The organism is Cryptosporangium phraense, assembly GCF_006912135.1.
In the GTDB taxonomy this organism is placed as follows: Bacteria; Actinomycetota; Actinomycetes; order Mycobacteriales; family Cryptosporangiaceae; genus Cryptosporangium; species Cryptosporangium phraense.
Window position 1 is genome coordinate 1 of sequence record NZ_VIRS01000047.1, and the last position, 48906, is coordinate 48906.

61 protein-coding genes, 3 pseudogenes and 1 riboswitch are annotated in these 48906 nt (G+C 71.6%); of the genes and pseudogenes, 30 read left to right on the plus strand and 34 right to left on the minus strand.

Annotation, left to right across the window (positions count from 1 at the left end; all coding sequences use genetic code 11):
* Positions 1-354: 354 nt before the first annotated feature.
* Positions 355-664 (plus strand): annotated as a pseudogene (locus tag FL583_RS43245) (NF041680 family putative transposase); the annotation flags it as partial.
* Here FL583_RS43245 and FL583_RS36320 read toward each other — a convergent pair.
* Positions 605-1027: an RDD family protein gene (locus FL583_RS36320; RefSeq protein ID WP_170324054.1), complete on the minus strand. Its 423-nt coding sequence runs from the start codon at positions 1025-1027 to the stop codon at positions 605-607. The pseudogene FL583_RS43245 and the gene FL583_RS36320 overlap by 60 nt on opposite strands.
* A 118-nt stretch (positions 1028-1145) precedes the next feature.
* Here FL583_RS36320 and FL583_RS36325 point away from each other — a divergent pair, with 118 nt between their 5' ends.
* From FL583_RS36325 to FL583_RS36335, 3 genes are read left to right on the plus strand one after another with little or no spacing between them, the layout of a single operon-like run.
* The gene (locus FL583_RS36325; protein WP_142709447.1) at positions 1146-1679 is read left to right on the plus strand and encodes a helix-turn-helix domain-containing protein; all 534 of its coding nucleotides are present in this window, start codon (positions 1146-1148) and stop codon (positions 1677-1679) included.
* Positions 1679-2908 (plus strand): MFS transporter, encoded by a 1230-nt coding sequence (locus FL583_RS36330; RefSeq protein ID WP_142709448.1) that lies wholly within the window; start codon positions 1679-1681, stop codon positions 2906-2908. The genes FL583_RS36325 and FL583_RS36330 overlap by 1 nt, the downstream gene beginning before the upstream one ends.
* A 29-nt stretch (positions 2909-2937) precedes the next feature.
* Entirely contained in the window at positions 2938-3795 is an 858-nt protein-coding gene (locus tag FL583_RS36335) for a TIGR03619 family F420-dependent LLM class oxidoreductase (protein WP_142709449.1), read from the plus strand.
* On the opposite strand, the gene FL583_RS36340 is transcribed toward FL583_RS36335, so the two are convergent.
* Positions 3759-4313: a TetR/AcrR family transcriptional regulator gene (locus FL583_RS36340; protein ID WP_205752772.1), complete on the minus strand. Its 555-nt coding sequence runs from the start codon at positions 4311-4313 to the stop codon at positions 3759-3761. The genes FL583_RS36335 and FL583_RS36340 overlap by 37 nt on opposite strands.
* A gap of 67 nt (positions 4314-4380) precedes the next feature.
* Here FL583_RS36340 and FL583_RS36345 point away from each other — a divergent pair, with 67 nt between their 5' ends.
* Positions 4381-5295: an SDR family NAD(P)-dependent oxidoreductase gene (locus FL583_RS36345; protein ID WP_142709450.1), complete on the plus strand. Its 915-nt coding sequence runs from the start codon at positions 4381-4383 to the stop codon at positions 5293-5295.
* Here the strand turns inward: FL583_RS36345 and FL583_RS36350 are convergent.
* Positions 5268-6284: a hypothetical protein gene (locus FL583_RS36350; RefSeq protein ID WP_142709451.1), complete on the minus strand. Its 1017-nt coding sequence runs from the start codon at positions 6282-6284 to the stop codon at positions 5268-5270. The genes FL583_RS36345 and FL583_RS36350 overlap by 28 nt on opposite strands.
* A 40-nt stretch (positions 6285-6324) precedes the next feature.
* Here FL583_RS36350 and FL583_RS36355 point away from each other — a divergent pair, with 40 nt between their 5' ends.
* On the plus strand, positions 6325-6918 hold the full coding sequence (locus FL583_RS36355; RefSeq protein WP_142709452.1) for a TetR/AcrR family transcriptional regulator: 594 nt from the start codon (positions 6325-6327) through the stop codon (positions 6916-6918).
* Here the strand turns inward: FL583_RS36355 and FL583_RS36360 are convergent.
* Entirely contained in the window at positions 6891-7943 is a 1053-nt protein-coding gene (locus tag FL583_RS36360) for an FAD-dependent oxidoreductase (RefSeq protein WP_170324055.1), read from the minus strand. The genes FL583_RS36355 and FL583_RS36360 overlap by 28 nt on opposite strands.
* A 76-nt stretch (positions 7944-8019) precedes the next feature.
* On the opposite strand from FL583_RS36360, the gene FL583_RS36365 reads away from it, so the two are divergent.
* From FL583_RS36365 to FL583_RS36375, 3 genes are all read left to right on the plus strand, one after another.
* Complete coding sequence (locus FL583_RS36365) at positions 8020-8964, plus strand: GlxA family transcriptional regulator (RefSeq protein WP_142709454.1); 945 nt, start codon at positions 8020-8022, stop codon at positions 8962-8964.
* 11 nt (positions 8965-8975) lie between these two features.
* On the plus strand, positions 8976-9617 hold the full coding sequence (locus FL583_RS36370) for a DJ-1/PfpI family protein (RefSeq protein WP_142709455.1): 642 nt from the start codon (positions 8976-8978) through the stop codon (positions 9615-9617).
* Between the two features lie 206 nt (positions 9618-9823).
* Positions 9824-10516, plus strand: coding sequence for a VOC family protein (locus tag FL583_RS36375; protein ID WP_142709456.1), 693 nt, complete (start codon positions 9824-9826; stop codon positions 10514-10516).
* 372 nt (positions 10517-10888) lie between these two features.
* On the opposite strand, the gene FL583_RS36380 is transcribed toward FL583_RS36375, so the two are convergent.
* A complete protein-coding gene (locus tag FL583_RS36380) occupies positions 10889-11425 on the minus strand; it encodes an NUDIX hydrolase (RefSeq protein ID WP_142709457.1) in 537 nt (178 codons plus the stop codon).
* Between FL583_RS36380 and FL583_RS41290 the strand changes: the two genes are divergently transcribed.
* A complete protein-coding gene (locus FL583_RS41290) occupies positions 11424-11732 on the plus strand; it encodes a hypothetical protein (RefSeq protein ID WP_205752777.1) in 309 nt (102 codons plus the stop codon). The two genes, FL583_RS36380 and FL583_RS41290, sit on opposite strands and share 2 nt — an antisense overlap.
* Here FL583_RS41290 and FL583_RS43250 read toward each other — a convergent pair.
* From FL583_RS43250 to FL583_RS36395, 3 genes are read right to left on the minus strand one after another with little or no spacing between them, the layout of a single operon-like run.
* Positions 11675-11938 (minus strand): helix-turn-helix domain-containing protein, encoded by a 264-nt coding sequence (locus FL583_RS43250; protein WP_142709458.1) that lies wholly within the window; start codon positions 11936-11938, stop codon positions 11675-11677. The two genes, FL583_RS41290 and FL583_RS43250, sit on opposite strands and share 58 nt — an antisense overlap.
* A 24-nt stretch (positions 11939-11962) precedes the next feature.
* Entirely contained in the window at positions 11963-12487 is a 525-nt protein-coding gene (locus FL583_RS36390; protein WP_142709459.1) for a VOC family protein, read from the minus strand.
* The gene (locus tag FL583_RS36395) at positions 12484-12972 is read right to left on the minus strand and encodes an RNA polymerase sigma factor (protein ID WP_142709460.1); all 489 of its coding nucleotides are present in this window, start codon (positions 12970-12972) and stop codon (positions 12484-12486) included. The genes FL583_RS36390 and FL583_RS36395 overlap by 4 nt, the downstream gene beginning before the upstream one ends.
* 68 nt (positions 12973-13040) lie before the next feature.
* Here FL583_RS36395 and FL583_RS36400 point away from each other — a divergent pair, with 68 nt between their 5' ends.
* Both FL583_RS36400 and FL583_RS43255 read left to right on the plus strand, forming a co-directional pair.
* Positions 13041-13394, plus strand: a complete 354-nt coding sequence (locus tag FL583_RS36400) for a VOC family protein (protein WP_142709461.1) — start codon at positions 13041-13043, stop codon at positions 13392-13394.
* Positions 13391-13596 (plus strand): annotated as a pseudogene (locus tag FL583_RS43255) (hypothetical protein); the annotation flags it as partial. The gene FL583_RS36400 and the pseudogene FL583_RS43255, both read left to right, overlap by 4 nt.
* Here the strand turns inward: FL583_RS43255 and FL583_RS36410 are convergent.
* A complete protein-coding gene (locus FL583_RS36410) occupies positions 13592-14062 on the minus strand; it encodes an NUDIX hydrolase (RefSeq protein WP_142709462.1) in 471 nt (156 codons plus the stop codon). The pseudogene FL583_RS43255 and the gene FL583_RS36410 sit on opposite strands and share 5 nt — an antisense overlap.
* Before the next feature lie 78 nt (positions 14063-14140).
* On the opposite strand from FL583_RS36410, the gene FL583_RS36415 reads away from it, so the two are divergent.
* Positions 14141-14779 (plus strand): LysE family translocator, encoded by a 639-nt coding sequence (locus tag FL583_RS36415; protein ID WP_142709463.1) that lies wholly within the window; start codon positions 14141-14143, stop codon positions 14777-14779.
* Here FL583_RS36415 and FL583_RS36420 read toward each other — a convergent pair.
* Positions 14741-15634 (minus strand): LysR family transcriptional regulator, encoded by an 894-nt coding sequence (locus tag FL583_RS36420; protein WP_142709464.1) that lies wholly within the window; start codon positions 15632-15634, stop codon positions 14741-14743. The genes FL583_RS36415 and FL583_RS36420 overlap by 39 nt on opposite strands.
* Before the next feature lie 69 nt (positions 15635-15703).
* On the opposite strand from FL583_RS36420, the gene FL583_RS36425 reads away from it, so the two are divergent.
* A complete protein-coding gene (locus FL583_RS36425) occupies positions 15704-16585 on the plus strand; it encodes an NAD(P)H-binding protein (RefSeq protein ID WP_142709465.1) in 882 nt (293 codons plus the stop codon).
* On the opposite strand, the gene FL583_RS36430 is transcribed toward FL583_RS36425, so the two are convergent.
* The gene (locus FL583_RS36430; RefSeq protein WP_142709466.1) at positions 16569-17333 is read right to left on the minus strand and encodes an SDR family NAD(P)-dependent oxidoreductase; all 765 of its coding nucleotides are present in this window, start codon (positions 17331-17333) and stop codon (positions 16569-16571) included. The genes FL583_RS36425 and FL583_RS36430 overlap by 17 nt on opposite strands.
* 48 nt (positions 17334-17381) lie before the next feature.
* On the opposite strand from FL583_RS36430, the gene FL583_RS42660 reads away from it, so the two are divergent.
* A complete protein-coding gene (locus FL583_RS42660) occupies positions 17382-17741 on the plus strand; it encodes a winged helix-turn-helix transcriptional regulator (protein WP_142709467.1) in 360 nt (119 codons plus the stop codon).
* 1 nt (position 17742) lies between these two features.
* Here FL583_RS42660 and FL583_RS36440 read toward each other — a convergent pair whose 3' ends face one another.
* Complete coding sequence (locus FL583_RS36440; protein WP_142709468.1) at positions 17743-18618, minus strand: NmrA family NAD(P)-binding protein; 876 nt, start codon at positions 18616-18618, stop codon at positions 17743-17745.
* A 125-nt stretch (positions 18619-18743) separates the two neighbouring features.
* Here FL583_RS36440 and FL583_RS40595 point away from each other — a divergent pair, with 125 nt between their 5' ends.
* Entirely contained in the window at positions 18744-18911 is a 168-nt protein-coding gene (locus FL583_RS40595) for a hypothetical protein (protein ID WP_170324057.1), read from the plus strand.
* 4 nt (positions 18912-18915) lie between these two features.
* Here the strand turns inward: FL583_RS40595 and FL583_RS36445 are convergent, their stop codons facing one another.
* Complete coding sequence (locus FL583_RS36445) at positions 18916-19350, minus strand: SRPBCC family protein (protein ID WP_142709469.1); 435 nt, start codon at positions 19348-19350, stop codon at positions 18916-18918.
* 103 nt (positions 19351-19453) lie between these two features.
* Here FL583_RS36445 and FL583_RS36450 point away from each other — a divergent pair, with 103 nt between their 5' ends.
* Positions 19454-19894, plus strand: coding sequence for a VOC family protein (locus tag FL583_RS36450; protein ID WP_142709470.1), 441 nt, complete (start codon positions 19454-19456; stop codon positions 19892-19894).
* Here the strand turns inward: FL583_RS36450 and FL583_RS36455 are convergent.
* On the minus strand, positions 19843-20364 hold the full coding sequence (locus tag FL583_RS36455) for a GNAT family N-acetyltransferase (protein WP_142709471.1): 522 nt from the start codon (positions 20362-20364) through the stop codon (positions 19843-19845). The genes FL583_RS36450 and FL583_RS36455 overlap by 52 nt on opposite strands.
* Positions 20330-21565 (minus strand): MFS transporter, encoded by a 1236-nt coding sequence (locus FL583_RS42665; protein WP_142709472.1) that lies wholly within the window; start codon positions 21563-21565, stop codon positions 20330-20332. Before FL583_RS42665 ends, FL583_RS36455 begins: the two co-directional genes overlap by 35 nt.
* A gap of 30 nt (positions 21566-21595) precedes the next feature.
* Between FL583_RS42665 and FL583_RS36465 the strand changes: the two genes are divergently transcribed.
* Complete coding sequence (locus FL583_RS36465; protein WP_205752773.1) at positions 21596-22585, plus strand: LacI family DNA-binding transcriptional regulator; 990 nt, start codon at positions 21596-21598, stop codon at positions 22583-22585.
* A gap of 6 nt (positions 22586-22591) precedes the next feature.
* On the opposite strand, the gene FL583_RS36470 is transcribed toward FL583_RS36465, so the two are convergent.
* The 4 genes from FL583_RS36470 to FL583_RS36485 all read right to left on the minus strand — a co-directional run bounded on the left by FL583_RS36470 (position 22592) and on the right by FL583_RS36485 (position 25160).
* Entirely contained in the window at positions 22592-22981 is a 390-nt protein-coding gene (locus tag FL583_RS36470) for a VOC family protein (RefSeq protein ID WP_142709473.1), read from the minus strand.
* A 6-nt stretch (positions 22982-22987) separates the two neighbouring features.
* Positions 22988-23269, minus strand: a complete 282-nt coding sequence (locus FL583_RS36475) for an ArsR/SmtB family transcription factor (RefSeq protein WP_142709474.1) — start codon at positions 23267-23269, stop codon at positions 22988-22990.
* Positions 23270-23311: 42 nt separating this feature from the next.
* Positions 23312-24247: an NAD-dependent epimerase/dehydratase family protein gene (locus FL583_RS36480; protein WP_142709475.1), complete on the minus strand. Its 936-nt coding sequence runs from the start codon at positions 24245-24247 to the stop codon at positions 23312-23314.
* 70 nt (positions 24248-24317) lie between these two features.
* Positions 24318-25160 carry a class I SAM-dependent methyltransferase gene (locus FL583_RS36485; protein WP_142709476.1) on the minus strand — a complete coding sequence of 281 codons (843 nt, stop codon included), beginning with the start codon at positions 25158-25160 and terminating at the stop codon, positions 24318-24320.
* Between the two features lie 72 nt (positions 25161-25232).
* Between FL583_RS36485 and FL583_RS36490 the strand changes: the two genes are divergently transcribed.
* Positions 25233-26714, plus strand: a complete 1482-nt coding sequence (locus tag FL583_RS36490) for a GMC family oxidoreductase (RefSeq protein ID WP_142709477.1) — start codon at positions 25233-25235, stop codon at positions 26712-26714.
* 6 nt (positions 26715-26720) lie between these two features.
* Here FL583_RS36490 and FL583_RS40600 read toward each other — a convergent pair whose 3' ends face one another.
* Positions 26721-27248, minus strand: coding sequence for a sigma-70 family RNA polymerase sigma factor (locus FL583_RS40600; RefSeq protein ID WP_170324058.1), 528 nt, complete (start codon positions 27246-27248; stop codon positions 26721-26723).
* A gap of 64 nt (positions 27249-27312) precedes the next feature.
* Here FL583_RS40600 and FL583_RS36500 point away from each other — a divergent pair, with 64 nt between their 5' ends.
* A complete protein-coding gene (locus tag FL583_RS36500) occupies positions 27313-29442 on the plus strand; it encodes an AfsR/SARP family transcriptional regulator (protein WP_142709479.1) in 2130 nt (709 codons plus the stop codon).
* Here FL583_RS36500 and FL583_RS36505 read toward each other — a convergent pair.
* Positions 29435-30772 carry an FAD-binding oxidoreductase gene (locus FL583_RS36505; RefSeq protein ID WP_142709480.1) on the minus strand — a complete coding sequence of 446 codons (1338 nt, stop codon included), beginning with the start codon at positions 30770-30772 and terminating at the stop codon, positions 29435-29437. The genes FL583_RS36500 and FL583_RS36505 overlap by 8 nt on opposite strands.
* A 119-nt stretch (positions 30773-30891) precedes the next feature.
* Positions 30892-30973: riboswitch (ZMP/ZTP riboswitch) on the plus strand.
* 12 nt (positions 30974-30985) lie between these two features.
* On the opposite strand from FL583_RS36505, the gene FL583_RS36510 reads away from it, so the two are divergent.
* Complete coding sequence (locus FL583_RS36510; protein WP_142709481.1) at positions 30986-31840, plus strand: bifunctional 5,10-methylenetetrahydrofolate dehydrogenase/5,10-methenyltetrahydrofolate cyclohydrolase; 855 nt, start codon at positions 30986-30988, stop codon at positions 31838-31840.
* Here the strand turns inward: FL583_RS36510 and FL583_RS36515 are convergent.
* The gene (locus FL583_RS36515; protein WP_142709482.1) at positions 31833-32846 is read right to left on the minus strand and encodes an Lrp/AsnC family transcriptional regulator; all 1014 of its coding nucleotides are present in this window, start codon (positions 32844-32846) and stop codon (positions 31833-31835) included. The genes FL583_RS36510 and FL583_RS36515 overlap by 8 nt on opposite strands.
* A 98-nt stretch (positions 32847-32944) precedes the next feature.
* Between FL583_RS36515 and FL583_RS36520 the strand changes: the two genes are divergently transcribed.
* From FL583_RS36520 to FL583_RS36530, 3 genes and pseudogenes are all read left to right on the plus strand, one after another.
* Positions 32945-33613, plus strand: coding sequence for an SDR family NAD(P)-dependent oxidoreductase (locus FL583_RS36520; protein WP_142709483.1), 669 nt, complete (start codon positions 32945-32947; stop codon positions 33611-33613).
* A gap of 29 nt (positions 33614-33642) precedes the next feature.
* Positions 33643-33780, plus strand: coding sequence for a leucine zipper domain-containing protein (locus FL583_RS36525; RefSeq protein WP_420843231.1), 138 nt, complete (start codon positions 33643-33645; stop codon positions 33778-33780).
* A pseudogene (locus tag FL583_RS36530) lies at positions 33776-34550 on the plus strand (IS5 family transposase); the annotation flags it as partial. The gene FL583_RS36525 and the pseudogene FL583_RS36530, both read left to right, overlap by 5 nt.
* Before the next feature lie 47 nt (positions 34551-34597).
* Here FL583_RS36530 and FL583_RS36535 read toward each other — a convergent pair.
* From FL583_RS36535 to FL583_RS36550, 4 genes are all read right to left on the minus strand, one after another.
* Positions 34598-34978 (minus strand): prolyl oligopeptidase family serine peptidase, encoded by a 381-nt coding sequence (locus FL583_RS36535; RefSeq protein ID WP_142709484.1) that lies wholly within the window; start codon positions 34976-34978, stop codon positions 34598-34600.
* Positions 34950-35336, minus strand: coding sequence for an alpha/beta hydrolase (locus FL583_RS36540; RefSeq protein WP_170324060.1), 387 nt, complete (start codon positions 35334-35336; stop codon positions 34950-34952). Before FL583_RS36540 ends, FL583_RS36535 begins: the two co-directional genes overlap by 29 nt.
* An 86-nt stretch (positions 35337-35422) precedes the next feature.
* Positions 35423-36163 carry a class I SAM-dependent methyltransferase gene (locus tag FL583_RS36545; RefSeq protein WP_142709504.1) on the minus strand — a complete coding sequence of 247 codons (741 nt, stop codon included), beginning with the start codon at positions 36161-36163 and terminating at the stop codon, positions 35423-35425.
* A gap of 118 nt (positions 36164-36281) precedes the next feature.
* Positions 36282-36860 (minus strand): DinB family protein, encoded by a 579-nt coding sequence (locus FL583_RS36550; protein WP_142709486.1) that lies wholly within the window; start codon positions 36858-36860, stop codon positions 36282-36284.
* Between the two features lie 26 nt (positions 36861-36886).
* On the opposite strand from FL583_RS36550, the gene FL583_RS36555 reads away from it, so the two are divergent.
* Entirely contained in the window at positions 36887-37609 is a 723-nt protein-coding gene (locus FL583_RS36555; protein ID WP_142709487.1) for a class I SAM-dependent methyltransferase, read from the plus strand.
* On the opposite strand, the gene FL583_RS36560 is transcribed toward FL583_RS36555, so the two are convergent.
* Positions 37597-38202, minus strand: a complete 606-nt coding sequence (locus FL583_RS36560) for a TetR/AcrR family transcriptional regulator (protein WP_142709488.1) — start codon at positions 38200-38202, stop codon at positions 37597-37599. The two genes, FL583_RS36555 and FL583_RS36560, sit on opposite strands and share 13 nt — an antisense overlap.
* A gap of 112 nt (positions 38203-38314) precedes the next feature.
* Here FL583_RS36560 and FL583_RS36565 point away from each other — a divergent pair, with 112 nt between their 5' ends.
* Together FL583_RS36565 and FL583_RS36570 are read left to right on the plus strand one after the other, a co-directional pair.
* On the plus strand, positions 38315-39121 hold the full coding sequence (locus tag FL583_RS36565) for a TIGR03620 family F420-dependent LLM class oxidoreductase (RefSeq protein WP_142709489.1): 807 nt from the start codon (positions 38315-38317) through the stop codon (positions 39119-39121).
* A gap of 12 nt (positions 39122-39133) precedes the next feature.
* The gene (locus tag FL583_RS36570) at positions 39134-39877 is read left to right on the plus strand and encodes an SDR family NAD(P)-dependent oxidoreductase (protein ID WP_142709490.1); all 744 of its coding nucleotides are present in this window, start codon (positions 39134-39136) and stop codon (positions 39875-39877) included.
* Here the strand turns inward: FL583_RS36570 and FL583_RS36575 are convergent.
* Positions 39847-40701: a helix-turn-helix transcriptional regulator gene (locus tag FL583_RS36575; RefSeq protein ID WP_142709491.1), complete on the minus strand. Its 855-nt coding sequence runs from the start codon at positions 40699-40701 to the stop codon at positions 39847-39849. The genes FL583_RS36570 and FL583_RS36575 overlap by 31 nt on opposite strands.
* A 120-nt stretch (positions 40702-40821) precedes the next feature.
* On the opposite strand from FL583_RS36575, the gene FL583_RS36580 reads away from it, so the two are divergent.
* On the plus strand, positions 40822-41736 hold the full coding sequence (locus tag FL583_RS36580; RefSeq protein WP_142709492.1) for an SDR family oxidoreductase: 915 nt from the start codon (positions 40822-40824) through the stop codon (positions 41734-41736).
* 77 nt (positions 41737-41813) lie between these two features.
* On the opposite strand, the gene FL583_RS36585 is transcribed toward FL583_RS36580, so the two are convergent.
* The 4 genes from FL583_RS36585 to FL583_RS36600 all read right to left on the minus strand — a co-directional run bounded on the left by FL583_RS36585 (position 41814) and on the right by FL583_RS36600 (position 44177).
* Complete coding sequence (locus FL583_RS36585) at positions 41814-42098, minus strand: GlsB/YeaQ/YmgE family stress response membrane protein (RefSeq protein ID WP_142709493.1); 285 nt, start codon at positions 42096-42098, stop codon at positions 41814-41816.
* A gap of 110 nt (positions 42099-42208) precedes the next feature.
* A complete protein-coding gene (locus tag FL583_RS36590) occupies positions 42209-42844 on the minus strand; it encodes an alpha/beta fold hydrolase (RefSeq protein ID WP_142709494.1) in 636 nt (211 codons plus the stop codon).
* 8 nt (positions 42845-42852) lie between these two features.
* Positions 42853-43326: a carboxymuconolactone decarboxylase family protein gene (locus tag FL583_RS36595; protein WP_142709495.1), complete on the minus strand. Its 474-nt coding sequence runs from the start codon at positions 43324-43326 to the stop codon at positions 42853-42855.
* A gap of 32 nt (positions 43327-43358) precedes the next feature.
* On the minus strand, positions 43359-44177 hold the full coding sequence (locus tag FL583_RS36600) for an alpha/beta fold hydrolase (RefSeq protein ID WP_142709496.1): 819 nt from the start codon (positions 44175-44177) through the stop codon (positions 43359-43361).
* A gap of 83 nt (positions 44178-44260) precedes the next feature.
* Here FL583_RS36600 and FL583_RS36605 point away from each other — a divergent pair, with 83 nt between their 5' ends.
* Entirely contained in the window at positions 44261-44728 is a 468-nt protein-coding gene (locus tag FL583_RS36605) for a MarR family winged helix-turn-helix transcriptional regulator (protein WP_142709497.1), read from the plus strand.
* Between the two features lies 1 nt (position 44729).
* Here the strand turns inward: FL583_RS36605 and FL583_RS36610 are convergent, their stop codons facing one another.
* Both FL583_RS36610 and FL583_RS36615 read right to left on the minus strand, forming a co-directional pair.
* Positions 44730-45866, minus strand: coding sequence for a cytochrome P450 (locus tag FL583_RS36610; protein WP_142709505.1), 1137 nt, complete (start codon positions 45864-45866; stop codon positions 44730-44732).
* A gap of 37 nt (positions 45867-45903) precedes the next feature.
* The gene (locus tag FL583_RS36615) at positions 45904-47205 is read right to left on the minus strand and encodes an FAD-binding oxidoreductase (RefSeq protein WP_170324061.1); all 1302 of its coding nucleotides are present in this window, start codon (positions 47203-47205) and stop codon (positions 45904-45906) included.
* A gap of 150 nt (positions 47206-47355) precedes the next feature.
* Between FL583_RS36615 and FL583_RS36620 the strand changes: the two genes are divergently transcribed.
* Positions 47356-48300, plus strand: a complete 945-nt coding sequence (locus FL583_RS36620; protein WP_142709499.1) for an NAD-dependent epimerase/dehydratase family protein — start codon at positions 47356-47358, stop codon at positions 48298-48300.
* Positions 48301-48906: the final 606 nt, after the last annotated feature.

Sequence of the window (48906 nt, forward strand, 5' to 3'; positions counted from 1 at the left end):
ACTACTCCACAACCTCGCTCGGAGCGCGTGACGCGTTGTCCCGGCTACAACTCAGCTGACCGTGCACGAGTTACGAGACATCGCTTAGCTTGTGTTTTAACCTCTGGTGGCGTTGAGCTGCTTATTCGTGGCGTCGCGTGCTCTGCGCGGACGGGCCGGTGCGGTCGGTGTTCGAGTTGTCCCTGGTGGCCGAGCATCGGCGTGGTCACGGGCCGCTCTATGCGGCCCTGGACCGCCGAGGTGCTGGCCCGGATGCGCTCGGATCGGGTCCTGCGCCGCAGTGGCCACCGGCACGACCACCGGGCACCTGGGGCCGGCCGCACCCCTCGGCTGACCCGCCGCGCCGCCGAGGCAGTCGCCCACACCCCGCTACGCCCCGCGCGTCCGCACGGCGCAGACCGGCCCCGACCCTGGGAGAAACCCGCCGCCCGACCCGATCGGCTCACTCCGGCCCGCGTCCGCCGCGGGTTTCGGAACCTCCGCACCAAAACCCTCCCGGCCCGGCCCCGGGCGGCCGCCCGGCCGCCGCGGCGGCCGGGCCACACGCCACGACGTGTCCACCGCCACCGGCCAACACACCGCACCACCAGGGTTGAAACACAAGCTAGGCGCGGACGACGAGGGTCTTGGCGAACATGTCGCCGAGCCGGCGGCGGCGCTGTGAGCCCAGTACGACGAGGAACCCGACCAGGTAGGCGAAGATGCCGTCGATGAGCCGGCCGGCCGTGCGCGCGACGGCCGCGCCCACGCTCGGGCGGCCGCCGGTCTGCTCGTCGACGACTCGGATGCCGGTGACCATCTTGCCGACGGTCTGGCCGAGCCGGTTCTCCATCAGCACGTAGTAGAGGGCCACGACCAGCAGCCAGGCGAACCCGCCGCCGAACGAGAGCTGGGTGAAGTCGAACCCGGACGTGTCGTCGTTCCGGGAGGTGCCGAAGATCGCCGAGAAGATGTTGTAGGCGATCCCGAGGATGATGCCGTCCACGATCGTGGCCACTACCCGCCGCCCGGTGACGTGCACGTTCACGCTGGTGCTCCTTTGCCAGACCGCAATCGACGCGCCCACGGTACTCAGTGGAGTCTCCCTCCCTCAGATCAGCCTGGCCATGATTGACAAGAAGTCTCTGCAAAGAGATCTCTGTAGTATGGCTGAATCGCGGAGACTGGACGCTTCTAGCTTTCGGGGGCTCGCACACCCGCTGCGGCTCCGGTTGCTCGATCTGTTGCGGCTCGAGGGGCCGTCGAACTCGACGCAGCTGGCCAAGCGGGTCGGGGAGAGCACCGGGACCGTAAGCTGGCACCTTCGGCAGCTCGCGCAGCACGGGTTCATCGAGGAGGACCCCGGCCACGAGAGCAAGCGCGAACGCTGGTGGCGCGCCCCGGTGCGGGCCGGCGTGTTCGACACCGAGGAGGCCGGCGACGCGGCCGTCGAACCGATCGAGGAACTCCTGCGGCACAACTTCGACCGCGTCTCCCGGCACCTGCGCAGCGACGTTCCGGACGAGTGGCGCAACGTCGGCACGATCTCCGACTGGTCGCAGCTGCGCCTGACGCCGTCGCAGGCCACGGCGCTCACGGCCGAGCTGTCCGGAGTCGTCGAGCGCTACTTGAACACGGAGCCGGCCGCGGGTGCGCGGGCGGTGGTCGTGCAGCTCCAAGTGTTCCCGGCGAGCCCGTGATGACCGGTCTGCTGCGGCGTGATTCCGATTTCCGGCTGCTGTGGGGTTCGGAGGTCTCCGGCAAGCTCGGCGCGGCCGCCACCAGCGTGGTCCTGCCGCTGGCCGCCCTGGACGCCGGCCCGTTTCGCGTCAGCCTGTTGGCCGCCGCGACTTGGCTGCCGTGGCTCGTGTTCGGGCTGGCCGCCGGAGCCTGGGTCGACCGGTTACCCCGGCGGCCGATCATGCTCGCGGCAGCTGCGGTGTCGCTCGGCGCGTTCGTCGGGGTCCGGGCGGCGGCCGGGGCCGGGGTGTTCGGGTACGGCTGGCTGCTGGGTGCGGCGCTGCTGACCGGCGTCGCCGCGGTGTTCTTCCAGGTCGCCTACACCGCGTACCTGCCGACGCTGCTCGGGCCGGACGATCTGGCCGAAGGGAACGCGAAGCTGCAGGGCAGCGCGTCGGCGGCGCAGATCGTCGGGCAGAGTTCCGGCGGGCTGCTCGTGCAGGTCGCCGGGCCGCTCAACGCGCTGCTGGTCAACGCGGGGACGTTCGCGGTGAGCCTCGGGTGTCTGCTCGGAATTCGGAAGCCGGAGCCGCGTCCGGTCTCGGATCGGCGGTCGTTGGTCGGCGAGATCCGGGAGGGGCTGCGGCTGGTGGTGCGGGATCCGTTCTTCCGGGCTTTCACGGTCTACGGTGCGATCGCGAACCTGTTCCTGATGGGCTACCAGACGATCCTCGTGGTCTTCCTGGCCCGGGACGTCGGGCTGAGCTCGGGGGCGGTCGGCGTGCTGATCGCGGTCGCCAACGTCGGCGGGATCGTCGGGGCGCTGGTGGCTCGGCGGGTCGCGGACGTGATCGGTACGGCGCGGGCCGCGCTGGCGTTCGCGGTGCTCGGGACGCTGCCGGTGCTGCTGATCCCGCTGACGTTCGCGGGGGTCGGGACCGTGCTGTGTGCGATCGGTGGGGTGTGCACGGCGGCGGCGGTGGTGGCGAACAACGTGCTCAAGGCGAGTTTTCAGCAGCGTTACTGCCCGCCTGCGCTGCTCGGTCGGCTGTACGCGACGGCGTCGTTCCTGGCGCTGGGGGCGTTGCCGCTCGGGGCGCTGGCCGGTGGGGCGCTCGCGTCCCGGATCGGGGTGCGGCCGGCGTTGTGGGTGATGGTGGCCGGAGTGCCGGTGGCCGGCGTCGTCCTGGTGTGCTCGCCGATCCGGCGGGGCCGAGACCTGCCCGAGCACGCTGCGCTCTGGCGTTGACGTCGGGGGGAACGTCTACCGTTCGGCGGGTGAAGTTCGGAGTCGCGTACAACACCGCTGCGCAGGGCATGGATCCCGATCGGCTGGTCCGGTTCGCGCAGCACGCCGAGGCCTGTGGCTTCGAGTCGTTCTACGTGCCGGAGCACCTCGTGCTCTACCCGGGTGCGTCGATCTACGGCAACGAGTTGCCGACGACGATGGCGGTCGCCGACCCGCTCGATCTGCTGACGTTCGTCGCCGCTGCTACGCAGCGGATCGTGCTCGGTACGGCGGTGTTGCTGCTGCCGTACCGGCACCCGGTCGTCCTGGCCAAGCGTCTGGCGACGATCGACGCGCTGTCGCGCGGACGGATGCGTCTGCTCACGGTCGGGCTGGGCTCGCTCGCCGGGGAGGCCGACGCGATCGGCGTCGACTTCGCGACCCGCGGGCAACGCGCCGACGAGGCGATCGACGCGTTGCGTCTGCTCTGGGGCGGTGGCCCGGACGGGGTGACGTTCACCGGCCGGTTCTTCCGGTTCACGAACGTCTGCGTGTACCCCAAGCCCTACGAGGGAGCGATCCTGCCGATTCACGTGGCCGGTTCGAGCCGCCCGGCCGCGAGGCGGGCCGGCGCGCGGGGTAGCGGGTACTTCCCCGGCGGCGGGCACCCGGACGAGCTGGCCGAGCGGTGGGCGCTGGCCCGGGCCTCGGCTCCCGATCCGGACTCGCTCGAGTACACGCGCTGGGGGAGCATCGAGCTGACCCCCGACCGGGTCGGCGTGTACGCCGCCCAGGGCGTGACCCGGCTGGTCGTGAACCCCGGCGGCGAACTCTCCGAGCAACTCGACCAGATGTCAGCGTTCGCCGAGCGTCATGGCCTCAGGCCCTTGAGCACGACGTCCAGGTAGCGGTCGGCGGCGGTTCCGTCGGAGTCGTCGCCGCTGTCCACCGCGCGACGGATCCCGCAGGTCAGGCGACGCATGTCGTCGGCCGTGACGTCGTCGCGGATCACGCCGGCGGCGCGCGCCCTGGTCAAGACCTGTAGGGAGACCTCGCCCAGTTCCCGGCCCAGCTCCAGCGTCTCCGCGCACTCGTAGCTCGACGACGCCAGCACTTCGGCCAGCGCCGCATCGTCGAGCTGGCACCGCAGGGCGGCGCGCAGCAGCCCGGCCAGCCCGGCCGCCACGTCGGGGTTCTCGGCGGCGGCGCGTGCCTCGGCGATCAGTGCGGCGTAGCTGTCGGCGGCGAGCGTCTCCAGCAGCACGCGCCGGGTCGCGAAGTGCCGGTACATCGTCCCGACGCCGACCCCGGCGTCCTTGGCGATCGCGTTCATCGGGAGCTCGAGGTCGCCGGACGCGATCCGGGCCCGTGCCGCATCCAGCATCTGGGCCCGCACCCGGGCGGAGTCAGCTCGCAACGACGACACGCTTAGAGGATAACTCATCCGCTAACGTGTACCGTGAGCGGATAGATAATCCGCTAAGGAGGCGGCAATGCTCTGGAGCTATGACGAAATCCCTGATCAGACCGGTCGCGCGGTGGTGGTCACCGGGGCCAGCAGCGGGCTCGGGCTGATCGTCGCCGACCAGCTGGCCCGCCGCGGCGCCGACGTGATCCTGGCCGTGCGCGACGCCGAGAAGGGCCGCCGTGTGCAGGCCCAGCTGACCGGGACGACCGAGGTGCGCCAGGTCGACGTCGCCGACCTGGACTCCGTCCGCAGGTTCGCGGACCGGATGCACGACGACGGGCGCTCGATCGACGTCCTCATCAACAACGCGGGGATCGGGGCGCAGACCCGAGCCCTGACCCCGCAGGGGTTCGAGAGCGTGTTCGCGACCAACCACCTCGGCGCGTTCGCGCTGACCGGACTGCTCCTCGACCTGTTCCGGCCCGACCACGACCCGCGGGTCGTGGCGGTGGGTTCGAACCTGTACCGGCGGATGCGGCCGCGGACCGACTTCGAGAACCTGACCGCGGAGGGGAAGTTCGCGCCGGGAGCGACGTACGTGAAGTCGAAGGTCGCGAACCTGCTGTTCGGCGCGGAGCTCGACCGTCGGCTGCGCGCGGCCGGAAGTCCGATTCGGAGCCTCCTGGCGCACCCGGGCATGGCCGCGACGCCGATGAACGCGACCGCCGAGGGTGCGCTGCAGAAGCTCTGGCTGTATCTCGGCGGCGCGCTGTTCAGCCGCCCGGCCGAGATCGGGGCCTTACCGCTCGCGTTCGCGGCAACCAGCGAGAAGGCCGAGACCGGTGTTTTCATCGGCTTCGGCGCCCGGAAGAGCGACGTGAGCCTGCACTTCGACCCGCTGGCCCGGCCGGCCGACGACGAGGCGCTGGCGGCGCGGCTCTGGCGGATCTCCGAGGACGCGACCGGGGTGCGTTACCTCGACGGCGTGCGGCTGCCGTAGAACTCGGCGATCGCGGCGAACGCCTCCTTGGGCTCCCAGGATCCGTCGTCGAGGACTCGGACGATGCCGTAGCTGGCCAGATCGAGATCGTCGCGGGGGTCGCCGTCCGGGCGGTGCGGGTGGTCGGCCAGCGCGAACAGGAACACGAACGCGGAGTCGACGCCTTCGGCGTCGAAGATCTCCAGCAGGTCGCGGATCGTGTCGGCCTGACCGGCCTCGTCGCGGGTGTACTCGCCGTCCAGCCGGAGCGGCTTCCCGGTCTCCGGATCGTTCTCGACGATCTCCAGGCCCTCCGCCCCGCGGTCGGACGCGCCCGCGAACGTGGCGCAGCCGAACTCGGTGATCGCGAGCGGTTTGTCCATGGCGACGTAGGCGCGGACGCCGTCGACGAACTGGTCGGCGATCGCGGCCGTGCGGTAGAGGTCGATCGAGACGATGTCGAACGGCGTCCAGTCGAGGCGGTCGAGCTGGATGGAGGCGTAGGTGACCCGGCCGCCGAACCGCTCGCGGATGCGCGGGACGGCGGTCGCGAAGAACGCGTCGAGACGTTTCGAGGACTCGGCGATGAGTGCGGGCATCTCTGGGGATCGGTTCACGAGCGGCTCGATGCGGTCGGCGAACGTGTCGCCGGGTAGGAAGCCGTGGGCGAACAAGCTGAGCTCGGCGCCGGCGACGAACACGATCTCGCCGCCGGCTTGCCGGAGTTTCTCGGCCCGCTCGGCGCAGTCGTCGAACAACGTCAGCATCTCGTCGGTGGTGAGGTCCAGTGGGTACGGGGAGTACCAGACCTCCAGGCCGAGACCGACCGCGAGGCCGGCGGCGACATCGAGGCGGTCGGGGTGGCCGCCGGTGAGGCGGACCGTGTTGCAATGCAGCTCGTCGCGGATGATCTGCAAGTCATGGGCGACCCGCTCGGGGTCGAGGTGCGGGATCGAGGTGGTTCCGTTGCGGATCCAACCGGTGTCGTAGGTGATTCCCTGGGCGCGCATGTTCATAGGGTACTAGCAGTACCTTATTGCGAAGGTGGGTATGGAGAAACAGACTCGGCGGCGGGGTGCGGCGCTGGAGGAGGCGATCCTGCGGGCGGCGGTGGAGGAGCTGACGTCCTCGGGGTTCGCCGGGCTGACGATGGATCGGGTCGCGCAGCGCGCGGGGACGAACAAGAACGCGATCTACCGACGCTGGCCCGACCGGCTCGCGCTCGGCGTCGCCGCCTACCGGCAGCTGACCGGGGCGATCGAGCCGCCGGACACCGGCAGCCTGCGCGAGGACGCGCTGGAGATGCTGCGCCGGGCCAACCGCTATCTGGCGTCGCCGCTCGGGGCGATTCTGCGCGAGCTGATGGCGGCGGCGGGTGGGGCGTCGGATTTGCTGGCGCAGTTGTCGGAGCGGTCCGACGAGCCGGCCGCGACCTGGCTGGTGATCCTCGGCCGGGCGGTGGCGCGCGGCGAGGCGGCCCCGGAGGCGCTGCATCCGCGGGTGGCGACCGTCGCGATCGTGCTGCTGCGTAACGAGTTCGTGACCCGGGGCGTCCCCAGCGTGCCCGACGACGTCCTCGTCGAGATCGTGGACGAGGTGTACCTACCGCTCGTCGCTCAGCGGCGGAACCACCGCGGCCAGTAGGAGCGCGGGCCGCGGACGGCGGCGAAGCCGACGCGGCGCATCACGTCCTCGTAGCCCCCGATGTCGGTCAGCCGGGTGCAGAGCGTGGCCGCGTCGAACAGCGCGAGGTTGGCGCCCGAGCCGCGCGAGGGCGGCATCGCGTGGATCGCGTCGCCGAGGAGCGTGACCGCGGTCGGGGTCCAGGGCCTGACCGGCTTCGACGTACGGATCCTGATCTCGAAGGTGGCTTCGGGCGTGGCGCGGTCGATCAGGTTGCGCAGGTCGGGGTGCCAGGTCCGGATGAGGTCGGCCGGTTCTTGGTCGAGCCTGGACCCGCGGGCGGCCAGGCTCCACATGACGTAGTCCTCGTGAGCGGTGAGGCCGAGCGCGGACGGCTTGGTGCGGAACTGAACGAGTCCGAGCGCCAGCCCGAGCCCGCGCCGGTCGGTGACCGGGCAGAACCCGTCCCGGAGCGGGGCGGGCAGGCGGTCCTCGACCGCGGCGAGCGGGGTGCGGCCGTAGACGCAGCGGGTGCCGGTATCGACGATCCGGGCGTGCGGGAGGTACTGGGAGCGGACCCTCGAGCCGATGCCGTCGGCGCCGACCAGCAGGTCACCGTCGGCGCTCGTGCCGTCGGCGAAGTGGGCGCGGATCGTGCCGTTCCGGGGTTCGTAGTGGGTGAACTGCGCGCCGAAGCGCAGGTCGGGCAGGCCGGTGGAGAGGATCTCGCGGAGCGTGAGACGGTCGACCGAGGTACTGAATCCGGGCCCGGTCTCGATCGTCTTCAGGGTTTTCAGCTGCGGGGTCAGGACCGTGACGCGGTGGCTGGGGCGGCTCGTGGTCTGCTCGAACAGGTCGTAGAGGTCGGGCGGGAGGCACTGGCGAAGGGCGTCGGCGGCGCGGCTGTCGACGTGCAGGCGATAGCCCTGGGGTCTCGCGGTGAGGGTCCGGTCGCGCTCGAAGACCGTGGCCTCGACGCCGTTCTTCTCAAGACCCTGGGCCAGGCCGAGACCGCCCAGCCCGCCGCCGATGATCAGCACCCGCATCTGCCCACAGTGGCATGTCAGGAAAGGTGGGAAGTAGGACGTTGCTGCCGTCGGCGACGGGCCCCAGGCTGGGGGCATGCCCACTCGCACCGTGCTGTTCGTGCTGTTCGACGGCTTGCAGAGCATCGACGTCAGCGGTCCGCTCGAGGTGTTCGCCGGGGCCAACCGGCGACCGACGGGTCCGCATTACGACATCGTGACCGCGAGCCTCGGCGGCGAGCCGGTGACGTCGTCCGGTGGGTTGCGCCTGATGCCGGACGTCGACCTGGCTGACGCGCCGGTGCCGCACACGCTGGTGGTGCCGGGTGGGCACGGGACGCGGAAGCCGGACCCGTCGCTGATCGCGTGGCTGCGCGAGCGCGCCGGCTCGGCCGAGCGGCTGGTCTCGGTGTGCACCGGGGCGCTGTTGCTCGCCGAGGCCGGGCTGCTGTCGGGGCGGCGGGTGACCAGCCACTGGTCGGTCTGCGGGGCGCTGGCCCGGCGGTATCCGGACATCACCGTCGACCCGGACCCGATCTTCGTGCGCGACGGCGCGCTGTCGACGTCGGCCGGCGTCACGGCCGGGATCGACCTCGCGCTCGCGCTGGTCGAAGAGGATCTGGGCCGGAAGACCGCGCTGACGATCGCCCGCCACCTGGTGATGTTCCTGCGGCGGCCGGGGAACCAGGCGCAGTTCAGCACGCAGCTGTCGGCGCAGCTCGCCGACCAGCCGCGGCTGCGTGAGGTGCAGGTCTGGATCGCCGATCACCCGGCCGAGGACTTGAGCGTCGAGGCGCTCGCGCGCCGCGCGAACCTCTCGCCGCGACAGTTCGCGCGCGCTTTCACCGCTGAGGTCGGTGAGTCCCCGGGCCGTTATGTGGACGCCGTCCGGCTGGAGACCGCTCGTCGGTTGCTGGAGGAGTCGGACGACGGGGTGGAGCAGGTCGGTCGTCGTAGTGGATACGGGACGACGGAGGCGATGCGCCGCGCTTTCGTCCGGACGCTGGGTGTGTCGCCCGGCGAATATCGGCGCCGGTTCTGAGGGGATGTCTCATGCAGGTCGCCGTTCCGCTGTACTCGCAGTTCACCGCGCTGGACGCGGTGGGGCCGTACGAGGTGCTGTCGCGGGTGCCGGGGGTGGAGGTGGTGTTCGTGGGGGCCCGGCGCGGTCCGGTCGACGCGGACGTCGGGAGCCTGGCGCTGCACGCCGACGCGCTGTACTCCGAGGTGGTCGAGCCGGACGTCGTCGTGGTGCCGGGTGGGCCGGGTCAGCACCGGGCGATGGAAGACGAGAGGTTGCTGGCCTGGCTTCGTGCGGTGGACGCGGGTACGACGTGGACGACGTCGGTGTGTACGGGGTCGTTGCTGCTGGCGGCGGCCGGGTTGCTGGCCGGCCGGCGGGCGACGACGCACTGGCTGGCGCTGGAGCAGCTCGCGGAGTTCGGCGTCGAGCCGACGTCGGAGCGGGTCGTGTTCGACGGGAAGTACGTGACCGCGGCCGGGGTGTCGTCGGGGATCGACATGGCGCTGGCGTTGGTGGGGAGGGTGGCGGGTGACACGGTCGCGCAGGCCGTGCAGTTGGGGATCGAGTACGACCCGCAGCCGCCGTACGGGGCGGGGTCGCCGGGCAAAGCGCCGGGTGAGGTGGTGGCGCTGCTCGAATCGATGAGAAGCATGATCCTGACCGGAGCCTGAGCGCTCAGCCGAGCGTCTGGGGTGAGGGGCGGACGTCCGCTCGGCGGCGCGGGCCGCGGCCGGCGGGCTCACGATCGACGAGCCGTCCAGGCAGTCGCCGCCGACGACCTGGTAGCCGCGGGCGGTCACCGTGTCGATCGGGACCTGCAACCGGGCATGGGTCGGGTCTACTGGTCTCGGTACATCGGCAACGAGGGCGAGGACTGATGGCGGTCGGTCGGTTGGCGCGGGTCGTGTTCGACGCGGGCGACGCCGACGCGGTGATCGCGTTCTATGCCTCGCTCACCGGGTGGCCTCGGGTGGACCCGTTCTCGGTGCAGACGCCCACCGGGCCGCTGCTCGCGATTCAGCCGGTGCCGGAGCACGTGCCTCCGCGGTGGCCGGGGCAGGAGCTTCCGGCTCAGGTCCACCTCGATTTCGACGTCGCCGAGCTCGCGCCGGCAGTCGAGCGGGCGGTGCAGCTCGGGGCGGTTCGGCTGGGCGGCGGGGAGTACTGGGTCACGTTGGCGGATCCGGCCGGGCATCCGTTCGACCTGTGCAGGACCAGGGCGGTCACATCGATGTCTCGACTGTGGGTGCACCTGGACACGTCGGATCCGTCGGCGGCGGCCCGGTTCTACGGCGAGTTGCTCGGGATGCCGATCGTGCACGACGACGAGGTCGGGGCCGCGCTCGGTGCGCGACCCACCGAGGTCGGCACCACGCTGTTCTTCTGCCCGGTGGAACAGCACACGCGGCCGCGGTGGCCGGATCCGGCTTTTCCGCAGCAGGCGCATCTCGACATCGCGGTCGCCGACATCGACTCGGCGCGGGCCACGGCGGTGCGGCTGGGCGCGGTACCGCTCACTGAAACCGTGCTGGCCGACCCCGACGGGCATCCGTTCTGTCTGGTCGATTAGTCACGTGATCGTCAAAGACGATTCCGTCGGCGAGGTCGAGTGGATCATCAGCGTCGACTCCTCGCGGATGCGGGTCCATCAGCACGCCGCGGGTCCGGCCGCGGAATCGACGTCGAGGCGTTCGCGGTCGAGGGCGAAGGACTCGGGCGGCCCCGCACCCGGCCCGATCGAGTCATCGCGGACAAGGCCTGCTCCCACGACTCGACCCGCGCGGCGATGCGGGAGCGGCGGACTCCGTTCACCTGCCCGGAACGATCCGGCCAGATCACCCGGCGGGTCGCGAAGGGCTCGGCCGGAGGCCGACCGCCGGCCTTCGACCGGCAGACCCACAAGCAGGCCGCCCCGGTGGGCTGCTGGCCTTTGGGATACGGCCTAGTTCTCGAACAGGTCGCCCACGCGGGAGAGGAACTCCCGGAGGTTGTCCTCCGTCGTCAGCTCCCGCGCCTCGGCGACGGTCAGCCACCTCAGCTCCGCGTCCGGTTTTTCCGGACGGACGTCGTCCGGGGTGCCGGTCGCGAGCACGAAGCGGACGTCGGCGTGCTCGTGCGCCGGCTCGTCGCCCCGGGCGGTGACCGGCACCACGACGACGTGTCGGAGCGACGCGTCCGGCCAGGGGCGCAGGTCGGTCAGGCCGGTCTCCTCGCGGCCTTCGCGCAGCACGATCTGGAGCGGGTCGGTCTCGCCCGGGTCGGCGTGCCCACCGACCTGGAGCCAGGCCTGCTGACGGGCGTGCCAGCGCAGCAACACCCGCTGGCTCGGCGGATGCACGACCAGCCCCGACGCGGTGACGTGCAGGTCGGATCTCCGGGTCCAGGGGTCGCCTCCCCGGGCGACCGAGACGGCTCGCGCGAGGTCGGCCGCCTCCGCCGGAGTCCGCGGCCGGTAATCACCAAGAAGCGCCTCGAGCATGCCCCGGATCCTGCCTCATCCGTCCCACTGCGCGCTCTGGGCACAGGGACCAGCGGCCGGCCCGGGCGTTGTCGGTCAGGACGCGTTCGATAGTGGGGACGCTGTCGACCGCGAAGTAGGCCGCGGCGCGGCCATGGGCGCGCTCGCCGCCGCCCTCGGGATCCGGCCGGGTTTTCTCGGCGTCCAGGTGAACCGGTTCGCCGGGCCGGTCGCGTTCGCAGCGGACCGCGGTGGTCTTCGACGCGCGGATTACCGGGTCGAGTTCGAGGCCGAGCCAATCCTGGCCGCCGCGCCGGTCGCGTCGTAGCTGCAGAACGCGTTGCTCGAGCGAGGCCGGGTGCGACGCAGGCTCGACCGCGGCGAGGAGGACCGGTCTTGCAGCCCGCCGGGGCGTTCGGCGTCGTAGCAGGCCAGCCACCGGCCGACAGTCTGACGCGAGCCACCCATCTGGCCGGCCACGCGGGCCTGCGGGCCGGGCACACCATCTGCCACCAACGCCCCGGCCGAGCACACCTATGACCCTTTTCGCTGCGCGCTCTATGATCCATTTCGCTGCGCGAAGTGCCACCGGTGCCCCTCAACATCCAGAGCCTCGTACCTCCGATCTCCCCAGAACATGTCTTCGAGCGGCGACACGATCCGCGCCCCCTCCTCGCACGCCCGCCGGTAGTGCTCCTCCACGTCCGAGACGTACACGTTGAGCATCGCGGTCGCCATCCCGACCTCGAGCGGACTCCCCAGCCCGTGCCGCCCGGACTGGCCGATCATCACGACCCCCTCGCCGATCTCGAGCCACGCCAGCGTCCCTTCCGGGTGCTCCATCCGTGACTCCCGGCGCTCCACCAGCCCGAACACCCGGGTCAGGAAATCGAGCGCCGACCAGACGTCCAGATAAGCCAGACGGGTGTAGACCGACGGCCTCGGCCGGTGCACGGGCGGGCCGCCGGTGATCGCCGCGAGGAGGCGAGCCTTCTCGCGGGTCAGGACCTCCGGGTCCGGCGGATCGTCCGGCAGCAGCCGGTCGGGGCGGGACCGGCGGAGTTGGTCCAGGTCATCGGTCATGTCAGGCCCTCCGACAGGCGCGCCCGGGCCCGGCTCAGCCGGGAGCGCACGGTTCCGACCGGTATACCGAGCGCGAACGCGATCTCCTCGTAGGTCAGCTCCTCCCAGGCGAACAGCAGCAGCGCCTGCCGCTCGCCCTCGGGCAGCGCCTCCAGCCCGTCGAGCAGCCTCGGCCGGAGCGCGCCGGCGTCGGCCGCGGCCACCGCGCGGTCGGCCGGATCGTCGGCCGGGGCCGGCGGCGAGAGGCGCGCCATCGCCCGGAGCCGACGCGCCTCCCCGCGGTGATGCTTGGCGACCAGGTTCGCGGCGATGCCGTACAGCCACGGCCGCACCTCGCCCCGGCTCGGATCGAACGCCGCCCGCCGTTCGAACGCGATGCGGAACACCTCCCCGAGCAGGTCTTCGGCTTCCGCCGGCGGTACCCGCCGGGCCAAGAAGCGCAGCAGCGTCGACCCGTGCCGGTCGAACAACTCCGCGACGTCCATGCCTAACTCTTCCCCGATCGACGGTCGCGGTTCGCGAACTTCTCGGACGCTGTGGGGAAGAAGTGTTCATGCGAGTCTTTCGGATCATGCCGAACCTGCCGGTGGCCGACATCGAGGCGGCGAAGAGCTTCTACACGGACTTTCTCGGGCTGACGAACGAGGACTTCAACCTGGGCTGGGTGGCCCGGTACACCTCGCCCGACGGTCAGGCGATCGTTCAGCTGGTCACCCGGGACGCGAGCGCGCCGGTGGACTCGGCCGTGTCCGTCCACACGTCCGACGTCGAGGCCGCGTACGAAGACGCGCAGCGGCGTGGGTACGAGATCGTGAAGCCGCTGGCGACGGAGGCCTGGGGCGTGCGCCGCTTCTTCGTCCGCGCCCCGGACGGAACGGTCTTGAACATCGCCCAGCACGCCGACTGACCAGCCAGGAATCGAGAAGCGAGCTGGCCGGGGCCGCGGAAATGAAGCCGGTCACGAAGAGCTTCTGGGGCTACGGCGGGGTCGTACGCCCGACGGCACGATCGTCAAGATCGCGTCGTCGTCGAAGAAGAACACCGGACCCGCGACGCGGGAGATCGACGACGTGGTGCTGCTGGTGGGCGTCGAGAACGCCTGGGTCAGCTGACGTACCAGGGCTCGCGGGCCGCCTCGCGGGCCAGGGCCAGGCACCGTGTCTGGCGCGGGTCCAGCGGCGGCATCGACTCCGCGTCGAACCAGGCCACGTCCACCGACTCGTCGTCGTTGACCCGGGCCTCGCCGCTGACGTAGCGGCACCGGAACGCGACGTCGAGCCAGTAGACCTGGTCGCCGTTGGGTAGCACCCGCAACGGCAGGCCCTCGACCGAGACCAGCCGCTCCACCTCCGCGACGACGGCCGTCTCCTCCAGCGTCTCGCGCACCGCACACACCGCGGGCTGCTCGCCGGGCTCGAGGCACCCGGTGACGAGCGCCCAGGTCCCGTCGTCCGAACGGCGGGTGAGTAGCACCCGATCCCGGTCGTCCAGCACGACGGCGGTGACGCCGGTCAGCGGCAGCGGGTCGCGCCCGATCTTCGAGCGCAGTTCGACGATGAAGTCCGGAATCGGCACGCCCCGACCTTACGACCGCCCGGCACCCGCCTGTGAATACCGTTGGAGCGCGCCGCCGACACCTGCTTCCATGTCGCCATGGTCTCCACCGAGCATCTCGTCGCGTTCGCGGCGATGTCGTTCCTGCTGATCGTCGTGCCGGGGCCCAGCGTCCTGTTCGTGATCGGGCGGGCGCTCTCGCAGGGCCAGCGGGCCGCGCTCGTGACCGTCGCCGGCAACACGCTCGGCTGCTACGTACTGATCGCCGCGGTCGCGTTCGGTGTCGGCTCGATCGTCGAGCGTTCGGTGGTCGTGTTCACGATCCTCAAGCTCGCCGGGGCCGCCTACCTCGTCTACCTGGGCATCAAGGCCTGGCGCGGCCGCCGGTCGCTACCGGCCACGTTCGCCGGCACGGCCGCACCGCGCGGGCTCCTGCGGACGTTCGGCGAGGGCTTCACGGTCGGGGTGTCCAACCCGAAGACGATCGTGTTCTTCGCCGCCGTGCTGCCGCAGTTCGTCGACCGCAGCACGGGTCACGTGGCCGTGCAGATGTTGATCCTCGGCCTGGTCTTCATCGCGATCGCGCTCGCGTCCGACGGCGCCTGGGGCCTGGCCGCGTCGGCCGCCCGCGACTGGTTCGCCCGCTCGCCGCAGCGGCTGGCGCTGATCGGGGGCGTCGGCGGCCTGACGATGATCGGCCTAGGAGTAGGTGTAGCTGCCACCGGCCGCAAGGACTGACGGATCGGCCGCGACGTCCTGCGCGGCCCGGACGAACGCGGCCACCGCCGGCGAGCGCGAGTCCGACGGCCAGGCGACGGCCAACGTCGACGGCGTCAGGTCGGTGACCTCGCGGAACGCGAGCCCGGCACGCGCGTGCCGTCGAGCCAGCGACACGGGCACGAACCAGACGACGCTCCCGACCTCGACCAGGCTGAAGATCTGGGCCAGATCCCGGCGCTTCACCACCGACCCCGGCGGCGGAGGCGCCACCCCGCCGTCGCCCGCGTCGGTCCCGTCCGGCAGCTCCCGGCCGGCCAGATCGGCCAGCGACAGCGACGTCCGGGCGGCCAGCGGGTCGTTGGCCGCCAGCACCACGACCCGCGGCTCGGTCAGCAGCGGCTCGACGTCGACGCCTCGGTCGTCGAACGGCAGCACCAGCAGCGCCACGTCGGCCCGTCCGTCGCGCAGGGCCGGCGCTTGCTCGTCGCGTCCGCCCATGAGTAGTTCGACCGGAAGGGCAGACGGGCTCCGTTCGAACTCCGCGAGCATGCGCGGCAGCAGGCCGGCGTCGTAGTCGGCCTTGAAGGCGAGGCGTAGCCGAGGCTCGGCGGCGTTCCGGGCCCGCCGCCCAGCGGCCTCGACCGCCTCGAGCGCGGTCCGGGCGTCGCGGAGCAGCGCGGTGCCCGCGGGCGTGAGCGCGACCTGGCGGGTCGTCCGTTCCAGCAGCTGCACGCCGAGCTGCCGTTCGATCTCCCGGATCGCCCGCGACAGCGGCGGCTGCGCCATCCCGAGCCTCTCGGCCGCCCGCCCGAAGTGCAGCTCCTCGGCGACCGCGACGAAATACCGCAGCTGCCGAACCTCCAGGTTACTCATACCGCCACGGTATCAATGTCGGGCGGATCGGTCCTTCAGTCCACCCGCGACAAGGCGTTCGCTGAGGTCATGATCGTTGTCACCGCCCCCACCGGGCGGATCAGCTCCCGCCTCCTTCGCCTGCTCCTCGACGAGGACCGGCACGACCTCCGCGTCATCGCCCGCGACCCCGACCGCCTGCCCGCCGACGTCCGCAAGAAGGTGCAGGTCGTGGTGGGCTCGCACAGCGAGCCCGCGGTCATCGACCGCGCGTTCCGCGGCGCGGACGCGGTCTTCTGGCTGCTCCCGCCGAACGGGTCCGCCACCGACCGGACCGCGGCGAAGGTGGCCTTCGCCCAGGCCGCGGTCGACGCGTTCGCGCGCGGCGACGTCGGCCGGGTCGTCGGCGCCTCCAACCTCGGCCGAGGTACCCTGATGGCCGGACGGGCCGGCCTGGCGACGCTCTCGCTCGCGGTGGACGACTCGATCGCTGCTACCGGCGTGCCGTACCGGGCGCTCGCTCTGCCCGGGTTCATGGACAACGTCGGCTACCAGGCGCGGGGCATCGTGGACGGCGGGGTGCTCGCCGAGGCGATGGATCCGGATCGCCGGTTGCCGGCCGTGGCTACCCGGGACATCGCCGCCGTGGCGGCCCGGTTGCTCGTCGACGAGAGCTGGACCGGGTTCGAGGAGGTGCCGGTGCTCGGGCCCGAGGACCTGTCACCGGCCGAGCGGGCGGCGATCCTGACCGACGTGCTCGGCCGGCCGGTGCGATACCAGCAGCTCTCGCTCGACGCTCTGCGGGCTCGGTTGGTCGGGCAGGGGTGGTCGGAGGTGATGGCGCAGGCGATGGTCGAGATGACGATCGCGAAGAACGAGGGCCTCGACAACGGGGTGGAACGAACTACCGAGAACAGCACGCCGACGACGTTCCGCGAGTGGTGCGGAGAGTTCTTCAGCCCAGCGCGCTGAACACGACCTCGGCCCGGTCGCGGGTGGCCGCCAGGTCGGCGATCCCGTCCGCGATGCGGTCCGGATCGAGCGTCGGCAGGCCGCCGACGGGCGCGGACGCGTCGGCCGCGGGCGCGCCGCTCGGCGGTGGGCCACCCGCCGCGGCCACGGCGGCGAGGGCCGCTCGGTGGATGTCTCCGCCGGTGATGAGGCCTCCGATCACCGCGGCGCCCGCGTACACCCCGGTCTCGGCCAGGGCGACGTTCATCGTCAGCGCATACGTGCGCAGCGCTGCCGAGGCCGGAGCCAGCGCGCCGATCATCGGCAGCGGCACGACCGCCGACAGCCCGGTCACGTACAGCAGCGTCCCGGACCCGCGCTCGATCATTCCCGGCAGCACCAGCCCGGTGAGGTCGAGCGCGGGCCGGACCATGGCCCGGATCGCCTCGTCCAGGTCGGACGCGGTCGCCTGCAGGATCGGCGCCGGTCGCGCGGCCGGATCCGGCGCGCCCGGCCCGCAGTACAGCACCTCGATCGGCCCGAGCTCCTCGGTCACGGCCGCCACCGCCCGAGACGTCTGCGCCGGGTCGGTGACGTCGGCCGCTACGGCCACCGCCGTGATCCCCGCCGAGCGCAGCGCGGTCACGTACCCCTCGTGCCGATCCCCGTTCCGGGAGATCAGCCCGACCGGGTGCCCGCTACGCCCGAACCGACGAGCAACCGCAAGCCCCAGCCCGGGCCCCGCTCCGACAATCAGAATTGGTTTCACGGGAAACACTGTCGGCGCCGCCGAAGACCCACGGAAGAAGGCACTTCGATGTCCGGTAGGAACACCGTTGTTAGTTCCCTGCCCGCAAGGGTTCCGCTCGCCGAATACGAGGCCTGCCCGGTCACCGAGGTCTTCCGCCGCTTCGGTGACAAGTGGACGCTCGTGACGCTGATGCTGCTCTCCGAACGGACGCACCGCTTCAACGAGCTGCAGCACCGCATCGAGGGCATCAGCCAGCGGATGCTCACCCGCACGCTCCGGGCCCTCGAGTCGGACGGTCTGGTGCAGCGAACCGTGCACCCGACCGTCCCGCCGTCGGTGGAGTACTCGCTGACGCCCCCCGGCCGTTCCCTGCTCGGACCCCTCGCGGAGATCGCGGCCTGGGCCGTCGGCCGAGAACCCGGCTGAGTCAGAGGACAGCCGGTTTCAGGACCTCTTCGCACCACTGCCGGAACGTCGTCGGCGTGCTGTTCTCCGGGGTCCGAGTCACGCCGTGGTCCAGCCCGTCGTTCTTGGCCGTCGCCATGTCGGCCATCCCCTGGGCCATCGCCTCCGACATCCCGTTGCGCACCAGGTTGGCCCGGAAGTCCGCGACCGGGATCTGCTGGTACCGCACCGGCCGTCCGAGCACGTCCGTGATCGTCGCGGCCATCTCGTCGGAGCTGAGGTCCTCCGGCCCGAGCACCGGCACCTCCTCGACGCCGGTCCAGGTCTCGTCGACGAGCAGCCGCGAGGCCACCGCGGCGATGTCCCGGGTGGCGACGGCGGGCGCACGCAGGTCCGGCCGCGTCGGCCCGTAGAACACTCCGGTCGACCCGATCGGACCCGCCTGCCTGGCCACGTTGTCCATGAACGACGGCATGGTCAGCGCCCGGTACGGCACGCCGGTGGCCGCGATCAGGTCGTCCATGGCCAGCGTCGCGGTGACGTAACCCGCCTGCCCGGCCACCGGCGTCCCCCGCCCCAGGGCCGAGATGCCGACGACCCGGCCGACGCCCTTCATCGCCTCGAGGCCGGCGCGCGCGAAGCCGGAGTACGCGTCGTCCACGCCGGAGGCCCGGGGATCCGCCGGTACCAGCCAGAACACCGCGTCGGCCCCGTCGAACGCCGTCCCCACGACGTCCGCATCACGATGGGAACCGACCACGACCTGCACGCGGTCGGCGACGCCCGGCGCGAGCCGGGCCGGATCCCGGACGATGACGCGGACCGGCGCACCGGCCTCGAGGAGGCCCTGCACCACCTGACTGCCGATGTGTCCGGTCGGCGCGGTAATCACGATCATGGCGCCAGTCAACGCGCGCCCGGAGCGAACCGGAAAGACCGATCGGCGCGCGATTGATACCCGCCCGGTATCAGCCCACACGCTGAGGACCTCGCCGGGTGGCGGCGTAGGACTACGGTGCGCGCATGGCCAAGAAGACTGTGCTCCTGCTGACCGCACTGGGTATCGCTGCCACCGCCGTCGCGGTGATCGTCGCTCGCCGTCGCGAGGAGCAGGAACTGCTCGACAGCGGCGTGCTCCCGCTGGAGTACGGTGCCGAGCCGATCCTGGACTCGGTGTCTGAGGAGCGTTGATCGGCTAGTGCCAGTCGCTGATCTGTAGGTCGTCGGGGGCCGGGCGGCCCTGCCCGGTCTCGACGAGCTCCTTCAGGCTGAGCAGGAACACCGCCCACTTGGTGCTGCAGTGGTACATGAACTCGACCGGCTCGCGCCAACCCTCGTGGGAGAACAGCACGATCGTGTACTGGTCTCGCTGCTCGAGGCGCCAGTTCACGTCGGTGCCGATCCACTCCTCCGGTCCGTCGGTGACCAGCCAGCGGACCCGGCCGGCCGGATCGGCCTCCTTGACCTGCATGTCGAAGCCGCCGACGTCGCCGAACCGGAAGAGCAGCGTGTCGTCCTGGGACTTGGTGTCCCTCGTCCACCAGGCGGCGAGGTCGTCGGTCGTGGTGATCGCACGGTAGACGTCGTCGAGCGGGGCGATGACGCCGATTCGATGCACGATGTCAGCCATCTTCCGGTCCCTTCGTTGAACTGATTGCAACCTTTGGTTGCGCATCAACGTAGCCCGGGTTCAGATCTCGCGCAACCTTTGGTTGCTCATTAGGCTCATCAGCATGACGTTCTGGCAGCTGACGATCAACGCGAAGGAACCGGCCCGGCTGGCGCAGTTCTGGGCGGCGGCGCTGGGATACACGGCGGTGCCGCCGGGTGCGCCGGACACGAGCTGGAATCGGCACTACCGGGCTCGGCTGGGTGATTCGCCGGCGTTCGCGGACCGGATCTTCGACCCGGAGGGGCTGCGTCCGCCGATCTGGTTCCAGCCCAGCCCGGAGGAGCGGACCGGCCCCAACCGCCTGCACCTCGACCTGTACCCGACCGGCCGCGACACGACGCTGACGTACGAGCGGATGGTGGAGATCGTCGACGCGAGGGTCGCGGAACTAGTGGAGCTGGGGGCGACGGTCGAGCGTTCGGAAGGGTCCGACGACCCGGACGACGCGTTCTACTGGGTCGTGCTGAACGACCCGGAAGGCAACGTCTTCTGCGTCAGCTGAAGCCGCCAGTCGTTGCTCCGCATGACCCGCCCGGGCGGGAACTCGAAGTCGCACTCGCCGACGAGCTCGAACCCGACGCGTCGGCAGACCGCGTTCGAAGCCCGGTTCCCCACCCTGGGAAACGCGTGCAACCACCCACCGCGCCCGACGGCGGCGGCTGCGGCCCGGGCGGCTTCGGCGGCGATTCCCCGGCCCTGGTACGGCGGGAGGACGTTCCAGCCGATCTCGTGGATCGGCTCTCCGCGCCAGGTTCGGGCGTGGTAGCCGACGCTCCCGACCGGCGTCGCGCCGAGGCGGATGCTGTACATGCATCCGGTGCCGTCGGTCGGGAACGCCAGGTAGCGGCGGTGGCGCACGAGCACCTGGGCGTCGGATTCCGGCCCACCGAGGTGGGCCTTCATCTCCGGCGTGTTGATCTGCCGGAGTAGCTCCAGGTCAGCGGTTGTCCACGGCTCGATCGTGACGTTCACCGGGCTCACCTTCCACCGTGTAGCGGCTGACCGCCAGTAGCGGGAGCGTGAGTGCGGCCAGGGCTACTCCCAGGGCGGCGACCGCGAGCATCGCGCCGCGCAGACCGGCCGCTCCGGCCCAGGCGCCGACGTACACCGGGCCGAGCAGGAACCCGAGATACGACACGACGGTCACGATCGACGTCGCCCGGCCGCGCGCGGACTCGGCGACGTTGCCGGACACGATGCTCAGAAACGTCGGGAACAGTCCCGCGGTCCCGGCCGCGGCCAGCACGAGTCCGGCCAGCGCCACCCCGACCGTCGGCGCCCGGGACACGACCGCCGCTCCGGCCGCCGCCACGATCGCCCCGACGACGAGCACCACCCGGGCGTGCCCGGGCTTCAACGCGCCGACCCCGAACCGGGTCACCGCGACCACCCCGGCGAACACCGCCGGCGCCAGCGCGCTCAGCCCCGCGCCGGCCCCGAACACGTCCACGAGATAGATCGCGCCCCAGCTCTGGTGAGCGTTCTCCGAGGCGAAGGCCAGGGCCCCCAACACCCCGACCACCACCAGAGCTCCGACCCCGGCCCCCGCCCTCCCGCCGAGCGAACCCCCACCACGCGAACCCCCACCGCGCAAACCCGGCGCCACCTCCGAATCCGCCGCGCTCGGCCGCGCTCCCGCGCTCGGCAGCGCCCGGTACATCGCTACCGCCGCCACCCCGGCCAACCCCAAAACCCCAGCAAACGGCACCCACGTCGACGCCCCCGCCGCGTACGCCGCCCCGGCCCCGAGACTCGACACGACGACGCTCGCCGAGAACACTCCACCGGCCCGCGTGATCACCGGCCGCCCCGACACCCGCTCGGCCCGCCCCCCGACCGAGTTCATCGCGACGTCGTTCGCCCCGCTGGTCACCCCCACGAGCACCAACCCGACGCACAGCGAGACGAGCCCCTCCGCGAAAACCGCCGTCGCCACCCCGGCCGCCCCCAGCGTCGCGACCAGCCACGCCGCGCACCGCAGCCCCCACCGATCCAGCGCCCGCCCGGCCAGCAACATCGCCGGCAACGCGCCCGCACTCACGAACAGCAGCGCAACGCCCAGCTGCCCGTCGTCCAGATGGGATTGAGCCCGCACCCGAGGCACCGCGGACCCCCACGTCCCCCAGAAGGCACCGAAGACGACGGCGGCGAGGTAGGCGGCTCGCGTCAGCATTGTGTAACGCTACACAGATACGATCACCGCGTGCAATCAGGCCGGGTGACGATGACCGACGTAGCCCGCGAAGCGGGCGTGTCGCCGATGACCGTGTCGTACACGTACAACCGACCGCAGCGGGTCTCGGCCGAGACCCGCGCCCGGGTGCTGGCCGCAGCCGAGGCGCTCGGCTACGCCGGCCCCGACCCGAGCGCCCGCTCCCTTCGCTACGGGGCCACCCGCAACCTCGGCCTGGTCCTCGGCGAACACCTCACGTACGCGTTCGACGACCCGCAGGCGGTCGTGTTCCTGGCCGGCCTGGCCGAGGTCTGCGCCGAGCGCGGCTACGGGTTGCTGATCGTGCCCACGGGCACCGGCGACGAGGACGCCGACCGGGTCCGGGCCGCCGCCGTCGACGCGTACGTGGTCTGGACGACGACGGAGGACGATCCCGTGCTCGCCGCCACCCGGTCCACCCGCCGCCCGGTCGTCGTCCACGGCGGACCGGAGCTGCCCGGCACGACGATGATCGGGATCGACAACCGGGCCGCGGCGCGGGCCGTCGGGCTGGAGGTCTTCGCCGGCGTGCGGAAGCCCGCCGTGCTGAGCTTTCCGCTCGACCGCAACCGGGAGACGTTCGTCCGGACCGGCCTCGACCCGGAGACGGTCGCGTTCCCGGTGACGCGCGACCGGCTCGCGGGCTACCGCGACGCCGCCCGCGAGCTGGGCATCGACTGGTCGACGGTCCCGGTCGGCGTGTGCCGCACCAGCGACGAGGGCGAGGCCCGGACGATCCTGCGGCAGCTGCCCGACGTGGACGCGGTCGCCGCGATGAGCGACCAGCTGGCCCTGGCCGCGCTCCCCGGACGGGTCAGCGGCTGGGACGACTCGGCGGTCGCCGCGGAACACGACCTCACGACGATCGCCCAGTCGCTACGAGCCCAGGGCGCCGCCTGCGCCACCACCGCGCTGGGCGGGGACGCCCCCACGCACCGCGACTCCTGGCACCTGATCCGCCGGGCGTCTACGAGCCGGTGAAACTCCCTACGCCTTGCGCGCGGCGATCTGGATGAGGTTGCCGCAGGTGTCGTCGAAGACCGCGGTCACGACCGGCCCCATGTCCACCGGCTCCTGCGTGAACACCACCCCGAGCCCGGTCAACCGCTCGAACTCGGCCTGCACGTCGTCGACCGCGAACGACGTGAACGGGATGCCGTCGGTCACCAGCGCCTCCTTGAACGGCGGCACGGCCGGATGCGCGGACGGCTCGAGCAGCAGCTCGACCCCGGCGGGCTCCTCCGGCGACACGAGGGTCAGCCAGCGGTGCTCTCCCATCGGGATGTCGTCCTTCACCGTGAACCCGAGGATGTCGGTGTAGAACCGCTCCGCCTTGGCCTGGTCGTCGACGAACACGCTGGTGACGGTGATCTTCACGGTCGGCTACTCCTCCTCGGGTGCGAGTGGCCATCGGTCGACGATGGCCCGCAGCGGTGACGTGTCGAGCCGGTGGTACTTGTACCGGCCTTCGCGCCTCGTGATGACCAGGCCGGCCGCCTCGAGGACGTCGAGATGCTGCGAGATCGCCTGCCGCGACGAGTTGAGCCCGTGCTTCATCGACAGCCGGCCGCAGATCTCGAACAGCGTCTGGTCGTCCCGTTCGCGCAGCTCGTCGAGGATGACGCGGCGCGTAGGGTCGGCCAACGCCTTGAACACGTCCGCCACGCCCGAACGATAGGCAAGCCCCCGCTTGCCTGTCAACGCCCCTCAGAGCACTCCGAGTCCTCGCAGGCTCTCTACCGAGTCGACGATCGTGGACTCCAGGTCTCGCGGGCGCCAGCCCAGCGACCTGGCCCGGTCGTTGTGGATGATCGGGCGCGGAAGGTCGTCACCCGGCGCCTCGGTACTCGGCACCCGCGCCTCCGCGAACCGCCGCCCCAACACCTGAGCCACCTCGAGAAAACTCGTCGTCGGCCCGTCCCCCACGGCCAAGATCCGCTTCCCCGCCATCTCCGGCGCCGCCATCGCCAGGATCTCCAGCTCGGCCACGTCCCGGACGTCCACGACCCCCATCCGGGCCCGCGGTGCCACCGGCATGCTCCCCTCGAACAGGCTCTTGATCAGGTACATCGACGACCCGAGCGCGGGCGTCAGCGTCGGCCCGAGCACGAACGTCGGGTTCACCACGACGAGCTCGAGCGCACCCCGGTCGAAGTCCCAGGCCGCCTTCTCCGCGACCACCTTCGACCGCGGGTACGCGGCCAGCCCGGGCATGTCCGGGTCGGTCCAGTCGTCCTCGGTGAACTCGGCCCCCGGCTTCGGCGTGTAGCCGATCGCCGCGAACGACGACGTCAGCACCACCCGACGCGCCCCTGCGTCGCGGGCGGCCGTCAGCACCCGCAGCGTTCCCGCGCGGGCCGGGCCGATCAGCTCCTCGGGGTCCGACGGCTGCTCGACCGGGATCGGCGAGGCCACGTGATAGACCTCGTCGCACCCGGCTACGGCGTCCGCCCAACCGTCGTCCGACGAGAGATCGGCGACCACGACCGAGAGGTCGGCGGAGTCGCCGACGGCGGCGCGCAGGTCCGCCTCCCGCGACCGGGACCGGACCGTGGCCCGGACCGGCTGCCCGTTGCGCAGCAACGCAGCGATCAGCTGCGTGCCGATGTACCCGGATCCCCCGGTGACCAGTGCAGTGTTCATGACCCCGATGCTCGGCCCAACCGCCCCCGCCGACGAGTAGCCCACTTTTCCTGGGACCCCCAGGGCCAGGCTAAAGATCGGCGACCACGACCCGGCCGTGCCGCATCGACGCCGGCCGGCGAATCACGACCCCCAACTCCTCCGCCACCGCACCCAGGTCGACCTCCCGGATCTCCCCGAACCCGTTCCGCCGCAACAGCGCCGCCATCTCCGGCACCGTCCAGGTCGACCGCCACGGCTCGTCGCGCCAGACGCTCGCCCGCCCCGCCGACCACGACAGCAGCCGGGACACGAATCGTCCCAGCGCCAGACCCCGTCCCGGCGTCTGGAAGTTCACCACCAGCCGCGACCCCGGCGCCGAACACCTCGCGACCTCGGCCGCCGTCGCCGCGACCTCGGCCGAGGTCAGGTAGGGCACGACGCCCTCCCACACCCACACCGTCGCCAACTCCGACGACAACCCGGCCTCCGCCAGGACCGACGACAACCGGTCCGTCCGAAAATCCACCGGCACGTACGACGGCCCCGGCCCCAGAGAAACGGCCCGCGACTTCTTGTCCGCCTGGCTCGCCGGCTGGTCCACCTCGAACACGGTCCGGTCTGAGACCAACCGCCAGGCCCGCCCGTCCAACCCGGCCCCCAGAATCACCACCTGAGGCGCCGAACATTCCACCACCGCCCGATCGATCGCGACCGTCCGCGGTGCCATCAACTCGGCCGTCGCCCGCACGGTCTCGTACTCGACCCGCTCCCGCCACGCGGACGGCACGGAACCCTCGCGAACCCACCTCACCGGCTCCCGCTCGGACGGACGCAGCAACTCCCAGGCCGTCGGGTCGTCGAGAACGGAGGACGCGGCCCGCCCCTGACACACCTGCACCGCGGTCCGGCTAGCGCGAAGCGACTCTGCCACGACCCCATTGAACTTCCGGCCCGCGAGCCCGTCGAGTTCCTACGGACGACCTATCCGACCGCGGGGGACCCCATGCCCGAATTCGACTACATCATCGTCGGCGCCGGCACCGCCGGGTGCGTACTGGCCGCCCGCCTCTCGGAGAACCCCGCCAACGAAGTCCTGCTCGTCGAGGCCGGTAGACCCACCGGCCCACCGGCCATCAGAACCTGGTATCTCTGGCCCACGCTGGCCGGCTCGGCGATCGACTGGTGCCATTGGACCGAACCCCAGCCCGGCCTGGCCGACACCAGACTCCTGCTCTCGCAGGGCAAGATCCTCGGCGGCTCCAGCACCACCAACGGCACGATGCACGTCCGCGGCCGCCCGGCCGACTATGACGCCTGGGCCTCGTTCGCCCGCGGCTGGGACCACGCCACCCTGCTCCCGTACTTCCGCCGCAGCGAGACCGCGGTCGGAAACCCGGGACTGCGCGGCACGGACGGACCGATGCAGGTCGAGAAGCTCCCGCTGCGCACCGACCTCGGCGACGCCCTCCACCAGGCCGCGCTCGACGCCGGCTATCCGTCCACCGACGACCTCAACGGCGCCCAGCCCGACGGCGTCGGCTGGAACGAGCACAACGTCGTGGCCGGCGTCCGGCAGAGCGCCGCCGACGCCTACCTCGGTCCGGCCCGCGGCCGGACGAACCTGACGGTCCTGACCGACGCGACGGTCCGCTGGCTCCAGTTCGCCTACCGCCAGTGCACCGGCGTCCTGGTCCAGACGGCCGACGGCCCGCAGACCTTCACCGCGCGGATCGAGGTCGTGGTGGCCGCCGGAGCGATCGGCTCCCCGCACCTGCTGATGGCGTCGGGCATCGGTCCGGCCGACCACCTCCGCGAGCGCGGCGTCTCCGTTCTGGTGGACGCTCCGCAGGTCGGCGGCAATCTCTTCGACCACGTGCTGTCGGGCGTGGTCTACCAGAGCACGGGCCCGCAGCAGGAGCCCCAGACGTTCGTGGTCCGGCCGCCCAGCAGCGACGTCCTGATGGTCGCCGCCACGGTCCCGAACCACTCACCGGCGCTGGCCGGACCGATCAACGGCTACACGATCGCGGTCGGCCTGATGCGACCGCTCAGCCGGGGCACGGTCCGCCTCGCCACCGCCGATCCGACCCAGCGTCCGCTGGTCAACCCGCGGTACCTGAGCGAGAAGGACGACATCGACCGGCTGGTGCGTGGCCTGGAGATGGCCCGCGAGATCGGGGGCCAGCCCGCGCTCGACGACTGGCGCAAGGAGGAGGTGCTCCCCGGCCCCGACGTCCGGACCTACGACGACCGCCTCCGCTACCTGCAGCGCTCGGCGACCCCGTTCTTCCATCCCGCGGGGACCTGCCGTCTGGGCGACGATCCGCTCTCGGTGGTCGACGGCGAATTGCGGCTCCGGGGCGTCGACGGCGTGCGGGTCGTCGACGCGTCGGTCATGCCCGCTCCGATCTGCGCGAACACGAACGCCACGGTCCTGGCGATCGCCGAACGGGCCGCCGATCTCATCGACCCGACCCGCTTTTAAAACGTTTCAATCGACGGCCGCAAGGCCGTCACGCAGTGCCCGTAACGCATAGTGAGCACGAGACTTCACCGTTCCGACCGGCACGCAGAGCCGCGCGGCCAACTCCTCGGCCGACAACCCGCGCATGTGGAGATCGACGAGAACGCTCCGGTGAGCCGGTGACAGCCGACGAAACGCGTGCCGCATCGCGTCGTTGACCACGGCCGCATCCGTCGTGTCCTCGGCCCGGCCGAGTTGTTCCAGGTCGAGGACCGGCGTCTCGGTAGGACGGACCTGCCGGGCCCGCACCGAGTCGATGAACAGCCGCCTCGCCACGGCAAACAGCCAGCGGCGTTGATTGTTCTCGTGTTCCGGTAGGCGGTCCGAATGCTGCCAGGCCCGGAGCATCGTCTCCTGCAGCATGTCCTCCGCGGTCTGCCGGTCGCCGCGATTCAGCTTGAGCAGATAACGCAGGAGGTCACTCGCGTGCGCCGCATGTAATGCGTCGATCTGCGTACTAGGGATGGACATGCGGCCGACGCTAGAAAGGTCCACTGCGTAACGACTGACTGAGAACTGACACGGGATCTGGCGATCTCGGCCGTATGCTCTGGGGCAGATGGTTACGCTGAGCAACGTGCCGGCCGATAGCAGACCCGATGTGTACTTCACCGTGCTCGGGCCCGTCCGCCTCTTCCGCGACGGCCGGGAACTGGCCGTCGGCCCCGGCCAGGAACAGGCCGTGCTGGCGATGCTGTTGGCCAGGGCCGGCCACCCGATCTCGGTCGGCACGCTGATCGACGCGGTCTGGAGCAACGACCCGCCGGCCAGCGCGATGAACGTCATCCAGCGGTCGGTCGGCCGGATCCGCCGCCTGCTGGAGCCCGACCTCCCGCACCGGGCGAGCGGACAGTGGCTGCTGAGGTCCGGGAACTCCTACCGGCTGGTGCTCGACGAGGCCGAGTCCGATCTGCTGCGCTTCCGCGCGCTGGTCCGCCGGGCGCGGGAGACCACCCACCCGGTGCGGGCCACCGTGCTGCGCACCGAGGCGCTCGCGCTCTGGGACGGCCCCTGCGCCGCGGACATCGAGAGCTCGGTCGAGGCCTCGACCGGCTTCCGCGCGATCGACGCCGAGCGCTCCCAGGTGGCGATCCAGGCCGCCGAGGTCGCGGCCGCGTTCACCGGGGCCGACCCCTCGTACGAACTGCTCCGCGTCCTGCGGGCCGCCGTCGCCGGCGACCCGTTGAACGAACTGCTGCACGCGGCGGTCTCCCGCTGCCTCACCGCGGCCGGCCACCGCGCCGAGGCGCTCGGCCTGATCCAGCAGTTACGTCAGCGGCTGGCCGACGATCTCGGCATCGGTCCCGGTCCGGCTCTCCGTCAGGCCTATCTGGACGTCCTTCGCTCGGACGATCTTCCGATGCAGGTGCCGGCCACCGTCCGCCCCGCGATGGTGCCGGCCGAACTCACGACGTTCAGCGGCCGCACGGCGGAGATCGAGCACATCGACGCGGCCGTGGCCGACCGTCCGGACGCCGCGATCGTCGTCGTGCACGGCATGGGCGGTGTCGGCAAGACGACGCTCGCGGTGCGCTGGGCGCGCGGGAACGCGCACCGGTTCCCCGACGGCGAGCTCTTCGTCGACCTGCGCGGATTCGGGCCGGAGGGCCGGCCGATCCCGCCCGCCGAGGCGATGGTGCCGCTGCTGATCGCGCTGGGCGTGCCGGCGGCCGAGGTGTCGCCGAACGCCGACGAGCGGTTCGCGCTGTACCGGTCCATCCTCGACCGGAAGCGCGTGCTGCTGATCGTCGACAACGCCCGGGACGAGGAGCACGTCCGGCCGTTGCTGCCGCCCGGGCGAGGTTCGCTCACGCTGGTGACCAGCCGCAGCCGGCTGACCGGGCTGGTCACCGCCCAGGGTGCGGTCCCGGTGGCGCTGGGCGTGCTCCCGGCCGAGGACGCCCGCGCGATCCTGCGTCGCCGGCTCCGGGCCCGGCTCAGCCCGGACGACCGGGTGGCGCTCGACGAGATCGTCGTCCACTGCGACGGCCTGCCGCTGGCGCTCAGCGTCGTCGCCGCCCGGCCGCTGAAGACCCCGTCGTTCAGTGCGCGCCGGATCGCCGACCAGCTGCACGCGACCGCGGCCCGGCTCAGCGTCGTCGACGGGCGCAACGTCGGTCTGCGGGCCACCCTGCGGTGGTCGTACGACGCGCTGTCCCGACCGGCCCAGCGGGCCGTCCGGCTCGCCGCCGTGCACCGCGGCTTCGAGGGCTCGTTGCAGCTCACCGCCAGCGTGTGCGGCCTCCCGCTGGACGAGGCCCAGCGCATCACCGACGAGCTGATCGACGTCCGGTTCCTCGAACAGCCGAGCCCGGGCCGCTACCAGGCGCACGACCTGGTCGGGCTGTTCTCGTACGAGATGTGCCTGGAGGGCGAGACCGAACTGACCCGCCGGGCGGCCCGCGGACGCCTGCTCAGCTGCTACCTGTTCAGCCTGCTCGCGGCGGCCGCGACGATCACCGGCGAGCCCGGGCCGCCCGCCGAGCCCGAACCCCGGGTCAACCCCCTGACGTTCGACGATCCGGCGACCGTCCGGGAGTGGTTCGCGGTCGAGCGTCCGCAAATAGTGCTGACGCTGGACGACCTCGGGAAGCACCCACCGGGTTCGTGGGAGGCCGACCAGTTCGACACGCTGGCCGGCGCGCTGGCGCGCCTGGAAGCGGTCCTGGCGTCGCTGCCGGTCAGATGAGCGGGATCTGATGGTTGCTCCGGAAGACCCCGGAGGGGTCGACGCGGCGGCGGATCTGGAGCAGCGACTGCCAGGCGCCGGGGTCGAAGCCGGTGGACGGGTCGACGGGCTGCTGGGTGAAGTTCAGGTAGTTGCGACCGTTGGTCCACGGTTCCATCGCATCGATCGTGCGGTCGTAGTCGAAGATCGTCCGCTCGGCGTACGGCCCGACCTTCACCCCGCCGGCGAGCAGCAGGAACTGTCCGTCGAGGCGGTTGAGCACACCGCCGCCGGGCGCCGGGCGGCCCAGCGCGCCGCCGAGCTGGCGCAGCTCGGCCGTGACGACGAGCGAGCTGCCGGACGAGGCCTCCAGCAGCCGGTCGACGGCGGGCGGGGGCAGCTCGCCGAGCAGCGTCGTCCGCACGCCGCCGGCCGACGGGCCCTCGGGGTCGAGGTGCAGCCGGGACAGCGCCCGGGCCGGCATCCGGCGGAACGTGTCGAGCCGGGGCCGCAGCGCGCGGAGCGGGGCGAGGACGCGCTCGGCGTCGGCGTCGTTCCCGAGCACGGCCCCGTCGACGATCACCAGGTTGCGGCCGCGCAACTCCTCGGGGAACTGCGGGACCAGCGGGTACTGGACCTGCCGGTAGGCGGTGGTGACCGCGTCGGGCGCGTCCCGGGCCCAGTCGGCCCAGCGCGGGAGGACGCGCTCGGCCTCACGCAGGTCCCAGACGAGCATCCCGGCGTAGGCCGTGCGGAACCGGTGCAGCTGGAACTCGATCGCGGTGACCAGCCCGAAGTTGCCCGCCCCGCCCCCGCGCAGGGCCCAGAACAGCTGCGGGTCGTGGTCCTCGTCGGTCCGGACGAAGGTGCCGTCGGCGGTGATCAGCTCGACCGCGGTCACGGTGTTCGCGGCCAGCCCGTGCGCCCGCCCGTACCAGCCGGCGCCGCCGCCCAGCGCGTAGCCGACGATCCCGGCGTCCGGAGCCGAGCCGTGCAGCGCGGCCAGCCCGTGCTCGCCGAGCATGTCGACCAGCGGTCCCCAGATCGCGCCCGCGCCGACCCGGGCGATCCCGGCCGCGGTGTCGGCCTGGTAGCTGTTGAGGTGTTCGGTGCGCACCAGGACCGTGTCGCTCAGGTCGCCGAACGGGTAGGCGTTGTGGCCGGTACCCAGCGGGGCGACCCGCAGGCCCTCGGAGGTGGCCAGCCGGATCATCACCGCCGCGTCGGCCCGCGACCGCGGGAACGCGACCGCGGCCGGGCGCAGGTCGGCGGCGAGCGCCCAGGTCTGGCAGGCCTCGACGTACTCGGGGTCGGCCGGGCGGTAGATGTGCCGATCCAACGTGTTCTGCATCACCCGTTCACCTGCCGCCGGGCCAGCTCCATGCTCAGAGGGGTCACATGTGCGACGACGGTACGGCAGACCCAAAGTTCAACGCGCAACCAGATCTCGCGTCCGGTCCGGCCTAAACTGGCGGACGGAGCGACTGGCGGCACGGGGATGGGAAACCATCGGGGAGCCTCGTCGCGGGAGTCGACCGCCTGGGCCCCGCGCTGAGGGAGTTCCATGTCCGCTCGTCTTCTCCCCGGTGCTCCGGTTGCCTCGTCGGTCTTGGCTGATGTCTCCGAGCGGGTGGCTCGCCTGCGCGAGCGCGGCGTCGTGCCCTCGCTCGCGACGATCCTCGTCGGCAGCGACGACGCCAGCGCCGGGTACATCCGCATCAAGCAACGGCAGGCCGCCGAGCTCGGCTTCGCCTCACCGCACAAGCACCTTCCGGACGACGCCAAGCAGGCCGATCTCGAGGCGGCCATCGCGTCGTTCAACGACGATCCGGACGTGCACGGGCTGCTGATCCAGTACCCGGTCCCGGCCCACCTCGATTACGACGCCGCCCTGCTCACCGTCAACCCCGACATGGACGTCGACGGCATGCACCCGCTGAACGTGGGCCGTCTCTCCCTCGGGCTGGCCGGCCCCAAGCCGTGCACGCCGGCGGGCATCGAAGCCCTGCTCGCCCACTACGAGATCCCGGTCTCCGGCCGCGAGGTCGTGATCCTCGGCCGCGGCGCGACGCTCGGCCGCCCGCTGGCGATCCTGCTCTCCCAGAAGCGTCCGACCGCGAACGCCGCGGTGACCGTCGTCCACACCGGGGTACCGGACTGGCAGCGCTACACCCAGCGGGCCGACATCGTGGTCGCGGCCGCGGGCGTCCCCGGCATCCTGCAGCCTTCGCACGTCAAACCGGGCGCGGTGGTGATCGGCGCTGGGGTCCGCTACGAGGGACGGCGGCTGCTGCCGGACGTCGACGAGTCGTGCGCGGAGGTCGCGGGCGCGATCACGCCGCGGGTCGGCGGCGTGGGCCCGACGACGGTCGCGATGCTGTTCCGCAACGCCGTGCAGGCCGCCGAGACGCTCAGCTGACCAGCCGTTCGCCGGCCAATCGCGTTCCGGCCTGCTTGAGCTGCTGGTGGATCGGCGAGACCTCCATGCTCTGCAGGCCGGACAGCGACCCGATCCGGTCGGACGTGAACTCGAACAGCTCGTCGAGGTCCCGGCAGCCCGCGACCGCGTGGATGTTGTACGGACCGGACACCGCGCTGGCGAACGCGACCTCGGGCTGCTCGGCCAGCGCCCGCCCGACGCTCTTCACCGCGGACGGGTGCACGCGCAGCCACAGCGCCGCCCGCGCGTGGTACCCCAGCGCGGTGGCCGCGATCTCGACGTCGACGTGCACGACCTTCCGCGCGACGAGTGTCTCGAGACGGCGGGACACCCGGCCGGGCGTGAGGCCGGCCGCCGCCGCGAGCTCCACCAGGCTGGCCCGGCCGTCGATGGCCAGCGCGGCCAGCAGCTTCTCGTCGGCCCGGCTCAGCGTCAGCGGGTCTCTCGCCACCACCGGCGATTCTTCGAACGGGTTCCCGTCGCGGCCGAGCGCCTCCTCTTCCTTCTCGGTGAGGACCCCGTTCAGCGCCGCCCAGTAGTGGCCGCGTCCCCCGACGAACTGGCGCAGCATCGCGGCCGCGTTGATGTCGAGGACGGCGGCGGTGCGGGGCAGCCGCTGCCCGAGCAGATCGTCGCGCTGCTCGGGCGTCCGCGACCGGACGGCACAGGTGATCTCGGAACCCGCCGCGGTCAACGCCACCCAGCTGACGTCGTCGCGCTTCGCGAGCGCGTCGGCGATCGCGGTGACGCTGCCGGGACGGCAGCGCAGCCGGACCAGCCACTTGCTCTGCCCCAGCGCGCCGGGATCGACGATCCCGGCGACGCGGATGACGCCGTCGCCGCGCATCCGGCGGTAGCGGCGGCCGACCGCGCTCTCGGGAAGGCCGAGCGCGGCCCCGATCACCGCGAACGAGGCCCGCGGGTCGATCTGCAGAGCACGGATGATTCGCACGTCGTCGGCTTCGATTTCGAGGGAAACCGACATCAGGTGCTCCTCTTTCCGGGCATTGCTTCATCCAGTCTGCCTCGCGCGGTCGGGCGAGGAAACACTGGGAGCGAACCACGGAAGGGAGATGACGCCAGGTGTCATCCACTGCTCTGATCGTCGGCGCGTCCCGCGGGCTCGGTCACGCGATCGCCGCCGAGTTGGCCGACCGCGGCTGGAACGTGATCGGCACGGTCCGGGATCCGTCGAAGCACACGGCGCTGCACGACCTCGGCGGGCGGGTCACCGTCGAGCAGCTCGACATCAACGAGCCGGCGCAGATCGCCGCGCTGCACGACCGGCTACCCGACCTGGACCTGCTGTTCGTGAACGCCGGAACGGCGGTCGACGAGCAGACGCCGATCGGCGAGGTCAGCACCGAGGACTTCATCGGGGTGATGGTGACGAACGCGCTCAGCCCGATGCGGGTCATCGAGGGGCTGGACGATCTCGTCGCGCCCGACGGCCTGATCGGCGCGATGTCGTCCGGGCAGGGCAGCATCACGAACAACACGAAAGGTCTGCGCGAGTTGTATCGGGGCAGCAAGGCCGCGCTGAACATGTTCCTGCGCAGCTACGCGGCCCGGCAGCCGAAGCGCGCGCTGCTGCTGATGGCGCCGGGGTGGATCCGCACCGCGCTCGGCGGCCCGGACGCCCCGTTCACGATCGAGGAGAACGTCCCCAGGATCGTCGACGTCCTCCTCGCCAAGCGAGGAACCCCGGGCCTCGAGTACCTGGACTTCCGCGGCACGACCGTGCCCTGGTGAGGCGCTAGCTGTACTCGGCCGTGAGGTTGGTGTCCCGCCACCGCGCCGAAGGCGACGCCGGCCTGCACGACCGGTCCTCCCGGCCGCACTCCAGCCCGACCCGGACCCACCACAAACCGAAGCCCGCGCGATCGCGGCACGGGAATCAAGCCGCCCTACCTGCGTGAACTCGATCCTGTCACCGGCTGGCGGATTCGGACCGGCGCGCCGTGGCGGGACCTGCCCGAACGTTACGGACCCTGGACCGCCTACGGACTGTTCCGGGGCTGGCAGCGCGACGGGACGTGGGCGCAGATCGTGTTCGATCTGCAGTCCCAGGCGCAGGCGCGGGGATTGATCACCTGGGATGTGTCGGTGGACTCGACCGTCGTCCGGGCCCACCAGCACGCCGCAGGGGCGCGTAAAAGGGGAACGAACAGAAAAAACCGCCTGGAGGGTGCACCGCAGAGCCCAACGACCACGGACTGGGACGGTCACGCGGCGGGCTGAGCACCAAAATTTACCTCGCGGCCGAGGCCGGACAACGCCCGCTAGCGTTGCTGATCACCGCTGGGCAAGCTGGCGACGCCCCGCAGTTCCAGCCGTCCTCGACGCCATCCGCGTCACCGGCCGGGCCGGCAGACCACGAAACCGACCGGCGCGGGTCCTGGCCGACAAAGCCTACGGATCCCGCGCCAACCGCAGACACCTGCGCCGACGCGGGATCCGCGCCACCATCCCCGAACCAGCCGACCGGATCAGCCACCGCAAACGCCGCGGCCGCCACGGAGGGCGATCACCGGCGTTCGATCCCGAAACGTACAAGCAGCGCCACGCCGTGGAATGCGGGATCAACCGCCTCAAGCGTTACCGCGGCGTGGCCACTCGCTACGACAAACTCGCCGTCCGCTACCTGACCACCCTGCTGATCGCCGCGATCAACGAATGGCTGCGCTGAACAGCAAATCAAACAGGCGCTAGCCGTGCTCGTCGTCGCGCCAGGCGCTATTTCAGCACCCGGTCGAGGAACGCGGTGGTCGGGGTGAGTTGGGTGCGCATGAACGCCGGATCCTCGTGCCGGGCGCCCGGCAGAACCGTGAGCGTCACGCTCGCACCCACCTTCGTGAGCGCACTCGCCAGCCGCTGAGACTGCCACACCGGGACGACGCAATCCACGCTGCCGTTGGCGATCGAGAACGCCGGGTAGGTCCGGCCGGGCTCGACGTACGTGAAGGGGGTCTCGGGCCGGTCGTGGCGGCCAGGAATGCTCGAGAAGTCGGTCGGGCCGAACCAGTCGACGACGGCCCGCACCCCGGCCGAGACGCCGGCGTTCCCGAGCGACGGCGCGTTGTACACGCTACGAACCCCGCCGGTGAGGCCGACCATGATCGCCGAGTATCCCCCCGGCCGAGTCGCCCCAGACCCCGAAGCGGCCCGGGTCCAGGTGATAGCGCGCCGCGTTCGAACGCAGGAAACGCACCGCGGCCTTGGCGTCCCGCACCGCGGTCACCGGGTCGTGGTCGAGCCGGTAGTTGATCGCCGCCACCGCGTAGCCCGCGGAGTTGAGCGCGGAGACGTCCGGCGACTGGACCTGGACGACGCCGTTGCAGGTGGCGGGCTTGCGCGGCTCGACCGAGGGGTCGTAGCGGAGGTTGAGGCCGCTCTTGTCGCCGGTGCGCCAGCCGCCGCCGTGGATCCAGACGACCAGCGGCGCGGCGCGGCCGCCGGCCGGTAAGTAGCGCACGCGGCCAGCGCCAACACCGCCGTGGACGCGACCAGACGCCCCGAGGCCCGCATGCCGTCCATTGTCGACCCGAGAGCCCCGGGAGGTCAGGCCCTCCGCAACCGGAGCACCCCAGTGCGCATCGGAAGCGTGAACTCCCCCGGCATCGCGCTCAGAAAGGACCGGATCCGGGCCAGCGTGGCTTCGCGCTCCGAAGCCGGCATCACCACCACCCCCGCCCGCGTAGCCAACCCCGCCACCAACGACTCCGCCGTCCGCACCTGCCCGTGCGTGAACTCGGCCTGCTCGCCCTCGGAGAACCCCGGCGGCCGCAACCCGACCGTCGACGCCCGCCAGCTACTGAGCAGATCCCGGGCCCCGACCGCCGCCGGCCCCCCGACTCGCGCCAGCGAAGCCACCCACCCGACCCGGTCGTCGTACACGTTCCACAACCCGGCCAGCACCCCACCGGGCGCGAGCACCCGCGCGATCTCCGGCCCGGCGACCGCCAGGTCGAACCAGTGCATCGAGTGCCCGGCCAGCACCGCGTCCACCGACCCGTCCGGCAGCGGTATCCGCTCCGCGCTCCCGGCCAGCGTCCGCACGCCCGGCAGCCGCAGTTCGGCCAGCATCGCCGGATCCGGCTCGACCGCGACGACCTCGGCGCCCACCGACGCCAGCACCGTGGTCAACTTCCCGGTGCCGGCGCCGAGGTCGAGCACCCGCCGGCCGGGCGCCGGCGCCAACGCCCACCGCACCGCGTCCCGCGCGTAGTCCGGCCGGTGCTCGGCGTACGCGGCCGCCACGGTCCCGAACGAGGAACTGAGACGTTGATCCACGTCGGACATCGTATTGGCGCCGCCGAATTCATCGAGCTGCACGACAACCACCCCCGCCCCGCTCCCTCCAGTGTGTGGATGTGACCGGAGAGAAACCGATCCCCCTTTCAGCCGATTCCGCCGGGAATCAACGGAAGGACCGCGCCACGTCCTCCAGCCGCGCCCGGTACCCGGCCCACCACTCCCGATCGACGTCCGGCAGGTTGTCGCCCTCGCTCCGCATCCCGACCGAGCCGTCGATCAGCTCGCGGACGATGTCCGCGTGACCGGCGTGCCGATGCAGGTCCGCGATGACGTGCACCAGGATCTGGTGCAGCGACACGTCCGGACGGTTCCACCAGGGCACCCGCCCGGCCGCGTCCAGGTCGAGCGCCGCGATCGTCGCGTCCGCGTGCGCCCACACCCGCCGGTACAGCCCGACGATCGACACCGGCGACTCGTCGGCCGTCGCCCACAGGTCGGCGTTGGGCTCGGCGTCGTCGTCGAACCACGGCATCGGCTCCGGGAACGGCCGGTCGAACGTCTCGCCGAAGTAGCCCGCCTCCACCCCGGCGGCGTGCTTCACCAACCCCAGAAGGTTGGTGCCGGTCGGCACCAGCGGCCGCCGGAGGTCGTACTCGGACAGCCCGTCGAGCTTCCCGACCAGCGCATCGCGCGCCTCCTGCAGGTACCGCTGCAAATCGGCCTTCGGGTCATAGGGCGTCATCCCGACGAGCATGCCAGCATCAATCCATGCCGGATCCGATCTTCGACCACCCCCGGCTGGTCGCCGTCTACGACGCGCTCGAAGGCGACCGTCCCGACCTCGACGTGTACGAGGCACTCGTCGCCGAGCTCGGCGCGGACAAGATCCTCGACGTCGGCTGCGGCACCGGCGTGTTCGCCACCCGCCTGGCCGCCGCGGGCAAGAACGTGACCGGCATGGACCCGGCCCCGGGCTCGATCAACTACGCCCGCAACCGCCCGGGCGGCCAGCACGTCAACTGGATCCGCGGCGAGATCCGGGACGTCCCCAGCAGCGGCTACGACCTGGCCACGATGACCGGCAACGTCGCCCAGGCGATCATCGACCCGAACAAGTGGGACAAGACCCTGGCCGGCGTCCGCCGGTTACTGCGCCCCGGCGGCCACCTCGTGTTCGAGACCCGCGACCCGGGCATGCGCGCCTGGGACCTCTGGATCCCCGAGCTCACCGACCGGACGGTCGAGGTCGAGGGCATCGGCCCGGTCCGCACCTGGACCGAGGTCGTCGACTACGCCCGCCCGCTGCTCACGTTCCGCACGTCGTGGGTCTTCCCCGACAGCGCGGTCCTGACGTCCCACTCCACGCTCCGCTTCCGCCCCCGCCACGAGATCGAGAGCGCCCTCCGGGCGCACGGCTACGCACTTCTCGACGTCCGGGACGCCCCGGATCGCCCCGGGCTCGAATGGGTGTTCATCGCTCAGAGACCCTGAATCGCGCGCAGGGCGACGTCCACCACCGCGTTGAGAGCCGCTCGGTCGGCACCGGCGGTCGCGTGGACCGCGTTGCCCTCACTGACCACCATCACGTAGCGCGCGAGCGCGACCGGGTCGGTTCCGGCCGGCAGATCGCCCTCGGCCACCGCGCGGCCGAGCCGCTCGGCGAGCGCGGCCTCGCCGGTGCGCCTGCTGGCGGCCAGGAACTCGGCCACGTGGCCGTCGTCGCTGCCGGTCGCGAGCCCGCCCTGGATCGAGAGGCACCCGGCCGGCCGGTCGGGACGGGTGAGCGCGTCGACGTTCGCGCGCCAGAACGTCTCGATCACCGCGTGCGCGGTCGGCTGCGCGAGCGCCTCGCGCGCGTAGGCCATGTCGATGTCGGCGTAGCGGGCCACGACCCGCCGGAACAGCTCGTCCTTGTTGCCGTAGGCGGCGTAGAGGCTCGGGCGGTTGATGCCCATCGCCTCGGTGAGGTCGGTGAGCGAGGTGCCCTCGTAGCCGTGCCGCCAGAACACCTCGACCGCCCGGTCGAGCGCGGCGTCCGCGTCGAATCCGCGCGGCCGGCCGCGCTCCCGCGTCTTCTGCGCCATCCGGACGCACCTCCCTCGACGTGATCCACTTCATCATACCGAGCGGTACAGAAATGCGCCGGGCCCTGCTACGGTTCCAATTACATACCGAGCGGTACAGAAAAGAGGGGTCATGAAACCGCAGCTGGGCCCGGTGGGGATCTGGGACATGCGCTTCCGCGGCAGGTCCGGGCCCGACGCCGTCGCCGAAGCGCTCGACGCCGGCTGGAACACGCTCTGGGTACCGGGCCTCGACGGCGGCGGCGCGCTGGACGACGTCCGGAAAGTGCTGGAAGCGGCGCCGGACAGCCAGGTGGTGACCGGCGTTCTCAACATCTGGGCGCAGAGCGCCCAGGAGCTCAGCGAGCTGGACGAACCTCGCCTGACCGTCGGGCTCGGGATCGGGAGCCCCGCGGGGGCGACCGCCCGCGGGCGGGACTACGGAAGCCCGATCGCGTCGATGTCGGCCTACCTCGACGAGGTCGCGATCCCGGCCGACCGGCTCCTGCTCGGGGCCCTCGGCCCGCGGATGGTCGACCTCGCGGTCCGGCGGACGGCCGGCTGGCATCCGTTCCTGGTGACGCCGGAATACGTCGCGGCCGAGCGGCAGCGCGTCGGCGAGGCGCCGTTCCTGGCTCCCCACCAGGCCGTAGTGCTCGACCAGGACCCGGACCGGGCCCGCGCGACGGCCCGCGCCGGGATCGGCGCGTTCATCGGCTTCCCGACCTACCGGGCCAACCTGCGTCGGCTCGGCTTCGACGACGACGACCTGGTGCCGGGCGGCAGCGACCGGCTGATCGACGCGCTGGTCGTCCACGGCACTACCGACGACGTGGTCCGGCGGGTCCGGGCGCACCACGACGCCGGGGCCGACCACGTGGCTCTCCACGTGCTGACGGCCCTGGACTCATCCCGCGGCATCGCCGCCGCCTTCAACTGAGGAGAAACGATCATGGGACAGCTCGACGGCAAGACCGCTCTCGTCACCGGCGCCACCGCGGGGATCGGCCTCGCGGCCGCCCGCCGGTTGGCCGACGAGGGCGCGCACGTGTACCTCACCGGACGCCGCCAGGACGCCCTCGACGCCGCGGTCGCGAGCATCGGCGTCACCGCGACCGGCATCCGCGCCGACGTCAGCAACCTCGACGACCTCGACCGGGTGGTCGCGACGATCGGCGACCGCGGGCTCGACGTGCTGTTCGCCAACGCCGGCGGGGGCGAGTTCGCCGCGCTCGAGGAGATCACCTGGGAGCACTACGCCGACACGTTCAACACCAACGTCGGCGGGACGATCTTCACCGTCCAGAAGGCGCTCCCGCTGTTCCGGCGGGGCGGTTCGATCATCCTGACCAGCTCGAACATCGACACCAAGGGCGCGGCCTCGTTCAGCGTCTACGCGGCCAGCAAGGCGGCGCTGCGGTCGTTCACCCGCAGCTGGGCGGCCGAGCTGGTCGGACGGGACATCCGGGTCAACAGCATCGCGCCCGGCCCGATCGCCACCCCGGGGCTGCGCGGGCTGGCGCCCGACCCGGAGGGCGCCGAGCAGCTGCTCAAGGGCCTGGCCTCGGGCGTGCCGATGAACCGGCTCGGCCGGCCGGAGGAGATCGCCGACGCGGTCGTGTTCCTGGCCTCCGGCGCGAGCACGTACATGACCGGCGCCGAGATCTACGTCGACGGTGGCGCCAGCCAGGTCTGACTCCGGATCACCGAGAGCAGCTGCAGCTTGTCGTAGCTCTCGCTGCCCGGGATCGCGGTGTAGACGAGCAGGTTGTGCGACTGGTCGGGGTCGACCAGGTGCTGGCAGGTCAGCTCGAGGTCACCGACCTCGGGGTGCACGAACCGCTTGGTCTCGTTGGGACGGATCCCGACTTCGTGCTGGTCCCAGACCCGGCGGAAGTCCTCGCTCTCGGCCAGCAGCAGGGCGACGTAGCGCGCGGCCCGGGAGTCCGGGCCGCGCAGCGTCGCGATCTGACGCAGGCCGGAGGCGAACATCCGGGAGAGGAACTCGTGCTCCTCGCGGGCATATCTGGCCCGGGTCTCGGGGTCGGTGAACCACCGGTAGCCGAGGCTGCGGGCCGGCCCGGTGTACCGGGTCGTGTCGCCGGTCAGCGCGACGCCGAGCGGCGTCTGGCGCAGCGTCTCGCCGAGCTCGGTGACGATCTCGGCCGGCGTGTCGGCCAGCCGGTCGAACACCCGCAGCAGGCCCGGGCTGATGTAGTCACCGGCCGGACCCCGGGCCGGCGGGGTGTGCCCGGCCAGCCGGAACAGGTGGTCACGCTCGTCCAGCGAGAGGTGGAGCCCCTGCGCGATCGACGCGATCATCTGTTCGGACGGGTGCGGCCCGCGTTCCCGCTCGAGCCGCGCGTAGTAGTCGGTCGACATGTGGCAGAGCGCCGCCGCCTCTTCCCGGCGCAGGCCGTTCGTCCGGCGGCGCTGCCCACGCGGAAGGCCGACGTCCTCGGGCTGCAGCGACTCGCGCCGACGCCGGAGGAACTCGGCGAGCCCGGTCCGATCGATCACGCTCTGTTTGTACCCGGTGCACGTTTTCCCAGCCACGGCCTGCCGATCCCCGGATAACCGGGCCGTAGATGCGTCTCCGGCGACGGCCGACTCTGGTCACAACGACTTGGAGGCAACACCATGGAGCTCACCGTCCCGAATCTGTCCGGTCAGCGGGCCGTCGTCACCGGCGGCAGCGACGGCGTCGGACTCGTCATCGCCCGGAGGCTCGCCGCGGCCGGGGCCGAGGTGATCCTGCCGGTGCGCAACCCCCGCAAGGGCGAGGCCGCCATCGACGCGATCCACCGGCGGACGCCGGACGCGGACGTGTCACTGCGCGCGCTCGACCTGTCGTCGCTGGAGAGCGTGGCCGCACTGGGCGACGCGCTGCGCGACGAGGGCCGGCCGATCCACCTGCTGATCAACAACGCCGGCGTGATGACGCCACCCGACCGGCAGACGACCGCCGACGGGTTCGAGCTCCAGTTCGGCACGAACCATCTCGGTCACTTCGCGCTGGTCGCCCACCTGCTGCCGCTGCTGCGCGCCGGACGCGCCCGGGTGACCTCGCAGATCAGCATCGCGGCGAACCAGGGCTCGATCAACTGGGACGACCTGAACTGGGAGCGCTCCTACCGCGGTGGCCGGGCGTACAGCCAGTCGAAGATCGCGTTCGGGCTGTTCGGCCTGGAGCTCGACCGGCGCAGCCGGGCCAACGGCTGGGGCATCACGAGCAACCTCTCACACCCCGGTGTCGCGCCGACGAATCTGCTCGCCGCCCGGCCCGAGGTCGGCCGCAGCCGGGACACCGCGGGACGGCGGATCATCCGCGTGCTGTCCTCGCGCGGAATCGTGCTCGGCACGGTCGAGTCGGCCGCGCTCCCGGCCGTGCTGGCTGCGACGACCACCGACACCGCTCCGTTCTTCGGGCCGAGCGGGCTCGGCCATCTCGGTGGCGCGCCGGCCGCCCAGAAGCTGTACTCGCGGTTGGAGAGTGCCGAGGAGGCTTCGCGGGTCTGGGAGGTCTCGGAGGAGCTGACCAAGGTCTCTTTCTGACGACATACGGAAAGGCCGGCCGCGTTACGCGGCCGGCCTTTCTCACCAACCCACCCGTTCGGGGGCGGTCTGTTGGGTCAGAGAGCGCGGGTGCGGCCTCCACGGCGACCGTAGAAGCCGGCGGTCAGCGCCACACCGACGGCGGCCAGAACGACCTGGAAGATCAGCTCGATCCAGTCGAAACCCTTGGTGTCCGCGACGCCGACGCCGCGAGCGATCGCGGTACCGAGCAGCGCGGCGACGATGCCGATGACGATCGTGAGCCAGATCGGAATGTTCTGCTTACCCGGGACGACCAGGCGTCCGAGAGCTCCGATGATGAGACCCACGACCAGCGCGGTGATGATGCCGGTGACGGTCACGGCACGTACCTTCCTTCGTCTTCCCGCCGCAGTGGCCCGCGGCGACCCGAACACTGAGTCCCCCGGAAGACGCGGTCACCAAACGAGGTGTGATCTAACAGAAAGTGCGTTTATCGCACGTAGGAAGTGAGTAGTCCTGCCAGCTTGACCGGTTGGCTCAGCGCCGGGGTGTGGCCACTGTCGAGCTCGTCGGGAACGACGCCCAGCCGCTCCCGGGCGACCCGGCGGAGGAAGCCCACCGGTAGCAGCCGATCGTCGCGTCCGATCACGACGTGGGTGGGGACGTCGGGCCAGGCGGCGAGGGGTGAGGGCTCGCTCATCCGGGCCTCCGACTGCGCGCGGCCGCGCTTCCACGCCTCCTCTCGGAGGGCCGGGGGCACGTCCTGGTAGAAGACGTCGTCGTAGCTCTCGCGGTCTTCGTCGGCGTACCGGGTGTTGGCCCAGAAGTCGGCCGGAGCTTCCCGGGGCGCCGGGATCATCGGCGCCACCAGGACGATCCGGCCGACCGAGGCCCGGTCGGCGACGAGCGGCGCGACGAACCCGCCGAGCGACTGGGCGACGATGACCGTGTCCCGGCGGTCGCCGATCGCCGCCGCCACCGCGTCCGCGTACTCCGGCAGCCCGGCGTCGTCGTCCTCGCACGGTAGGTCGGGCGCGACGGTCTCGTGGCCCGTCGCCCGCAGTTCGGCCTCGACGAGGTGCCAGTACCACCCGACGTCACCGGCGCCGTGAATCAATGCGAACATGCCTGCTGTTATCCCAGGGAACCGGCCACGTAGTCACCAGCCGGCTGCTGGATGATCACGTTCATCCGGTTGAACGCGTTGATCAGCGCGATGTTGGCGACCAGCGCGAGCAGTTCGTCCTCGGTGAAGTGCTTGGCGGCGTTCGCCCACACGTCGTCGGGAACCCCGCCGGCCGCGTCGGCGATGCGGGTGCCTTCCTCGGCGAGCTCGAGCGCAGCGCGCTCGGCCTCGGTGAACACCGTGGCCTCGCGCCACGCGGACACCAGCAGCAGACGCTGCACGGCCTCGCCCGCGGCCAGCGCTTCCTTGGTGTGCATGTCGGTGCAGAAGCCGCAGCCGTTGATCTGGCTCGCCCGCAGGCGGACCAGCTCCATCGTCGACTCCGGGACGGAGGACTCCTGCAGCACGCGCCCGGCCGACGCCAGGTGCTTGACGATCTTGCCGGTGAGCGGGCTGGCGAAGGCGTTGAGTCGGGCGTCCATGGCGAGCTCCTAGGATCTGTTTTCTCGGACGCTCACAGGACACCGCTGGGGCGCTGGACGTGACACCACTCGCGCAGGATCCGGGCGAGGTCTTCCGGCGCCTCCAGAGCGACGTAGTGCCCGACCCCGTCGAGCCGCACCGATCGGACGTCGGTGGCGACCTGCGCCATCGTCGCCTCGGTGAACGGTCCGCCGGCGCTGCCCACGGCCAGCACCGGCACGGTCAGCTCGGGCAGCGCCCGGAGCTCCGCGCCCTCCCGGAGCATCGACCGGTACAGGCCGATCGCTCCGCTCCAGCCGTCGGGCCGTGCGTAGCCGCGGGCGAACTCTTCGACGTCTTTCCCGGCACCGAGTTTCCCGGCACCGAGCAGGGTCGAGAGGAACGTCTGCTCGCGGCCGGGCAGCAGCATCTCCGGGACGCCGGGCGCGGCCAGCATCCCGATGTACCAGGCGCCGCCGTGGGTCACGTCGGCCAGGGCTTCGAGCCCGTAGCCGGCCAGGCCCATCTCGATCGCGGTGAGGCTCAGGACGTCGTCGGGGTGGTTCGCGGCCAGCCGGTACACGGTCGCGCCGCTGATGTCCTGGCCGGTCAGGTGCACCGGGCCGACGTCGAGATGGGCGATCAGACGGTGCAGGTCCTCGGCCGCGGAGGCCGAGTCGGTGGACCCAGCCGCCGACTCTCCGAAACCGGGCAGGTCGACGGCGAAGACGCGGTGGTCGGTGGCGAGCAGCGGGATCAGCTCGTGGAAGGCCCACCAGGACTCCGGAAACCCGTGGACCAGCAAGATCGGCGGACCCGCTTCGCCGGCCGAGACGTAGTGCAGCCCCTCGAAGTGGTGGTGAGTGATCATGGCGGTTCCCTTCGATCGACAACCTGGATGTCTAAATAATAGACACCCAGGTTGTCTTTCGTCGAGAGCTTAGGCTGTGACGCATGTCCCGCTCCGGTGCCGATCTCGCACTGCTCCTGCTCGGCGGGTTTCGGACGCTCGTGGACGCGGCGACGGCCGAGCTCGGCAAGCGCGGCTTCGACGACGTGCGGCCCGTGCACGACTTCGCGATGCGGGCGATCGCGGCCGGCGCCGACTCGGCGTCCGAGCTCGGTCGTCGGCTCTCGATCACCAAGCAGGCCGCGGCGAAGACGATCGCGGTCCTGGAGGAGCGGGGTTACGTCCGGACCGAGCCCGACCCCCGCGACGCCCGTCGCAAGCGCCTCGAGGTGACCGACCTGGGCCACCAAGTGATGAGCACCGGCGAGCAGATCTTCGACGAGCTCCGCGCCCAGTGGGCCGAGCAGATCGGCGCGGCCGAGCTGGCGACCCTGGAGGCGAACCTGGCCGCCCTGGTGGGCGCGGTCCCCGTCCGCTTCGACACCCCCGGCTGGATCGCCCGCTCCCTCTGACTCACCAGTCGACCTCGCACTCGGCCAGGCTGAAGATCGCGTGGGACGCCCGGAACGACGCCCGGATCTCACGCAACCCCGGGAACCGCCGGAGCAGCGCCGGATACGCGATCCGCAGCTCCGCCCGCGCCAACGGCGCCCCCAGACAGTGATGCACCCCGTACCCGAACGCCAGATGCCCGACCGTCCCCTGGCTGACGTCCAGCGCATCCGAGGCACCCGACCGGTTCGCCCCGGCCAGCGAACACAGCACCAGCTCCCCGGCCGGAATCGACACGTCCCCGATCGACACCTCGGTCACCGTCGTCCGGAACGTCCCGGCGTGCACGATCGACAGCCAGCGCAACAGCTCCTCCACCGCCGGCCCCACCGCCGCATCGTCGTCCCGCACCCGCGCGAGCTGCTCGGGGTTGCGCAGCAGCGCGAGCGTCCCCAGCCCGAGCATGTTCGCGGTCGTCTCGTGACCGGCGATCAGCAACAGCCCGGCGATGCCGGTCAGCTCGTCCGCCGACAGTTCGTCGCCGTGCTCCCGGATCAACGACCCGAGCAGCGCGTCGCCGGGCTTCCGCTGCTCCCGCGCCACGAGCGAGGCCATGTAGGCCCGCGACTCGTCGCTCACGCGACGACGCTCCTTCATCGGCCTTCCGACGTCCAGCAGGTCACGGGTGCGCGCTTGGAATTCGTCCCGATCGTCATAGGGGACGCCGAGCAGCTCGCAGATCACCAACGACGGGACCGGCAGGGCGAAGGCCGTCACCAGATCGGCCGGAGGGCCGGTGCGCTCCATCGCGTCGAGGTGCTCGTCGACGATCGCGCGGATCCGGGGCTCGAGCCGTTGCACGGCGCGGACCGTGAACTCCGGCGTCAGGAACCGGCGCAGCCGGGTGTGTTCCGGCGGGTCCCAGCTGAGCAGGTTGCCTGCGCGCAGGCGGTCGAGCTGCTCCTCGGTCAGGTCCTCGAATCCGGGGAAGTCGCCCAGCCGGCGGGCGGTGCTGAACCGGTCGGTGTCGGCCAGCACCGCCTTGACGTCGTCGCGCCGGGACACCAGCCAGGCGTCCGGGCCGAACGGCGTCCGAATCCGGGTCGCCCGGGGCAGGGCGAAGAGCTCGGGGACCGGATCGAAGCCGTCCCGTTCCATGTAAACCGGAAGCGTTGTCACAAACCAGGCATACTCCTTAGACCCTCGGGATCTCGTGATTGGCGCGGAAGACGCCGTACGGATCGACCCTCCGGCGGATCCGCAGCAGCGACTGCCACGCCCCGGGGTCGAAGCCCGTGGCCGGGTCGACCGCCTGCTGGGCGAAGTTCAGGTAGCTCCGGTTCGCGAACCACGGCGCCATCGCCTCGAGCGTGCGGTCGTGGTCGGCGATCGTCCGGGCACGCTCCGGCCCCGTCGCCACACCCCCGGCGAACAGCAGGAACTCGCCGTCCAGCCGGTTGAGCACCCCACCGCCGGGCGCCGGCCGCGACAACGCACCGCCCAGCTGACGCAGCTCGGCCGTCACCACCAGCGAGCTGTCGGACGTCACCGACAGCAGCTGATCGAGAGCCGCGGACGGCAGAGCGCCCAGCAGCGCCGATCGGAGCCCACCCGTGGAGGGCTGCTCGGAGTCGTTGTGCAACCGCGACAGCGACCGGGCCGGAACCCGCCGGAACGTGTCCCACTTCGGCCGCAACTCCCGCAGCGGCGCCATGATCGCCTCGGCCTCGGCGTCGCTCCCGAGCACCGCCCCGTCGACGACGACGAGCTTCCGGCCGCGCAGCAGGTCCGGGATCTCCGGCACCAGCGGGTACTGGACCTGCCGATAGATCGAGGTGACGGCGTCGGGCACCGACGCCGTCCACTCGACCCACCGCGGCAGCACCCGCTCGGCCTCGCGCAGGTCCCAGACCAGCACTCCGGCGTAGGCCGTCCGGATCGGCTCCGGCGTGAACTCCAACGCCGTGACCAGCCCGAAGTTCGCGCCACCACCGCCCCGCAGGGCCCAGAAGAGTTCCGGATCGTGGTTCGCGTCGATCCGGACGAGCTCCCCGTCGGCGGTGATCAGCTCGACGGCGGTCACCGAGTTCGCGGCCAGCCCCCTCGACCGGCCGTACCACCCGATGCCCCCGCCGAGCGTGTGACCGACGATCCCGCCGGTCGGTGCCGTCCCGTGCAGGACGGCCAGCCCGTACTCGCCGAGCATGTCGATCAGCGGCACCCAGATCGCCCCCGCGCCGACGCGCACCGTTCCGGCGCCGGGGTCGATCTGGTAGTCGCTGAGCCGATTCGTGCGGACGAGCACGGTGTCGCTGAGGTCGCCGAACGAGTAGGCGCCGTGGCCGGTGCCGATCGGCGCCACCCGCAGCCCGTCCGCGGCGGCCTGCCGGACGACGTCGATCGCCTCGTCCGGCGTGCGCGGGAAGGCCACGGCGGCCGGCCTCAGGTCGGCGGCCAGGGCCCAGGTTCTGCACGCCGTTTCGTACTCGGCGTCCACTGGACGGTAGATGTGCCGCTCAAGTCTGGTTGCATATTCAACAACTGTCACACCTGCGATGACGGGATATACGGCCGGAAGTTCACCAAGTTCGGCATGCGAACTTTGTTCGCATTGCGTCGGCCGGGGAAACCGCAGCATGCTGGGGCGATGCGGATTGTTGTCATCGGTGGAAGCGGTCACATCGGAACGTTCCTGGTCCCCCGGTTGGTACGGGCCGGCCACGAGGTCATCACGATCAGCCGCGGCACCCGCGGGCCGTACGTCTCGTCGCCCGAGTGGGAGAGCGTCCGGCTGGTCACGGCCGACCGGGAGCGGGACTCCACGTTCGACGACCGGGTCGTCGGTCTGGCTCCCGACGTCGTCGTGGACCTGGTCTGTTTCACGCTCGCGTCGGCATCGGCGCTGGTCGAGCGCCTCCGCGGCGAGGTCGGTCACCTGGTGCACTGCGGCTCGATCTGGCGGTACGGGGTTTCGCACCGGATCCCGATCACCGAGGAGACCGGCACCCCGCCGTTCGGCGAGTACGGCATCGAGAAGGACCGCATCGCGCGGATGCTGAAGGAGGAGACCGCCTCCGGCGGCCTGGTGACCACGTCACTGCATCCGGGCCACATCGTCGGTCCCGGTTGGGTGCCGATCAACCCGCTCGGGAACCTCGACCTCTCCGTCTGGCGGACGCTCGCCGCCGGCGAGCCGCTCCGAATCCCCGGCCTGGGCGCCGAGATGATGCACCACGTCCATGCGGACGACGTGGCGCAGGCTTTCGAAGTCGCTGTTTCGCATCGGTCCGAGGCCGCGGGCGAAGACTTCAACGCGGTGGCCCCCAGCGCGATCACGGTTCGCGGGTACGCGGAGGCGGCGGCGGCGTGGTTCGGGAAGCGGGCTGTGTTGGAGTCGGTGAGCTGGGCGGAATTCGAGGAGACGACGCCGAAGGAGCATGCCGAGACGAGTTGGGAGCATTTGGTGCGGAGCCAGTGCGCGTCGATCGAGAAGGCGCGCACGCGGTTGGGTTATGCGCCGCGTTATGAGCCGATGGAGGCGGTCGAGGAGTCGGTCCGCTGGCTCATCCTCCACGGAGAACTGACCCTCTGACCGCCCGCTCGCCTTGGCGCTGCCACCCCAGGCCGGCGCCGCGCCGAGCCCCACGGAGCCGCCGGTGGCGGCGGCCGCGAGGCAGGTGACGCCCCTGCGATGCGAATCGCGGCCCAACGCCGCAGGCGGCGGTGCATCTCCACCGCGACCTCCGGCGCACCCACCGGCACCGCGGCGCCACCCGCATCCCCACCCAGCCCGGCCGGGCCCATCCCGGCTGCGGCGTGGCCGGCCCAGCGCCCCCGGCTGGCCCGCCCCGGCTGGCCTGCCCCGGCTGGCCTGTCCCCGGCTGGCCCGCTCCCGGCCCAGCCGCCCCACGGCGGCGTGCGCGGCACGAGCCACCCCGGCACGGCAGCCCGCCCAGCACGGCCGCGCAGCCCGATCGCCGCAGCCCGTGAGCGATGCAAGCCTGACCGGTAGCCCTCGACACATCGCAGCGGCCCGGAGCGATTCGCTCCGGGCCGCTTGCGTTATCTACGTACTCAGCTGCAGTAGCTGTAGTCCCAGCAGTCGTTGTGGTGACGACGCTTGTGGTGACGACGACGCGGCCGGCAGTCGTAGTCGTACGAGTAGTTGTCGTTGCAGTAGTCGTACGAGTTGTCGTAG

Excerpts from the sequence above, each read along its gene's own strand:
- FL583_RS41290 (WP_205752777.1), top strand. The coding sequence starts at position 11,424 with ATGCCCCGGATCCTGCCTCATCCGTCCCACTGCGCGCTCTGGGCACAG.
- FL583_RS36580 (WP_142709492.1), top strand. The coding sequence starts at position 40,822 with ATGGAGCTCACCGTCCCGAATCTGTCCGGTCAGCGGGCCGTCGTCACC.
- FL583_RS36595 (WP_142709495.1), bottom strand. The coding sequence starts at position 43,326 with ATGGACGCCCGACTCAACGCCTTCGCCAGCCCGCTCACCGGCAAGATC.
- FL583_RS36330 (WP_142709448.1), top strand. The coding sequence starts at position 1,679 with ATGACCGGTCTGCTGCGGCGTGATTCCGATTTCCGGCTGCTGTGGGGT.
- FL583_RS36325 (WP_142709447.1), top strand. The coding sequence starts at position 1,146 with ATGGCTGAATCGCGGAGACTGGACGCTTCTAGCTTTCGGGGGCTCGCA.
- FL583_RS36350 (WP_142709451.1), bottom strand. The coding sequence starts at position 6,284 with ATGCGCGCCCAGGGAATCACCTACGACACCGGTTGGATCCGCAACGGA.
- FL583_RS36355 (WP_142709452.1), top strand. The coding sequence starts at position 6,325 with ATGGAGAAACAGACTCGGCGGCGGGGTGCGGCGCTGGAGGAGGCGATC.
- FL583_RS42665 (WP_142709472.1), bottom strand. The coding sequence starts at position 21,565 with ATGCTGACGCGAGCCGCCTACCTCGCCGCCGTCGTCTTCGGTGCCTTC.
- FL583_RS36450 (WP_142709470.1), top strand. The coding sequence starts at position 19,454 with ATGACGTTCTGGCAGCTGACGATCAACGCGAAGGAACCGGCCCGGCTG.
- FL583_RS36605 (WP_142709497.1), top strand. The coding sequence starts at position 44,261 with ATGTCCCGCTCCGGTGCCGATCTCGCACTGCTCCTGCTCGGCGGGTTT.
- FL583_RS36420 (WP_142709464.1), bottom strand. The coding sequence starts at position 15,634 with ATGAGTAACCTGGAGGTTCGGCAGCTGCGGTATTTCGTCGCGGTCGCC.
- FL583_RS36535 (WP_142709484.1), bottom strand. The coding sequence starts at position 34,978 with ATGGTCGGCCTCACCGGCGGGGTTCGTAGCGTGTACAACGCGCCGTCG.
- FL583_RS36400 (WP_142709461.1), top strand. The coding sequence starts at position 13,041 with ATGCGAGTCTTTCGGATCATGCCGAACCTGCCGGTGGCCGACATCGAG.
- FL583_RS36380 (WP_142709457.1), bottom strand. The coding sequence starts at position 11,425 with ATGCTCGAGGCGCTTCTTGGTGATTACCGGCCGCGGACTCCGGCGGAG.
- FL583_RS36425 (WP_142709465.1), top strand. The coding sequence starts at position 15,704 with ATGATCGTTGTCACCGCCCCCACCGGGCGGATCAGCTCCCGCCTCCTT.
- FL583_RS36415 (WP_142709463.1), top strand. The coding sequence starts at position 14,141 with ATGGTCTCCACCGAGCATCTCGTCGCGTTCGCGGCGATGTCGTTCCTG.
- FL583_RS36505 (WP_142709480.1), bottom strand. The coding sequence starts at position 30,772 with ATGCAGAACACGTTGGATCGGCACATCTACCGCCCGGCCGACCCCGAG.
- FL583_RS36610 (WP_142709505.1), bottom strand. The coding sequence starts at position 45,866 with ATGGAACGGGACGGCTTCGATCCGGTCCCCGAGCTCTTCGCCCTGCCC.
- FL583_RS36570 (WP_142709490.1), top strand. The coding sequence starts at position 39,134 with ATGGGACAGCTCGACGGCAAGACCGCTCTCGTCACCGGCGCCACCGCG.
- FL583_RS36345 (WP_142709450.1), top strand. The coding sequence starts at position 4,381 with ATGCTCTGGAGCTATGACGAAATCCCTGATCAGACCGGTCGCGCGGTG.
- FL583_RS36490 (WP_142709477.1), top strand. The coding sequence starts at position 25,233 with ATGCCCGAATTCGACTACATCATCGTCGGCGCCGGCACCGCCGGGTGC.
- FL583_RS36360 (WP_170324055.1), bottom strand. The coding sequence starts at position 7,943 with ATGCGGGTGCTGATCATCGGCGGCGGGCTGGGCGGTCTCGGCCTGGCC.
- FL583_RS36370 (WP_142709455.1), top strand. The coding sequence starts at position 8,976 with ATGCAGGTCGCCGTTCCGCTGTACTCGCAGTTCACCGCGCTGGACGCG.
- FL583_RS36565 (WP_142709489.1), top strand. The coding sequence starts at position 38,315 with ATGAAACCGCAGCTGGGCCCGGTGGGGATCTGGGACATGCGCTTCCGC.
- FL583_RS36440 (WP_142709468.1), bottom strand. The coding sequence starts at position 18,618 with ATGATCGTGATTACCGCGCCGACCGGACACATCGGCAGTCAGGTGGTG.
- FL583_RS36510 (WP_142709481.1), top strand. The coding sequence starts at position 30,986 with ATGTCCGCTCGTCTTCTCCCCGGTGCTCCGGTTGCCTCGTCGGTCTTG.
- FL583_RS36365 (WP_142709454.1), top strand. The coding sequence starts at position 8,020 with ATGCCCACTCGCACCGTGCTGTTCGTGCTGTTCGACGGCTTGCAGAGC.
- FL583_RS42660 (WP_142709467.1), top strand. The coding sequence starts at position 17,382 with ATGTCCGGTAGGAACACCGTTGTTAGTTCCCTGCCCGCAAGGGTTCCG.
- FL583_RS40595 (WP_170324057.1), top strand. The coding sequence starts at position 18,744 with ATGGCCAAGAAGACTGTGCTCCTGCTGACCGCACTGGGTATCGCTGCC.
- FL583_RS36555 (WP_142709487.1), top strand. The coding sequence starts at position 36,887 with ATGCCGGATCCGATCTTCGACCACCCCCGGCTGGTCGCCGTCTACGAC.
- FL583_RS36560 (WP_142709488.1), bottom strand. The coding sequence starts at position 38,202 with ATGGCGCAGAAGACGCGGGAGCGCGGCCGGCCGCGCGGATTCGACGCG.
- FL583_RS36600 (WP_142709496.1), bottom strand. The coding sequence starts at position 44,177 with ATGATCACTCACCACCACTTCGAGGGGCTGCACTACGTCTCGGCCGGC.
- FL583_RS36375 (WP_142709456.1), top strand. The coding sequence starts at position 9,824 with ATGGCGGTCGGTCGGTTGGCGCGGGTCGTGTTCGACGCGGGCGACGCC.
- FL583_RS36500 (WP_142709479.1), top strand. The coding sequence starts at position 27,313 with ATGGTTACGCTGAGCAACGTGCCGGCCGATAGCAGACCCGATGTGTAC.
- FL583_RS36545 (WP_142709504.1), bottom strand. The coding sequence starts at position 36,163 with ATGTCCGACGTGGATCAACGTCTCAGTTCCTCGTTCGGGACCGTGGCG.
- FL583_RS36515 (WP_142709482.1), bottom strand. The coding sequence starts at position 32,846 with ATGTCGGTTTCCCTCGAAATCGAAGCCGACGACGTGCGAATCATCCGT.
- FL583_RS36550 (WP_142709486.1), bottom strand. The coding sequence starts at position 36,860 with ATGACGCCCTATGACCCGAAGGCCGATTTGCAGCGGTACCTGCAGGAG.
- FL583_RS36620 (WP_142709499.1), top strand. The coding sequence starts at position 47,356 with ATGCGGATTGTTGTCATCGGTGGAAGCGGTCACATCGGAACGTTCCTG.
- FL583_RS36445 (WP_142709469.1), bottom strand. The coding sequence starts at position 19,350 with ATGGCTGACATCGTGCATCGAATCGGCGTCATCGCCCCGCTCGACGAC.
- FL583_RS36390 (WP_142709459.1), bottom strand. The coding sequence starts at position 12,487 with ATGACCGATGACCTGGACCAACTCCGCCGGTCCCGCCCCGACCGGCTG.
- FL583_RS36590 (WP_142709494.1), bottom strand. The coding sequence starts at position 42,844 with ATGTTCGCATTGATTCACGGCGCCGGTGACGTCGGGTGGTACTGGCAC.
- FL583_RS36480 (WP_142709475.1), bottom strand. The coding sequence starts at position 24,247 with ATGAACACTGCACTGGTCACCGGGGGATCCGGGTACATCGGCACGCAG.
- FL583_RS36395 (WP_142709460.1), bottom strand. The coding sequence starts at position 12,972 with ATGGACGTCGCGGAGTTGTTCGACCGGCACGGGTCGACGCTGCTGCGC.